Source organism: Mycolicibacterium llatzerense, assembly GCF_025331195.1.
In the GTDB taxonomy this organism is placed as follows: Bacteria; Actinomycetota; Actinomycetes; order Mycobacteriales; family Mycobacteriaceae; genus Mycobacterium; species Mycobacterium llatzerense.
In genome coordinates this window covers 268,622-326,292 of the sequence record NZ_LXOV01000014.1, presented here as the reverse complement: position 1 = coordinate 326,292, position 57,671 = coordinate 268,622, and the positions used below count along the sequence as shown (strand labels likewise).

At 67.8% G+C, this 57,671-nt stretch carries 54 protein-coding genes (2 of these 54 running past the window's edge); 13 read left to right on the top strand and 41 right to left on the bottom strand.

Annotation, left to right across the window (positions count from 1 at the left end; all coding sequences use genetic code 11):
* Positions 1-984, bottom strand: partial view of a translation elongation factor 4 gene (lepA, locus tag A7G45_RS22590; protein ID WP_043985210.1) — the 5' portion only. The gene continues 912 nt to the left of window position 1, outside the view; only the first 984 of its 1,896 coding nucleotides appear in the window; its start codon is at positions 982-984; the stop codon falls past the left edge of the window.
* Between the two features lie 57 nt (positions 985-1,041).
* Here lepA and A7G45_RS22585 point away from each other — a divergent pair, with 57 nt between their 5' ends.
* Positions 1,042-1,656: a type II toxin-antitoxin system PemK/MazF family toxin gene (locus tag A7G45_RS22585; protein ID WP_043394192.1), complete on the top strand. Its 615-nt coding sequence runs from the start codon at positions 1,042-1,044 to the stop codon at positions 1,654-1,656.
* 5 nt (positions 1,657-1,661) lie between these two features.
* On the opposite strand, the gene A7G45_RS22580 is transcribed toward A7G45_RS22585, so the two are convergent.
* The 5 genes from A7G45_RS22580 to A7G45_RS22560 all read right to left on the bottom strand — a co-directional run bounded on the left by A7G45_RS22580 (position 1,662) and on the right by A7G45_RS22560 (position 6,185).
* Positions 1,662-2,270: a GNAT family N-acetyltransferase gene (locus tag A7G45_RS22580; protein ID WP_071286183.1), complete on the bottom strand. Its 609-nt coding sequence runs from the start codon at positions 2,268-2,270 to the stop codon at positions 1,662-1,664.
* A 72-nt stretch (positions 2,271-2,342) separates the two neighbouring features.
* Positions 2,343-2,774 carry a CBS domain-containing protein gene (locus A7G45_RS22575; RefSeq protein WP_043394196.1) on the bottom strand — a complete coding sequence of 144 codons (432 nt, stop codon included), beginning with the start codon at positions 2,772-2,774 and terminating at the stop codon, positions 2,343-2,345.
* A 66-nt stretch (positions 2,775-2,840) separates the two neighbouring features.
* Positions 2,841-3,680 carry a transglutaminase family protein gene (locus A7G45_RS22570; protein WP_043394198.1) on the bottom strand — a complete coding sequence of 280 codons (840 nt, stop codon included), beginning with the start codon at positions 3,678-3,680 and terminating at the stop codon, positions 2,841-2,843.
* A 1-nt stretch (position 3,681) separates the two neighbouring features.
* The gene (locus tag A7G45_RS22565; RefSeq protein WP_020102144.1) at positions 3,682-4,653 is read right to left on the bottom strand and encodes an alpha-E domain-containing protein; all 972 of its coding nucleotides are present in this window, start codon (positions 4,651-4,653) and stop codon (positions 3,682-3,684) included.
* Positions 4,653-6,185, bottom strand: a complete 1,533-nt coding sequence (locus tag A7G45_RS22560) for a circularly permuted type 2 ATP-grasp protein (protein ID WP_377042187.1) — start codon at positions 6,183-6,185, stop codon at positions 4,653-4,655. The genes A7G45_RS22565 and A7G45_RS22560 overlap by 1 nt, the downstream gene beginning before the upstream one ends.
* A gap of 352 nt (positions 6,186-6,537) precedes the next feature.
* Between A7G45_RS22560 and rpsT the strand changes: the two genes are divergently transcribed.
* Positions 6,538-6,798, top strand: coding sequence for a 30S ribosomal protein S20 (gene rpsT, locus A7G45_RS22555; protein ID WP_043394204.1), 261 nt, complete (start codon positions 6,538-6,540; stop codon positions 6,796-6,798).
* Between the two features lie 66 nt (positions 6,799-6,864).
* Here the strand turns inward: rpsT and holA are convergent, their stop codons facing one another.
* The 5 genes from holA to A7G45_RS22530 form a co-directional block, all read right to left on the bottom strand.
* Positions 6,865-7,827: a DNA polymerase III subunit delta gene (gene holA / locus A7G45_RS22550; protein WP_082067885.1), complete on the bottom strand. Its 963-nt coding sequence runs from the start codon at positions 7,825-7,827 to the stop codon at positions 6,865-6,867.
* A gap of 33 nt (positions 7,828-7,860) precedes the next feature.
* Positions 7,861-9,219: a type I glutamate--ammonia ligase gene (locus tag A7G45_RS22545; protein WP_260940386.1), complete on the bottom strand. Its 1,359-nt coding sequence runs from the start codon at positions 9,217-9,219 to the stop codon at positions 7,861-7,863.
* A 30-nt stretch (positions 9,220-9,249) separates the two neighbouring features.
* Entirely contained in the window at positions 9,250-10,719 is a 1,470-nt protein-coding gene (locus A7G45_RS22540) for a ComEC/Rec2 family competence protein (RefSeq protein WP_082067886.1), read from the bottom strand.
* Positions 10,716-11,528, bottom strand: coding sequence for a ComEA family DNA-binding protein (locus A7G45_RS22535; RefSeq protein ID WP_043985251.1), 813 nt, complete (start codon positions 11,526-11,528; stop codon positions 10,716-10,718). Before A7G45_RS22535 ends, A7G45_RS22540 begins: the two co-directional genes overlap by 4 nt.
* Positions 11,529-11,769: 241 nt before the next feature.
* Complete coding sequence (locus A7G45_RS22530; protein WP_043394210.1) at positions 11,770-12,033, bottom strand: hypothetical protein; 264 nt, start codon at positions 12,031-12,033, stop codon at positions 11,770-11,772.
* Between the two features lie 507 nt (positions 12,034-12,540).
* On the opposite strand from A7G45_RS22530, the gene A7G45_RS22525 reads away from it, so the two are divergent.
* A complete protein-coding gene (locus A7G45_RS22525; protein WP_043985214.1) occupies positions 12,541-13,602 on the top strand; it encodes an NAD(P)H-dependent amine dehydrogenase family protein in 1,062 nt (353 codons plus the stop codon).
* 11 nt (positions 13,603-13,613) lie between these two features.
* Here the strand turns inward: A7G45_RS22525 and A7G45_RS22520 are convergent, their stop codons facing one another.
* Positions 13,614-13,817 (bottom strand): hypothetical protein, encoded by a 204-nt coding sequence (locus A7G45_RS22520; protein ID WP_043394215.1) that lies wholly within the window; start codon positions 13,815-13,817, stop codon positions 13,614-13,616.
* Positions 13,818-14,222: 405 nt separating this feature from the next.
* Positions 14,223-15,344, bottom strand: coding sequence for a flavin-containing monooxygenase (locus A7G45_RS22515; RefSeq protein WP_043985215.1), 1,122 nt, complete (start codon positions 15,342-15,344; stop codon positions 14,223-14,225).
* A gap of 70 nt (positions 15,345-15,414) precedes the next feature.
* Between A7G45_RS22515 and A7G45_RS22510 the strand changes: the two genes are divergently transcribed.
* The 3 genes from A7G45_RS22510 to A7G45_RS22500 all read left to right on the top strand — a co-directional run bounded on the left by A7G45_RS22510 (position 15,415) and on the right by A7G45_RS22500 (position 19,510).
* Entirely contained in the window at positions 15,415-18,015 is a 2,601-nt protein-coding gene (locus A7G45_RS22510) for a helix-turn-helix transcriptional regulator (RefSeq protein WP_043985216.1), read from the top strand.
* A 68-nt stretch (positions 18,016-18,083) separates the two neighbouring features.
* Positions 18,084-18,281, top strand: coding sequence for a hypothetical protein (locus A7G45_RS22505; protein ID WP_043394220.1), 198 nt, complete (start codon positions 18,084-18,086; stop codon positions 18,279-18,281).
* Positions 18,278-19,510: a cytochrome P450 gene (locus tag A7G45_RS22500; protein ID WP_260940380.1), complete on the top strand. Its 1,233-nt coding sequence runs from the start codon at positions 18,278-18,280 to the stop codon at positions 19,508-19,510. Before A7G45_RS22505 ends, A7G45_RS22500 begins: the two co-directional genes overlap by 4 nt.
* 9 nt (positions 19,511-19,519) lie before the next feature.
* On the opposite strand, the gene A7G45_RS22495 is transcribed toward A7G45_RS22500, so the two are convergent.
* The 8 genes from A7G45_RS22495 to A7G45_RS22460 all read right to left on the bottom strand — a co-directional run bounded on the left by A7G45_RS22495 (position 19,520) and on the right by A7G45_RS22460 (position 26,451).
* Entirely contained in the window at positions 19,520-20,356 is an 837-nt protein-coding gene (locus A7G45_RS22495) for a DegV family protein (RefSeq protein WP_043985218.1), read from the bottom strand.
* Between the two features lie 2 nt (positions 20,357-20,358).
* Complete coding sequence (gene octT / locus A7G45_RS22490; RefSeq protein ID WP_043985252.1) at positions 20,359-21,096, bottom strand: diglucosylglycerate octanoyltransferase; 738 nt, start codon at positions 21,094-21,096, stop codon at positions 20,359-20,361.
* Positions 21,086-21,754 (bottom strand): glucosyl-3-phosphoglycerate phosphatase, encoded by a 669-nt coding sequence (gpgP, locus tag A7G45_RS22485; RefSeq protein WP_043985219.1) that lies wholly within the window; start codon positions 21,752-21,754, stop codon positions 21,086-21,088. The genes octT and gpgP overlap by 11 nt, the downstream gene beginning before the upstream one ends.
* Positions 21,751-22,173 (bottom strand): ribosome silencing factor, encoded by a 423-nt coding sequence (rsfS, locus tag A7G45_RS22480; RefSeq protein ID WP_043985220.1) that lies wholly within the window; start codon positions 22,171-22,173, stop codon positions 21,751-21,753. The genes gpgP and rsfS overlap by 4 nt, the downstream gene beginning before the upstream one ends.
* Positions 22,170-22,784: a nicotinate-nucleotide adenylyltransferase gene (nadD, locus tag A7G45_RS22475; protein WP_260940491.1), complete on the bottom strand. Its 615-nt coding sequence runs from the start codon at positions 22,782-22,784 to the stop codon at positions 22,170-22,172. Before nadD ends, rsfS begins: the two co-directional genes overlap by 4 nt.
* Before the next feature lie 70 nt (positions 22,785-22,854).
* On the bottom strand, positions 22,855-24,300 hold the full coding sequence (locus A7G45_RS22470) for a vWA domain-containing protein (RefSeq protein WP_043394233.1): 1,446 nt from the start codon (positions 24,298-24,300) through the stop codon (positions 22,855-22,857).
* 10 nt (positions 24,301-24,310) lie between these two features.
* Positions 24,311-25,192, bottom strand: a complete 882-nt coding sequence (locus A7G45_RS22465) for an AAA family ATPase (protein WP_043394622.1) — start codon at positions 25,190-25,192, stop codon at positions 24,311-24,313.
* Positions 25,193-25,203: 11 nt separating this feature from the next.
* Positions 25,204-26,451 carry a glutamate-5-semialdehyde dehydrogenase gene (locus A7G45_RS22460; RefSeq protein ID WP_260940361.1) on the bottom strand — a complete coding sequence of 416 codons (1,248 nt, stop codon included), beginning with the start codon at positions 26,449-26,451 and terminating at the stop codon, positions 25,204-25,206.
* 56 nt (positions 26,452-26,507) lie between these two features.
* Here A7G45_RS22460 and A7G45_RS22455 point away from each other — a divergent pair, with 56 nt between their 5' ends.
* From A7G45_RS22455 to A7G45_RS22435, 5 genes are all read left to right on the top strand, one after another.
* Positions 26,508-27,368, top strand: a complete 861-nt coding sequence (locus A7G45_RS22455; protein ID WP_308204148.1) for a ribokinase — start codon at positions 26,508-26,510, stop codon at positions 27,366-27,368.
* Between the two features lie 65 nt (positions 27,369-27,433).
* On the top strand, positions 27,434-28,684 hold the full coding sequence (locus A7G45_RS22450; RefSeq protein WP_260940359.1) for a cytochrome P450: 1,251 nt from the start codon (positions 27,434-27,436) through the stop codon (positions 28,682-28,684).
* 240 nt (positions 28,685-28,924) lie between these two features.
* On the top strand, positions 28,925-29,131 hold the full coding sequence (locus tag A7G45_RS22445; RefSeq protein WP_260940357.1) for a hypothetical protein: 207 nt from the start codon (positions 28,925-28,927) through the stop codon (positions 29,129-29,131).
* An 81-nt stretch (positions 29,132-29,212) separates the two neighbouring features.
* Positions 29,213-30,376, top strand: coding sequence for a DUF2306 domain-containing protein (locus A7G45_RS22440; RefSeq protein ID WP_260940356.1), 1,164 nt, complete (start codon positions 29,213-29,215; stop codon positions 30,374-30,376).
* A 90-nt stretch (positions 30,377-30,466) separates the two neighbouring features.
* Positions 30,467-32,056: an HNH endonuclease signature motif containing protein gene (locus tag A7G45_RS22435; RefSeq protein WP_260940355.1), complete on the top strand. Its 1,590-nt coding sequence runs from the start codon at positions 30,467-30,469 to the stop codon at positions 32,054-32,056.
* A gap of 22 nt (positions 32,057-32,078) precedes the next feature.
* Here A7G45_RS22435 and A7G45_RS22430 read toward each other — a convergent pair whose 3' ends face one another.
* Positions 32,079-34,112 carry an NAD(+) synthase gene (locus A7G45_RS22430; protein WP_260940354.1) on the bottom strand — a complete coding sequence of 678 codons (2,034 nt, stop codon included), beginning with the start codon at positions 34,110-34,112 and terminating at the stop codon, positions 32,079-32,081.
* Positions 34,113-34,170: 58 nt separating this feature from the next.
* Here A7G45_RS22430 and A7G45_RS22425 point away from each other — a divergent pair, with 58 nt between their 5' ends.
* On the top strand, positions 34,171-35,010 hold the full coding sequence (locus A7G45_RS22425) for an NAD-dependent protein deacetylase (protein ID WP_260940353.1): 840 nt from the start codon (positions 34,171-34,173) through the stop codon (positions 35,008-35,010).
* Here A7G45_RS22425 and A7G45_RS22420 read toward each other — a convergent pair.
* From A7G45_RS22420 to A7G45_RS22350, 15 genes are all read right to left on the bottom strand, one after another.
* Positions 34,986-36,293 carry a protoporphyrinogen/coproporphyrinogen oxidase gene (locus A7G45_RS22420; protein ID WP_260940351.1) on the bottom strand — a complete coding sequence of 436 codons (1,308 nt, stop codon included), beginning with the start codon at positions 36,291-36,293 and terminating at the stop codon, positions 34,986-34,988. The two genes, A7G45_RS22425 and A7G45_RS22420, sit on opposite strands and share 25 nt — an antisense overlap.
* Before the next feature lie 4 nt (positions 36,294-36,297).
* On the bottom strand, positions 36,298-36,921 hold the full coding sequence (locus A7G45_RS22415) for a PIG-L deacetylase family protein (RefSeq protein ID WP_043394250.1): 624 nt from the start codon (positions 36,919-36,921) through the stop codon (positions 36,298-36,300).
* A 131-nt stretch (positions 36,922-37,052) separates the two neighbouring features.
* Positions 37,053-38,174, bottom strand: coding sequence for a glutamate 5-kinase (gene proB / locus A7G45_RS22410; RefSeq protein ID WP_260940349.1), 1,122 nt, complete (start codon positions 38,172-38,174; stop codon positions 37,053-37,055).
* A 2-nt stretch (positions 38,175-38,176) separates the two neighbouring features.
* Positions 38,177-39,640 (bottom strand): GTPase ObgE, encoded by a 1,464-nt coding sequence (obgE, locus tag A7G45_RS22405; protein ID WP_043394254.1) that lies wholly within the window; start codon positions 39,638-39,640, stop codon positions 38,177-38,179.
* Positions 39,641-39,719: 79 nt separating this feature from the next.
* Positions 39,720-39,977, bottom strand: coding sequence for a 50S ribosomal protein L27 (gene rpmA / locus A7G45_RS22400; protein WP_043394256.1), 258 nt, complete (start codon positions 39,975-39,977; stop codon positions 39,720-39,722).
* A 16-nt stretch (positions 39,978-39,993) separates the two neighbouring features.
* Entirely contained in the window at positions 39,994-40,317 is a 324-nt protein-coding gene (rplU, locus tag A7G45_RS22395; RefSeq protein WP_043394258.1) for a 50S ribosomal protein L21, read from the bottom strand.
* A 195-nt stretch (positions 40,318-40,512) separates the two neighbouring features.
* Positions 40,513-43,563, bottom strand: coding sequence for a ribonuclease E (locus tag A7G45_RS22390; protein WP_260940346.1), 3,051 nt, complete (start codon positions 43,561-43,563; stop codon positions 40,513-40,515).
* 315 nt (positions 43,564-43,878) lie between these two features.
* Complete coding sequence (gene ndk, locus A7G45_RS22385; protein ID WP_043394263.1) at positions 43,879-44,289, bottom strand: nucleoside-diphosphate kinase; 411 nt, start codon at positions 44,287-44,289, stop codon at positions 43,879-43,881.
* Between the two features lie 49 nt (positions 44,290-44,338).
* Positions 44,339-44,737, bottom strand: coding sequence for a DUF4233 domain-containing protein (locus A7G45_RS22380; protein WP_260940345.1), 399 nt, complete (start codon positions 44,735-44,737; stop codon positions 44,339-44,341).
* On the bottom strand, positions 44,734-46,167 hold the full coding sequence (gene folC, locus A7G45_RS22375) for a bifunctional tetrahydrofolate synthase/dihydrofolate synthase (protein WP_260940344.1): 1,434 nt from the start codon (positions 46,165-46,167) through the stop codon (positions 44,734-44,736). The genes A7G45_RS22380 and folC overlap by 4 nt, the downstream gene beginning before the upstream one ends.
* A complete protein-coding gene (locus tag A7G45_RS22370; protein ID WP_260940343.1) occupies positions 46,164-48,833 on the bottom strand; it encodes a valine--tRNA ligase in 2,670 nt (889 codons plus the stop codon). Before A7G45_RS22370 ends, folC begins: the two co-directional genes overlap by 4 nt.
* A gap of 97 nt (positions 48,834-48,930) precedes the next feature.
* Positions 48,931-49,575: a DUF937 domain-containing protein gene (locus A7G45_RS22365; RefSeq protein ID WP_260940342.1), complete on the bottom strand. Its 645-nt coding sequence runs from the start codon at positions 49,573-49,575 to the stop codon at positions 48,931-48,933.
* Positions 49,576-49,675: 100 nt separating this feature from the next.
* Complete coding sequence (locus A7G45_RS22360) at positions 49,676-50,935, bottom strand: saccharopine dehydrogenase family protein (protein WP_260940341.1); 1,260 nt, start codon at positions 50,933-50,935, stop codon at positions 49,676-49,678.
* 9 nt (positions 50,936-50,944) lie between these two features.
* Positions 50,945-52,924 (bottom strand): S9 family peptidase, encoded by a 1,980-nt coding sequence (locus tag A7G45_RS22355; RefSeq protein ID WP_260940340.1) that lies wholly within the window; start codon positions 52,922-52,924, stop codon positions 50,945-50,947.
* 54 nt (positions 52,925-52,978) lie between these two features.
* A complete protein-coding gene (locus A7G45_RS22350) occupies positions 52,979-53,422 on the bottom strand; it encodes a winged helix-turn-helix transcriptional regulator (RefSeq protein ID WP_260940339.1) in 444 nt (147 codons plus the stop codon).
* 82 nt (positions 53,423-53,504) lie between these two features.
* On the opposite strand from A7G45_RS22350, the gene A7G45_RS22345 reads away from it, so the two are divergent.
* A complete protein-coding gene (locus A7G45_RS22345) occupies positions 53,505-54,770 on the top strand; it encodes an MFS transporter (protein ID WP_260940338.1) in 1,266 nt (421 codons plus the stop codon).
* A gap of 7 nt (positions 54,771-54,777) precedes the next feature.
* On the opposite strand, the gene A7G45_RS22340 is transcribed toward A7G45_RS22345, so the two are convergent.
* From A7G45_RS22340 to A7G45_RS22325, 4 genes are all read right to left on the bottom strand, one after another.
* The gene (locus tag A7G45_RS22340) at positions 54,778-55,104 is read right to left on the bottom strand and encodes a transglycosylase family protein (RefSeq protein ID WP_308204146.1); all 327 of its coding nucleotides are present in this window, start codon (positions 55,102-55,104) and stop codon (positions 54,778-54,780) included.
* An 862-nt stretch (positions 55,105-55,966) separates the two neighbouring features.
* Positions 55,967-56,545 (bottom strand): molybdenum cofactor guanylyltransferase, encoded by a 579-nt coding sequence (mobA, locus tag A7G45_RS22335; RefSeq protein WP_260940489.1) that lies wholly within the window; start codon positions 56,543-56,545, stop codon positions 55,967-55,969.
* A 10-nt stretch (positions 56,546-56,555) separates the two neighbouring features.
* Positions 56,556-57,638: a 2-oxoacid:ferredoxin oxidoreductase subunit beta gene (locus A7G45_RS22330; protein ID WP_260940337.1), complete on the bottom strand. Its 1,083-nt coding sequence runs from the start codon at positions 57,636-57,638 to the stop codon at positions 56,556-56,558.
* Positions 57,635-57,671: the end of a 2-oxoacid:acceptor oxidoreductase subunit alpha gene (locus A7G45_RS22325; RefSeq protein ID WP_260940336.1), read on the bottom strand. Its footprint extends 1,919 nt past the window's final position; only the last 37 of its 1,956 coding nucleotides appear in the window; its start codon lies beyond the right edge, outside the window; the stop codon is at positions 57,635-57,637. The genes A7G45_RS22330 and A7G45_RS22325 overlap by 4 nt, the downstream gene beginning before the upstream one ends.

Sequence of the window (57,671 nt, the reverse complement as noted above, 5' to 3'; positions counted from 1 at the left end):
GTACAGGCCCGAATAGACCATCGGCCGCGGTTCGCGGTAGCCGGTCAGGGCCTCGGTCGCGCCATGCCTGGCCGAGGTGACGGTGTCACCGACCTTGGACTGGCGGACGTCCTTCACGCCGGTGATCAGGTAGCCGACCTCACCGACGCCCAGCCCGTCGGAGGCCTTCGGCTCCGGCGAGACGATGCCGACCTCGAGCAGCTCGTGGGTCGCGCCCGTGGACATCATCTTGATCTTCTCGCGCGGGTTGAGCTTACCGTCCACCACGCGCACGTAGGTGACCACACCGCGGTAGATGTCGTAGACCGAGTCGAAGATCATCGCCCGCGCGGGTGCGTCGGCGTCGCCGACGGGCGCCGGGATCAGCCGCACCACCTCGTCGAGAAGTTCGCGCACCCCCTCGCCCGTCTTGCCGGAGACCCGCAGCACGTCGGACGGCTCGCAGCCGATGATGTGCGCGATCTCGCCGGCATAGCGGTCCGGGTCGGCGGCCGGCAGATCGATCTTGTTGAGCACCGGGATGATGGTCAGGTCGCGGTCCAGTGCCAGGTACAGGTTGGCCAGCGTCTGCGCCTCGATGCCCTGTGCGGCGTCCACCAGCAGCACCGCACCCTCGCAGGCCTCCAGCGCGCGGGACACCTCGTAGGTGAAGTCGACGTGGCCTGGGGTGTCGATGAGGTGCAGCACGAAATCTTCACCGTTCACCTGCCACGGCAGCCGCACGTTCTGGGCCTTGATGGTGATACCGCGCTCGCGCTCGATGTCCATCCGGTCCAGGTACTGGGCCCGCATATCGCGGTCGGCGACGACACCGGTGATCCCCAGCATCCGGTCGGCCAGCGTCGACTTGCCGTGGTCGATGTGGGCGATGATGCAGAAGTTCCGAATCTGCGCCGGCGCAGTGAACGTCTTGTCGGCGAAACTGCTGATGGGAATCTCCTGATAAACGTCGGTCTGCGCACCGTCATCTGCCGCGACGCGCAGCTACCAGGGTATCGAGCGAGGACCCCGGCGACTAAATCGCGGCCCGGAAACTCCCCTATGCTCGAACACATGGCGTCGCAGTGGAGGACGTTCCAGCGTCTGGCGGAACAACTGGTGTTCAACGAGGCGCCGCGACTCATCCGTACCTTGCAGCAGCCTGACGGGCTGTCACGGACCATCCAGCAGGGCATCCGGTTCGGTATCGAGGTGGGTCTGACGGCGCTCGGCGCTGTGCCGACGGAGTCGCAGGCGGCCATTACCGCGGGGCGCCCCGTCACCGAGAACATGGTCCCGACAGCCCACCGCGCCCGTCGCGTCGTCTATGCACCCGATCTGGACGGCCAGGCCGACCCGGGCGAGATCGTCTGGACCTGGGTCGTCTACGAAGACGACCCGACCCGCGGCAAGGACCGTCCCGTGCTGGTCGTGGGCCGCGACCGCACCACCCTGCTGGGGCTGATGCTGTCCAGCCAGGACCACCACCAGAGCGACCCCGACTGGGTGGGCATCGGGTCGGGCAGCTGGGACTACGAGGGACGCGCCAGCTGGGTGCGCCTCGATCGCGTGCTCGACGTGCCCGAGGAAGGCATCCGCCGCGAGGGCGCGATCCTCGAACGCGAGAAGTTCGAGCTCATCGCCGCCCGCCTGCGGGCCGGCTACTCCTGGAGCTGAGCCTCCTACCGGGGCTGCCGCCACATCGGAATCAGGCTCGGTCCGCCGTTGGGCAACTTCATCTCGCCGGTGACCTCGAACCCGAACCGCTCGTAGTACGGCACGTTCACCGGATTGCTCGACTCCAGATACGCGGGCGCGTGTTCGGCGTCAATGCGGTCCAGCCGGGATCGCATCAGGGCCTGCCCATATCCACCGCCGCGGACCGTCGGGTCGCTACCGATCACCGCGAGGTACCAATGCGGCTCCTCCGGGTGATGCTTCTTCATCAACTCCGCGGCCGCCTGTCCGCGCAACACCGCGGTGCCGAACGTCAGCAGCATCATGGGCACGGCCCGCAGCTCGGCACTGCGCGACTGCTGCCACTTGCCCGGCGGATCCCACAGTGCCGCCGCACCGATGCCGTCCACCGACGAGGCGATCTCGACGCCACCGTGATCGAGATGCTGGTATTTGGTGAGCGCCGCGAACAAACGCGGCAATCGGCGCCGACGCAGTCCGTCGTCGGGAAGCATCCATTTCATGACGGGGTCGTCGGCGAATGCGCGGGCCAGGGTGTGCGATATGCCACCGATGTCGGAACGAGTGGCCGCCCGGGTCTGAATTTCACGCATGCCGCCAGCTTGCCCGAACTGCGCGCCGAACACGGCGTGTCGCCGTACAGACACGACCGCTCGCGGGAAAAGCTAGCCGCCTTGGGTGATGTAGTCCTGCAGGCGCTGCTGCTCGGTCTCGAGCTCTTCCATGCGGGTCTTGACGACGTCGCCGATGCTGACGATGCCGGCCAGCCGGCCGTCGTCGAGGACGGGCACGTGCCGCACCCGGTTCTGGGTCATCAACACCACGAGGTGGTCGACGGTGTCGCGCGGCGTACAGGTCGCCAGGACGGTCGTCATGATCTCCGAAACCGGCTGGCCCAGTAGGCCACCGCCGCGCTTGTGCAGCTCACGCACCACGTCGCGTTCGGACACGATGCCGGCCAAGCCGTCCGGCCCGACCACCACCATGGCACCGATGTTCAGCGCCGAGAGGCTGGCCAACAATTGGGACACCGTGGTCTCCGGGGCGATGGTCGCTACCGCGGCACCCTTGTTACTCAGCACGTCCGCGATCCGCATCGCCCGCCTCCGATCGTGATCTCCCTCACACCATGGTAGTCGGCGCCGGGCGGTACGACGGGAAAGTCAAGCGAGCCGGGTGATTTCCACGACGACATCCAGATCGGTGGATCCCTCGCCCGAGTAGATGCCCTTCAGCGGCGTGACGTCCGAATAGTCCCGTCCGACAGCGACGGTCACGTACTGCTCGTTGATCTCGACGTCGTTGGTCGGGTCGTAGTCCCACCAGCCGCCGGTCCAGGCCTGCACCCAGGCGTGGCTCTGCCCTTCGATGGTGTCGCCGACCTCCGCCCGGCGCTGCGGGTGCAGGTAACCGGAGACATACCGGCCCGGAATCCCCATGCTGCGCAACAAGATCAGTGTGAGGTGCGCGAAGTCCTGACAGACGCCCTTGCCTTCGCGCAGCGCATCCAGTCCTGACGAGTGCACACCGGTGGTACCCGGGACGTAGTCCAGTTCGGTGTTGACCCAGTTCGCCGCGGCGATCACCGCTTCCTGCGGGTCGTAGTACTTCATGATCCGCTGGCCGACGCGCTGCAGTCGCTTGCTGATGGGCGTGTACGCGGTCGGGACGAGGAGTTCGTCGAACCGGTCGCGGACCCCGGCACCCGCCAGGTCGTCCCAGGTGACCAGTTCCGCGGGCATCTCGCCTTTGTCGGTCTCGACGACCGACGACGACGTCACCTCCAGCTCGGTGTGCGGCGCGTGCAGATCGAAGGCCGTCACCGCGGTGCCCCAGTAGTCGATGTACCGGTAGGAGCGGGTGGCCGGAGCGGTCTCCACCCGGTTGAGGACGACGTTCTGCCGCGAGTCCGACCGCGGCGTCAACCGGGCCTCGTTGAACGACGCCGTCACCGGCGACTTGTAGGCATACCCGGTGGCATGGACAACTCTGAGCCGCCACATATCAGATTTCACCTTCTTCGATAACCGACACCGGGTGGCCCGCGTCCGTCCATGCGACCCACGGCGCCGCGTGAAAGTACTCCAGCGCCAATGCTTCTCCGATTTCCCGGCAGCTGCGCTGCAGACCCGCCAGACGATCCTCCAGGGAGTCCAACAGCAGGCCCGGCTGCAGGAACTCCAGCTCGCTGCGCGCCCGGCCCAGGAGGCGTTGCGCCTCACCGGTGGCACCAATGCGGTCGTGCGGCCTGTTGTGCAGTTCGTCCAGATGCCGCTCGGCGAGCCGCAGCGAATAGAACACCGACCGCGGGAAAAGCCGGTCCAGCAACATGAATTCGACGACGCGGCCGGCGTCGAGCACACCGCGGTAGGTCCGCAGGTAGGTGTCGTGCGCGCCCGCCGAGCGCAGCACCGTCACCCATGCCGGCGACGACGCACTGTCACCGACGCGGGCCAGCAGCAGACGCACCGTCATGTCGACGCGCTCGATCGCCCGGCCCAGCATCATGAAGCGGTAGCCGTCGTCGCGCGACAGCGTCGAGTCGGCCAGACCGGCGAACATCGCCGCCCTGCCTTCCACGAAGCTCAAGAACTCATGCGGCCCAAGCCTTCTGGCCGCCCGTTCACGCTCGGCGAGGGCGTTGTACGTGGTGTTGAGGCACTCCCACATCTCGGTGGACGTGACTTCGCGTGCACCGCGGGCATTTTCGCGGGCCGCCGAGATCGACTCGACGATCGAATTCTGCCCGTCACCGCGGCCGAACGCGACCAGGTCGGTCAACGACCACATGTCCAGCGGGGCCGCCGGCGGCTCGATCCCGAGGACCCGCAACAACGTTCGCGATGCCAGGTCCGGGTCGACGCTCGAGTCCTCCAACAACTGGTGCACGGTGACGTCCAGGATGCGGGCGGTGTCGTCGGCCCGCTCGACGTAGCGGCCGATCCAGTACAGCGATTCCGCGTTGCGCGCCAACATCAGTACATCACCGCCTGTTGCTGTTGCTGCTGCTGTTGCTGGGCAGTTTGGACGGCCTGCTGCGGCGGTCCCTCGTCAGCGGCCTGGCCGGCCGACGGTAGAGAGCGGACGACTTCGGCGGCGCCGAGCTCGTGCGTGGCGGTCGACGCCCGCGACGCCAGCACCCAGGTGTCCTTCGAGCCGCCACCCTGACTGGAGTTGACCACCAGCGAGCCCTCCGGCAGCGCGACGCGGGTCAGCCCGCCGGGCAGCACCCAGACGTCGTCACCGTCGTTGACCGCGAACGGCCGTAGATCGACGTGCCGCGGAGCCAGCTTGTCGCCGATCCGCGTCGGCACCGTCGACAGCTGCACCACCGGTTGGGCGATCCAGCCGCGCGGGTCGGCGCGGACCTTTTTCGAGATCGTGGCGATCTCCTTCTCCGAGGCGTCCGGCCCGAAGACGATGCCGTAGCCCCCGGAACCCTCGACCGGTTTGATCACCAGCTCGCGGATCCGGTCGAGCACTTCCTCGCACTCCTCCTCGAGCCAGCAGCGGTACGTGTCGACGTTCGCCAGCAGCGGCTTCTCGCCGAGGTAGTACTCGATGATGGTCGGCACGTACGTGTAGACCAGCTTGTCGTCGCCGACGCCGTTGCCCACCGCGCTGGAGATGACGACGTTGCCCGCCCGCGCCGCATTGAGCAGGCCTGCGACGCCGAGCACGGTGTCGGGCCGGAACTGCATGGGGTCCAGATATATGTCGTCGATCCGCCGGTAGATGACGTCCACCTGGCGCTCGCCTTCGGTGGTCCTCATGTAGACGACGTTGTCGCGACAGAACAGGTCGCGGCCCTCGACGAGCTCGACGCCCATCTGCCGGGCCAGCAGCGAGTGCTCGAAGTAGGCGGAGTTGTAGACGCCCGGAGTGAGAACCACCACGGTCGGGTCCGCTTCGTTGGACGCCGCCGCGTTGCGCAGCGCCCGCAGCAGGTGCGACGAGTAGTCGCCGACGGCCCGGACCCGGTGCGTGGCGAACAGGTTGGGGAAGACGCGGGCCATGGTGCGCCGGTTCTCCATCACGTAGGACACCCCCGACGGCGAGCGCAGGTTGTCCTCGAGCACCCGGAAGTCGCCCTTGTCGTCGCGAACCAGGTCGATGCCCGCGACGTGGATGCGGACGCCGTTGGGCGGGGCGATGCCGACCGCCTCGCGGTGGAAGTGCTCGCACGAGGTCACCAACCGGCGCGGGATCACCCCGTCACGCAGGATCTCCTGATCGCCGTAGACGTCGTCGAGGTACATCTCCAGCGCCTTGACCCGCTGCTTGATGCCTTTTTCCAGCTTTGCCCACTCGGCGGCCGCGATGACTCGGGGCACCAGGTCCAGCGGGAACGGCCGTTCCTGACCGGACAGCGAGAACGTGATGCCCTGATCGGTGAACGCGCGGCCGAGTGCTTCGGACCGGGCCGCCAATTCGGACGTGTCCGACGGCGCCAGCTCGGCGAAGACGCCTTTGTAGAGGCCGCGCACGACGCCCTGGGCGTCGAACATCTCGTCGTACGCCTCGGCATAACTGTCGACGTCGTCGTAGCCGTTGAAGACGCCGTCGTAGCGATTCCCTGGGGTGGTTGGCCGCGACCGTACGGGTCCACTGCGCGATGTCCGTGGGCTCATGCCAGACATGCTGCATCAACCTGGCGGTTTCGGCAGGGCAAGTAGATATTCACCGATATGCTCAGGGTCGTCGCCAGCCAGTGCGCGCACTCCGCGCTTTGGGGTTTTCGCGTGGACGCTGGTAACCTGAACAGTCGCTGCCCGTTGACGGGCGAAGAGCGCAGACTTAAGACCGAGCATGCTCCTCCGGAGAACATGCCCAAAATGAGATTTAGAAGGAACGACACGCGTGGCCAACATCAAGTCGCAGGAAAAGCGCATCCGCACCAACGAGATTGCCCGTCTGCGTAACCAGTCGGTGAAGTCCGCGCTGCGTACCGCCATCCGCGGCTTCCGTGAGGCCGTCGACGCGGGCGAGAAGGACAAGGCCGGCGAGCTGCTCGCCGCCACCAACCGCAAGCTGGACAAGGCCGCCACCAAGGGTGTCATCCACAAGAACCAGGCCGCCAACAAGAAGTCGGCGCTGACCCTGGCCTTCAACAAGCTCTGAGCTCAGCCTCGTAGTTTTCGCGAAACCGCGGCCCGATGATCGGGCCGCGGTTTTGTTGTGTTCGCCTCAGCTGTCGGCCAGCTCGGCGACGCGACGCACCGCCGATTCCAGCGCGTAGTCGGCACTCGCCGCGGCGCCTTTGACGTCGGCGTTCAACGCCGCGACCACCCGCAGCGCCTCGGCCACGGTGTCCCGGGACCAGCGCCGGGCCTGCTTCTGTGCTTTCTGCACCCGCCACGGCGGCATGCCCAGCTCCCCCGCCAACCGGTAGGGATCTCCCGACTGTCCACCGACCCGCGCGATCGAATGCACCGCCTCGGCCAGCGCATCGGCCAGCACCACATGCGGTACCCCGCCGGCCATCGCCCAGCGCAGCGCTTCGGCGACGCCGCTCACGTCACCCGAGACGGCCTTGTCGGCAATGTCGAAGCCGTTCACCTCCGCCTTGCCGGAGTGGTAGCGACGCACTGCCGCGGCATCGATCTGACCTCCTGTGTCCGCGACCAGCTGCGAGCAGGCAGCGGCGAGTTCGCGGATGTCCGAGCCGACCGAGTCGAGCACGGCGGTGATCGCGTCGTCGCTGACCTTCACCTTCAACGACCGGAATTCCTTGCGCACGAAGTCGGCGCGCTCGGCGGGCTTGGCGATCTTCGCGCACAGATGCACCTCGGCACCAAGCTTTTTCAGCTGATCAGCCAGCGCCTTGGCGCGGCCGCCACCGGAATGCACGACGACGAGCATGGTGCCGCCGGGCAGGTCGGCCGCGGCATCGGCGATGAGAGCGACGGCGTCCTTGCCCGCTTCGGCGGCGGACTCCAGGACCACCACGCGTTCCTCGGCGAACAGCGACGGGCTCAGCAGTTCGGCGAGCTCACTGGTGGACACATCACCGGCCCGGAGTCGGTCCACCGGCACGTTGTCGTTGCCGGCCAGCTTGCGTGCAGCCCGCAACACCTCGGCCACGGCCCGCTCGACCAGCAGTTCCTCGTCGCCCAACACCAGATGCAACGCCTCGGTCGATCCACTCACCCGTTGATCGTTTCATGGCGAGCGGACACGCACTCACACGCTCCAGGCCAGCCGGAACTTCTCGGCCAGTTCGGTGTCGGACAGGTCGCCGTAGTTCTGCTGCTCATAGCCACGCACGCCCAGCACGGCGTCGACCGCCGCGTCCCCGAGGATGTCGCGGACCACGGCGCTGGCGCGCAGCGCGTCGAGCACCTCGGCCTGCTTCGCCGGCAGCGTCACCACGCCGGCCTGCTCGCGTTGTGCTGCCGTCAGGGACGCCGGATCGACGGTGACTTCGGGTGGCAGCGGCAGTTTCCGGCTGATGCCGTCGAGCGCCAGCCCGAGGATGGTCGCCGAGGCGAGGTACGGATTGGCCGACGGGTCGACGATCTTCACCTCGGCGTTGGCGCCGTACGGATTTCCCGACGCGGCGCTGACGAACCGGACGGCGGCCTCGCGGTTCTCGGTGCCCCAGCAGACGGTGGCACCCGACCAGCTCCCCGGCTGGATGCGCAGCCCCGACACGATCGAGCCGCACAAGACACCCTGCGCGCCGGGCAGACCGGCCAGCAGTCCTGCGACCGCCGACTCGCCGACCGCCGTCATACCGCGTGCGCCCGAACCGCCCGAGAACACCGGCACCCCGTCGCGGCACAGCGAAAAATGTTGATGCGCACCAGAACCCACGCTGCCGGCGAAAGGCACCGGCGACAGGCTGACACGCAGCCCGTGGCGACGGGCCACGCGGCTGATGATGATCCGAGCGAGCACCAACTGGTCGGCGGCAGCCACCGGATCACGAGGCGTCAGCGAGAACTCGAACTGGTTGGCCCCGTATTCGGGATGGAACTGTTCGATCGATACACCCGCGGCGGCAGACGCATCCAGCACGTCCCGAACGAAGCCCTCGAACTCGAGCACGCCGGCCAGCCCGTACTGCGCCCACATTGCGGACGGCAGCTGAGCGCCATCGGGGCCGACGAGCACGAACTCGACCTCATGCCCCACGGTGGCCGTCAACCCGGCGCCGGCCAATCTTTGCGTAACCCGTTGCAGCACACCGCGACCGCAGTGCGGGTCGGGGTTGCCGTCCTGCGTGAAGAACGCACCGGGCGCCCAGGCGAGTCCGTCACCGAGCACGCGAAGTCCCGCCAGGTCGACGCGTACCCGCCGATCCCCGACCACACCAGTCTGGTCGCCGAACACGATGCCGGTCTGATCGATCGCGAACACATGCCACGTCGGGCTGGTGCCGAGCCCGTGTTCGGCGAACCCCGCCACCCGGCTCAGCGGAACCACTTTGACCTGCGTCAGGCCTGCAGCGTTGACCACCGTGCCGATCAGGGTCCCCACGCCGGCCGCCTCGAGCGCCGCAACCGCCGCTGCCACGGACCCGGCCGGATCGTCATTCACGTCAATAATTCTGCATCGCGCCGCGGGGGTTCATGGGCGTATCGCATTTCCTCGTCGCCGGCGCCATGCGGCAACTAGCAGCGCCACAGCCATTGTTGTCGCGCCGAGCAACAACGCACCGCCCCAACCTGACGGAACGCTGACCGCCGCCCCGGGGACCGCGGCACTCCACCGCGCGACATGCAGCAGCCACCACAGTTCCGGCCCGGTGAACCTGATCAGCAGTTGCGCCGCGGCGGGCCAGCACCACGCCATAGCCGCAGCCGCGGTGCCGAGGACGGTGATAGGCGGAATGATCGGAGCGACAAGCAGATTGGCGACCACCGCGACCAGACTCAGGCTGCCCGATATCGCCGCAACCAACGGCGCCGTGACGAGTTGCGCGGCGACGGCCACGCAGACGGCGTCAGCGATCAACTTCGGCCAGCCGCGACCCACCAGGCGGCGCGACCACCCCGGCGCGATGACGACGAGTCCCGCCGTCGCCACCACCGACAGCGCGAATCCGGCGTCCACCGCGAGCGCCGGCGAAATGACCATCAGTACCAGCACACTGGCCGACAACGCCGGGATGGCCTGCCGCCGCCGATGCACCAGCATCCCCATCAACATCACCGAACCCATTGCGGCGGCGCGCAATACGCTCGGCGACGGTTGCACGATGACGACGAACGCGAACAGCGTCACCGCTGCCAACCCGACAGCGATCCGAGGTCCGACCAGTGCCGCGCTCAGCAGCACCGCTCCGCACACGATGGTCACGTTCGCGCCCGATACTGCGGTCAAGTGCGTCAGCCCAGCGCGCCGGAACGCGGCGGTGGTGTCCGACTCGACCGCCGACACGTCGCCCAGCACGAGTCCCGGGAGCATCGCCGCCTGATCCGGCGGCAGCGACAGCCGTGCGGCCTCGCCGAATTCAGCCCGCAGGTGTGCCGCCGCGCGCTGCCCGGTCGACGCCGTCCCGAATCGGGGCGCGCCCACCGCGGCCAGCACTGCCACCGACAGGTCCCGCCGCTTCGGCCGGATGACCCTGGCCCGGAACGCCATCGGTCGACCCACGCCGACCTCCGAATAGCCGATGGCCGGAGCGAAAACCATGACCCGCCCGGATGATTCGGTGTCCTGCAGCCGCTGCAACGACGCCGTGAACATCAGCCGACCACCCTGGATGGCCTTCGGGGACTCGGCCGGCGTGACGGTCACCGTCACCGTCGTGCCGAACCGTGACGCCAGAGGATGGGTGTCGACCGCGTGCACGCGCACCGTCGCGACGATCGCGAACGCCGCACCCACCGCCGCCACTGCGAGCACCGCGGGCCAGCGCACCGAACCCACCCACAGACCGACGCCCACGACGGCCGCCACCGCGACGACGACCGCTGCCAGGGCTGCCCACGGCCCCCACCACACGCCGACCGCGGTCACCGTCCAGCACGTCAGTGCGGCCGGCACCAATCGCAGGTCGATGCCGGGGACGTCCGGCACCGGGGCTCCCGTCACACCTTGACCAGCTCACGCAGTTTCTCCAGCCGACTCGGGCCGATGCCGTCGACCTCACCCAGCTGGTCGACGCTCGCGAATCGGCCGTTGGCGGTACGCCAGGCCACGATCGCTTTCGCCATGACGGGGCCGATACCCGGCAGGCCGTCGAGTTGCTCCTCTGTCGCGGTGTTCAGATCGACCGGCCCTTTGGGATCCTTGCCCCCATCGGGCGGCCCTTTCTCCGGCGCGGTGGACGTCGCGCCGGCCGAACTGCGCATCACCGCCGGCGCACCCACCGGCGCGGTGATGCCGACCAGAATCTGCTCGCCGTCGGCCACCTTGCGGGCCATGTTCAAGCCGACCAGGTCGGCGCCGGCCAGCGCTCCCCCGGCGGCCGTCACCGCGTCGGCGATGCGAGCACCTGCCGGGAGCGTCACCAAACCCGGCTTGTGCACCAGGCCCGCCACGCTGACCACGACGTCCTCGGCCTTCCCCGGTGGCGCGGGCGGCCCCGGCGCGGAGGACGAAACCATCTGCACCGGAGGCAGTTTCGCCGCGGTCACCGGTGGCTTGTCATCACCGAGCACGGCGATCACCGTCACCAGGACCGCGACCACGCCGACCACCGCGAGCGCGATCACCCCCGCACGCCCGGGATCGGCCCGCACCGATGCGAGCCAGCCGGGACTGCCGGGTACCGCGTCGGGCAGCCAGCGCGACAGCGAGGTGTCGTCGTTCGGGTCGGATGCGACGTCGGGGTCCGTCGTGTCTCCCGGCTGTGCGGTCAGTCGCCGCTGGGTCCGGTCGATCGGTGTCTGCGTGACCATGTTCGCGACGCTAGGCACCAGCTCCGACCGGGACGCCCAGAAAACCCGCCAAAACACCCCGCCTGTGGATCAATCGCGTTCTGTGGATGATGTCGAGATGCAAACAACGGACCGTTGAAGCACGAGGAACAGCGACCGATGATGTTGATACGCAACGCAGAACCGCAGATGGACGGTCCGACGAGCCGCGACCATGAATCGCACATGGCCGTGGCCCGTTGGGACCAGCGCAGCGCTCCAACTACCTCGCCAGTGGGGTGAGCAGGTCGGAGAAGGGATCCAGCACGCTGTTCTCGCCGTTGGGATACGTCGAATCGATGAACCGATCGACGTTGGTCTGGAAGGTTCTGAAGAAGTGCGTGGTGACCGCAGTGGTGTGGTGTGGCCCGGGAACCATGGGTTTCGGTTTGGCTTGGGCTACGCCAGCCCCAAACCCGAGACCTGCGCCGGCGACGAGCGCCGCCATGCCGGCCACACCAGCGATTTTGGCAAACGAACTCTTCATGACTACTCCTTGAGTTTGAGTACGTCCGATGTGTTGAGTTGGTCGACCGCTATGTACACGAGGTACAGCTCACCGATGGTTCAATCTCAGCAAATTCTGCGCGGACACCATGCCGAGACTGCTCGCATCGTTCGCCATCTTCAGTAGCAGCCCGATGGTGACGCCGATGCCAGTTGGCACCTCGTCGATGTTGTAGATGTTGAATGGCCTTGCGACCGTTCCGAATCAGCCACCGGCCGCGCAATGCCCGGCGGTACTGCCCGTCAATCCACGGGCCTGCCGCGCGATCGCCCCGGCCGATTGATTCCGCACAGCCACACCCCAAAGCCGCCGACTGACAGCTAACTTTGTTGGATCGCTTCCTGGATTGGCGAGCAAAGGCCGTTTATCAATCTTCCTGGCATCTCGACAGATGATGATCATCCGACCACCGGGACCCGCGAAGGCCTGTAGACACCTGCGGCATAGTGTCTAGCGAAAGCGCACAGCCCCAACGAGGAGGCCTCCATGACCGGCACACCGAATGAAGCCCGACCACTCCGTGTCATCCAGTGGACCACCGGCAACATCGGCAGGCGGTCCCTGCACGCCATCATCGCCCGTGACGACATGGAGCTGGTCGGCGTCTACGCATACGGCGCCGAGAAGGTCGGCGTCGACGCCGCCGAGCTGGCCGGCTGGCCCACACCCACCGGCATCAAGGCCACCAACGACATCGAGGAGCTCGTCGCCCTCAAGCCCGACGCCTGCTGCTACAACCCGATCTGGCCCAGCGTCGACGAGCTGGTCCGGCTGCTCGAGTCCGGCATCAACGTCTGTTCCACCGCGGCCTGGATCACCGGCGGCAAGCAGTCCCCCGAGGACCTGGCGCGCATCCAGAAAGCCTGCGAGACAGGCAATTCCACGATCTTCGGCAGCGGCGCGCACCCTGGCCTGACGAACATGATGGGCATGGTGCTGTCCAGCGCGTGCGAGAGCGTCGACGAAATCCGCATCACCGAGTCGGTCGACTGCGGCGTCTACGAATCGGCGGGCACCATGGCCGCGATGGGCTTCGGCAAGGACCCGGAGACGCCGGGCCTGGCCGAGAGCGTGCGCCTGGAGAGCGAGGTGTTCGCCGAATCAGCCGCGATGATGGCCGACGCCATCGGCGCCAAGCTGGACCGGATCGACTTCGACGTCACATTCACCGCGGCCGACGAGGACTCCGACCTAGGTTTCATGCAGATCCCGAAGGGCACCGTCGCCAGTGTCTACGGGTATCACCGCGGCTGGGTCGGCGACAAGAATGTCGTCAGCGTCGGCTTCAACTGGATCATGGGCAACCACGTCACGCCGCCGAAGCCGGTGGCACATGGTCACGTGATCCAGGTGTTCGGTGTGCCCAACATGCGCACCGTGGTGTACTGCCTGCCGTCGAAGGACTGGAGCGAGGTGAGCCTCAACGGCCTGGGCATGATCTACACCGCGCTGCCGGCGACCAACGCAGTGCCGGCAGTGGTGGCCGCCGCGCCGGGCATCCTTACGCTCAAAGATCTGCCGCCGGTCACCGGCCGGTTCGCCGGCTAGTTCAAAAGCATTCACAGCCGGTACATTTCGCGTGCCATCAGCGCGTCCTCGATGTAGCCGACGTGGGTTTCGAACACCGGGCTCGCAGTGTGCTCGGCGGCGAGCCAGGTGCGCGCCTGCGCGACCGCCCGTTCCACCGTCGTGAACCACCGAGGCGCGGTGGGTGCGTGAATCGGCAGGGCGTGGGTCCAGCCGAGGTGCATGGTGTGGCTCATCGTCGTCACCTTTCAATCGGGTCAGCGGCGAGGGGTGCCGCTCTTGATTTCAGAGTGCGGTGACGGCGACTCCTGAGCGCGAGTAGACAGGTACTCGAAACCGAGCCCGCGTGGCGGTCCCCTACCTGTGTAGTTGGGCCTGCGCGACCCGATCTGCCAACTGCCCTGGACGGCGGCCGTTGCGATGCGAGGTCCCGCCGAAGAAGCTGTCGTTGCCCAAACCGCTCTTGAGCGGAAGCGCCACCCCAGCTGGAGGCTGTACGACTACGAATATGAGTTGGCGCATGCGTGGGTGGCGGCTTGCCAAGGCATGGTCAGTTCCCCGATCAAGACCGCGCCAGCCGCGCCATCGCCGAGCGACTCACCGTCCGCGACGAACTCGCCTTGCTGCTGCGGCAGTGACTCTCAGCGAAGGCCGGCAGCGATGTCGCGCGCGATACTCCGGGAGCGTCGACAGGCGTAGCCGAATTGCGATGGCCTCGGCTGATACCCCAGGAACCGAAGACCTTCGAGGACCGCTTTGCCGCTACGCGCCAAGGGCGCTCCACGCTCGTCGAGGACGCCCAGGTGCCCGACGAGCCCGTCCAAACCGCGCCGATAGCCGGTCGCACAGATCACCGCGTCGGGGTGCACCTGGGTGTCGTCCATCAGCCGGACCGCGTCGCCATCGAATGACGCGGGCGCCGAGACGACCTCGATGCGTCCGGCCTTGATTGCGTCGACTACCTCCTTGTCGACGATTGACGGTGCGACGCCGAGCCGCGCGGATCGGGAGAACGGGCCCTCATCCGGTATCGGGAGACCGAACGACGTCAGGTCCCCGATCGCTCTGAGCCGTGCGATGCGGGCGATCTTGTCTGCGAGGCGCGTCGGAAGGTGGTACAGCGGCGTCGCAATGGCGTTCCCCGGCAGCCCTGCCGGGCCGGTGCGCAGCAGGATGTTCGGCGGCGTTCGAGTGGCCATCCAGACTTCCGCTGCCCCGCCGGTCACCAATTCGTTGGCGATCTCCATTCCCGACGATCCGCAACCGACCACCAGCACCCGCTCGCCGACGAAGGGGGCGGCGTTGCGGTACTCCGACGAGTGCAACACCTGGCCGGTGAAGCGTTGCGCACCATCCCATTCCGGCAGGTGAGGGGTGTGCTCATGGCCGGTCGCGACGATGACATTCCGGGTGTCGACGGCACCGGTCGAAGTCGTCAGCCGCCAGCCCACCGGCCGGCGGTCGATCCGCTCGGCGACGGTGTTGAACCGGATATCCAGAGCCTCGGCACCCGTTTCGAGGTGTCGGATGACTTCGTCGCGTGACGGGAACATCGAAGTGTGCCTTGGGTATCGGATCCCAGGCAGGTGCGATGAGTGCTTTTCGGTGTTGAGATGAAGACCGTCGTAGCGAGCGCGCCATGCCGCGCCGACACCGTCACCGCGCTCGATCACCAGAGCGCTGATTCCGCGCACACGCAGGCTCAGCGCCATCGCGACGCCGACCGGACCCGCCCCAATTACCACCACCGGATACTCGGGCACGTCACCTCCCCGAGGCACATGGTCAAGCTGAGTCTAGAACCGTCGCACTGTTCCCGCATACGCTGTCTATGTGCGCCTGACGTGGCCACTTACCGGCCGCGAGGAAGAACTTGCGGCCATCGACGCCGCGATGTCCGACCCCGACTCGTCCGGTGTCGTACTCCGCGGCGCAGCCGGCGTCGGCAAGAGCCGGGTGGCGCAAGAGGCCCTCGCGCACGCGGCCGGGAAGGGCTCCATCACGCAGTGGGCGGTGGCCACCTCATCGGCCCGCGCACTGCCACTCGGCGCACTCGCCGCATGGGTGACGGCCGACATGAACGGCCCTCAACTGGTTCGGCTCGTGGTCGATGCCCTGACCGGCAGTCCGCATGGTGCAGGGGTCATCGTGGGAGTCGACGACGTCCACCTCCTCGATGATCTCTCGGCCTTCGTCCTGCATCAGATCGTCCGGCGGCGGGTCGCCAAGGTCATCCTGACCCTCCGCGACGGGGAGACGATTCCCCCTGGCGTTCAAGAGATTTGGAGTGTCGGAGACCTTGAACGTATCGACCTGCAGCCGTTGTCCGCCGAAGAGACCGTCAATCTCCTGGGCGTCACCCTCGGCGGGATCATCGATCCAGGCACAGGACACCGGTTGTGGAGTCTGACGCGCGGCAACGCCCTCTACCTGCACCACATGGTGGAGCAGGAAGTTTCGGCAGGGCGTCTGGCGTCCGAGCACGGGTGCTGGCGCTGGACCGGGGGGATGTCCGTCGCGCCGGCGCTGGTGGAAATGATCGAGTCCCGGATGGGTGCGCTACCCACGGCGGTCGGCGACGTAATCGACGTCCTGGCAGTCGGCGAGCCGATGGACATTCGGTTGCTCGCGCGCATCACCGATCCCGTGGCGATCGAGGAGGCCGAGGCACGCAGCCTCGTCGCCCTTGACGATATGGACGGCGGGGCAAAGGTGCGGCTGGCTCATCCGCTCTACGGCGAAGTACGGCGCGAGCGCGCGCCGGCGATCCGGCTCCGGCGGGTCCGCGGCCTTGTCGCAAGCTCATTGGCGGCCGATACCGACTGTGACGACATCCGGGTCCTCGTGCGTCGCGCCACTTTGGCGCTCGATTCCGACCTGCAACCCGATCCGGAACTGTTTCTGTCTGCCGCCAAATCAGCTGTCCAACTTCTGGATACGCCACTGGCCGGGCAGCTTGCACGCGCCGCGGTGGAGGCCGGCGGCGGCGTGGCCGCCCGAATACAACATGGCTACTGCATGGTCTGGTCGGCCCGCGCCGCGGAGGCACAACAGGAGCTGGCCGCGCTCGCGGAACAGGCGCAGACCGATCTCGAGGTGGCGCAGGTCGCCACTCTGCGCGGGCACAACACCTATTGGACTCTTCGCCAGCCGACGGCTGCCGAGGCGATCCTTGACCAAGCCGAGGCAACCGTTCTCGATCCGCCGGCCAAACGGATACTGGCCGCACAACGTGCCGCGTTCCACGCCGATCTCGGACGGCCGCAGGCCGCGGTGCGGACAGCTACCGAGGCGCTGGCCCGACCGCTGCCCGACGGCGATGCGGCCATGGCCTCCTGGGCCATGGCCGGTGGGCTGGCCATGTTGGGTCGGGTCGCCGAGCTGGAGGCCGCGGCCGCACGCGGCCAGACTGCGGCCACCGCCGCACAGAATGCCGCAGTGCTGCGCAACGGTCTCAGCTACCGACACATGATCGGCCTCAAACTGGCCGGTCACCTGCATCGTGCCGAGGAGGTGGCCCAACAAGCCTGGCGCGACCTCGAGGACACGTGGTTTCCGTATGGCGGCCTCGTCCACGTGGGGCAGGCCCAACTCGCCCGGGGGCAGGTCCCCGATGCGCTGAGTCGTCTGCAGCGGGCGCTCACGGCGCTGGCCGCCGGCCACGAAATGGGTGGCTGGCTGTTCCGCTGCCGCCTGGGCGTGGCTCAGGCCCTGGCGTTGACCGGCGATGCCGCGGCCGCCAGGCAGGCCATGACCGAACTCGACGCCGACCGACATCCCGGATTGTTGTTCCTCACAACCGAAGTGACGCTGGCCCGGGCCTGGGTGGCCGCCGCCGAGGGGTCCCTGACCGAAGCGGTCCAACTGACCCGCGCCGCCGCGGCGGACGCGGCCAGTGCTGGACGACCGGCATACGAAGTGCTGGCGTGGCAGACCGCGGCGCAGTTCGGCGACGGCTCAGGTGCCGATCGGTTGCTCGAACTCACGGGCATTGTCGAAGGTCCCCGCGTTGCGTTGGCTGCTCGGTTCGCCACCGCACTACAGACCGGCGACGCCGACGAACTCGCCGCTGTGTCAACAAGTTTCCAAGGTATCGGCGACCTCATCGCCGCCATCGACGCCGCCGCCCACGCCGCTGTGGCGTACCGCCGACACGACCAACGCGGCTCGGCACTCACCTGCTCGACCCGTGCACAAGCCCTCGCCCGAGAATGCGGCGCCACCACCCCCGCATTACGACAGGCAGCCCAACCCCTCCCCCTCACTGACCGCGAACGCGAAATCGTCACCCTCCTCGGCCAAGGGCTCCCCAGCCGCGCCATCGCGGAACGTCTCACCCTGTCCACCCGGACCGTCGAGGGCCATATCTACCGCGCCATGGCCAAAACTGGCACCACCAACCGCGACGAACTCGCCGCGCTATTGCGGAGGTAGACCAAGCACGAAATTCGAGTACCCGTCTACTCAGTCCGGTCGGCTCAGCGACGCGCAGGCTCACTCACATGGCCACGTCAACTTCCCGCGAGCAGGCGCTACGTCGTCTGCCGTTGGCGTACTCGCTGGCTCTCCGGTTGCGCGACGCACGCGTGGCGGCGGACCTCATCTGCGAGTACGTCGGCGTCGAACCGTCGGCACTGGCCGGCATCTACCGCATCGGCGAAGCGAAACTCGCAGCCGCACAACACGAGGAGCCCGCATGACCGCCACCTTGTCCGGTCCCGTCAGCGTGTTCGACGCCGACCTGCCCACCTTCGACTACACCGAAGCCACCAGCTGGGACGAGGTGCACGAAGTCCTCGCCGCAGCGCGGCAGCGGTCGTCAATCGCGATGGGTCCACACGGGCCCGAGCTCCTGACGTACGACCTGGTGCACACCGCGTTGCGGGACCCACGGTTCGCCGAGCCCAAAGCGATGGGCCTCGAACCACAGGGCATCACCTCCGGAGAGTTGTGGGACCGCGTCACCCACAGCTTGTTGACCATGGACGGCGACGAGCACCACCGCCTCCGGAGGCTGGTGTCCAAGGCATTCACCCCGCGGGCGGTCGCCCGACTACAACCCACGATCGCCTCGGTGATCAACGAGCTGGTGGACGCGGTTGCTCCGACCGGTCGCTGCGACGTCGTCGCCGACATCGCTCGGCAGTACCCGATCCCGGTCATCTGTACCCTGCTGGGCGCGCCGCGGGCAGACTGGGAGTTGTTCTCCAACTGGGCAGATGACTTCATGAAGCTCGTCGCGTGGAACATCGTCGAAGACGAGCCGATGGTCCTGGCCGCCTGGCGACACCTCGACGACTATGTCGACGAGATGATCGATATCCGGCGCAACAATCTGACCGACGATCTGATCTCCGACCTGATCCGTGCCGAAGACGACGGCGACCACCTGACCCACGACGAATTGCTGATGCTGGCCGCCGGGATCCTCGTTGCCGGTACGGACACCACCCGGAACCAGCTGGCCTCGGCCCTGCACGTGTTCTGCGAACACCCCGAGCAGTGGTCGACGCTGGCCAAACGTCCCGATCTGGTCCACAAAGGCGTCGAGGAGGCACTGCGGCACTCACCGATCGGCATCGGCTTGCCGCGCGAGGCCCTGGTCGACGTCGAACTCGACGGGTTGATCATCCCGGCCGGAACCCAGATCATCGCCAATTCCGCTGCCGGGAACCGGGATCCGCGAGTCTTCGATGATCCGGACCGGTTCGACATCGAGCGCGACAACCCGGCGACTGTGCTGTCGTTCGGCAGCGGACTGCACTATTGCCTCGGGTCTCACCTCGCCCGCCTCGAACTCACCGAGGCGATGACGGTCATGTCGACCCGCATGCCGGGCCTGCACCTCGACGGGCCGGCCGTGTGGAAGAGCTTCCTGGGAGTGACGGGTCCGGCCACCTTGCCGGTCGCCTTCGAACCCGGTCACTGACCGGGGGCGCTAGTCCTGCACGTTGACGATCACGCCGACAGCCCCGGAGCCGACGTGTACTGCCAGCACCGGCCCCATGTCGGTCACCACGAGTGAATCGACCTGGGGCAGAAGGGAAGTCAGCGCGGCGCCGATCGACGCGGCGTCATCGTGATTGTCGACGTGGTGCACGGCAATCGACGCAGGCCGGTCACCGACGAGCGTGGCCACCCGCTCGATCATCGCGGCATGCGCCTTGGCCACGGTCCGAATCCGCTGATCCAGCACCAGCCGGCCGTCGATGTCCAACTGCAGCAACGGCTTCAGCGACAACGCGGTGCCCAGCCAGGACGCCGCCGTGCCGATCCGGCCACTGCGGCGCAGGTTGTCGAGCCGATGCACGACGATGAATCCGTGCTGCCGGCCCGATTCCGAACGCGCCCCCGCCTCAACGGCATCCAGGTCGGCACCGGAGGCTGCGGCCCGGGCCGCGGCCAGTGCGACGAACCCGACGCCCATGGCAGCTGACCGCGAATTGATCACGCGCACAGCAGGACCCAATTCGCGACCCACTGCCGCGGCGGAACTGAACGTGCTCGACAGGCCGGCCGACAGATGCACCGCCACCACGCCGTCGCCGCCGCTGTCAGCCAGCGCTTGCCGGTAGACGTCCATCAGATCCGCAGGCGACGCGCCCGAGGTGGACACGTGCGACCGGTCCTGGATGTCCTGTGGGATCGGATCGACCCCGTCCTGGTAATCGACACCGTCCTGCAGCACGTGCAGCGAGACCACCCGGATGTCCCAGCGCTTCAACCCTTCTGGATCAAGCCGGGCCGACGAATCGGTGACCACCACCACGGCCATGGCTAGTCGTCAGTCCGCTGCGACACCACACCGGCCTCGGCCAGCCCCTTGAGCATGAGTTCGGCGACAGCACGATGCGCCTCGAAGTTCCAATGGATGCCGTCCGGATTCGCCCGGCCCGACATCACCTCGTCACCGACGGCGGCTTTCAGGTCGACGATCGGAACCTGGTGTGCGTCAGCCCAATCGGTGATCGCCGACACGGTGGCGTCGCGCCACCGGTGCGAGTTGCCGTAGGTCTCCGCGATGTGCACCGACGGGACCGTCGCCACGAACGGAATACCGGGACGGTTGAAATCGATTGCCGCGCGGGTCTCTTCGAGGTATTCGGCGGTCAGGTGCGCAGGGAGCGCGGGCCGCGCGATCGGCGACAGCCGGGGCTGCACCCAGCCATAGCCGTCCCGCACGATGCGGCGCAGCCACGGCGGGCGCACGTAGCGGATCAGTTCCCGCAGCGCCGTCGGCAACGGCGACGGCAGCGAGTCCATACCGCTGGTCGCGAAGATCACCGCGCCGGCCTTGGGCAACGCCGCCCACGACCTTGGATCCTGGGTAGCGGCCCACCACACGTCACGACAGGTCCAGCCGATCCGGCCGATCAGTTCCAGGTCCCAACCAAGTTGGGAGGCAACGATATTCGGCCAGATGCGCGGATCGTCGGACGGCAGACCGCCGGTCGGTCCGTAGTAGGACAACGAGTCACAGAAGACGAGCAGTACGGGCCGAGTGTCAGAGGACATCATTGGCCACCTGAGCCGAAGCGTTCCACACGTCCAGACGCCACGTCACGGGGTCGTCGTCGGCCAGGCCGGCACTGTGCCCGGACAGCTGGACCCAGCTGGCGTTGCCCATGCCGCCGAGCACCGGCCAGTTGTCCACCGGCAGGTCCAAAAGGGCCGCGGTCAGCGCCGCGATCAGACCGCCGTGCGCGACGAGCACAACCGGGCGGTCGACCTCGTCGACACCCCACTCGGGCAGGTTGCGGAGCTGCTCGGTCACCACCGGCAGGCTGCGGTTCGCCACGTCGACCCGGCTCTCGCCGTTGTGCGGCGCCCAGCGGGCGTCATCACGCCAGGCCAGCCGCGCACCGGGCGCGATGGCATCGACTTCGTGGTGGGTCAGGCCCTGCCAGTCCCCCAGGTGCGTCTCACGCAGCCGCTCGTCGACCGACACCGACATGCCGGCCTGGTCGCCCAGCGTCGTCGCGGTGTCGAGAGCGCGGCGCAGGTCGGAGGAGACGATCACCAGCGGCTGACGCTTGGCCAGGACCTCGGCCGCCGCCACCGCCTGCGCCCGGCCCAGATCACTGAGGTCGGTGTCGAGCTGGCCCTGCATCCGGCTGGTGGCGTTGTACTCCGTCTGGCCGTGACGCAGCAGCAGGAGGCGACGGTTCCTCACTCTCGGCCCTCGGCGGACTCGCCGGACGCGTCGTCACCGTCCGGGTTCACCGGGAGCTCACCGTCCAGGTCGACCTCGATGGCCGGGCAGTCCCGCCACAGCCGGTCCAGCGCGTAGTACTCGCGCTCTTCCTGGTGCTGGATGTGCACCACGATGTCGACGTAGTCGAGCAGCACCCAGCGACCCTCGCGGGCACCTTCGCGACGCGCCGGCTTGTGCCCTGCCCACCGCATCTTCTCCTCGACCTCGTCGACGATGGCGTTGACCTGGCGGTCGTTGGACGCCGAGGCGATGACGAAGTAGTCGGTGATGACCAACTGCTCCGACACGTCGATGACGCTGATGTTCTCGCCGAGCTTGGCTGAAGCCGCGCGGGCGGCGACCGTCGCCATGCTGAGGGCTTCGGGGGTGGCGGTCATGAGTTCTCCTGCTTGTTCGTGGCCTGATAGAGCCCACGTTTGGATACGTATTGGACGACGCCGTCGGGCACCAGGTACCAGATGGGCCGGTTGGCCTGGGCGCGGCGACGGCAGTCGCTCGACGAGATGGCCAGCGCGGGCACCTCGACCAGGCTCAGGGCGTCGGGCGGCAGTTCTTTCTGCGCGTCCTCGATGTGCTTGCCGTCGAGCTCGTAGCCAGGCCGGCTGACCCCGATGAACCGGGCGGTGGAGAACAGCTCCTCCCAGTTCTGCCAAGACAGGATCGAGGCCAGCGCGTCGGCGCCGGTGATGAAGAACAGGTCGGTGTCAGGGTTCTGCCTGGCCAGGTCCCGCAGGGTGTCCTTGGTGTACGTCGGACCGCCGCGGTCGATGTCGACGCGGCTGACCGAGAACCGCGGGTTGGCGGCCGTCGCGATGACCGTCATCAGGTACCGGTCCTCGGCAGCGGTGACGAGCCGGTCCCGCTTCTGCCAGGGCTGCCCGGTGGGCACGAACACCACTTCGTCGAGCTCGAACAGGTCGGCCACTTCACTGGCCGCGACGAGGTGCCCATGGTGGATGGGGTCAAACGTCCCACCCATCACTCCCAGCCTGCGTCGAGTCACGATTCGCCAGCTTACGGCAGTGTTCGGAGCCAACTCGGTGGCAGGACCTCGCCGACTAGACCGGCAGCAGGTTGTCGATCACCGACGCGAGCTGCTTGGCGGACCGGCATTCGTGCATGGTGATGACGTCCTGGTACTTGGCGGTGGCCGAGTCGCCGCTACCCCACAGGTGCTTGGGCTCGGGGTTGAGCCAGTGCGCGTGGCGGCTGGCACTCACCATGTGCGCCAGCAGGTCGGCCTGCGGGTTGCGGTAGTTGTTGCGGCCGTCGCCGAGCACCAGCAGCGCTGTGCGCGGCGAGAGCGCATTGGGCCACTTGTCCAGGAAAGAGACGAAGGCGTGCCCGTAGTCGGAGTGCCCGTCCCGCGTGTACACGGCGGCCTCGCGGGTGATCTTCTGCACCGCGACGGCCAGGTCGGCATCCGGCCCGAACAGCTCGGTGACCTCGTCGGTGGTGTCGATGAAGGCGAAGACCCGCACGCGCGAGAACTGCTGACGCAGGGCATGCACCAGCATCAGGGTGAAGTGGCTGAAGCCCGCCACCGAGCCGGACACGTCGCACAGCACCACCAGCTCGGGGCGGGCCGGGTGCGGTTTCTTGAGGACGACGTCGATGGGCACGCCGCCAGTCGACATCGACTTGCGCAGTGTCTTGCGCAAATCGATCTGGCCGGAGTGGGAGCGACGGCGACGCGCCGCGAGGCGGGTCGCCAACGTACGGGCCAGGGGCGCAACGACATTGCGCATCTGGCGCAGCTGTTCGCCTGACGCCCTGAGGAATTCGACGTTCTCGGCCAGCTGCGGGATGCCGTACGTCTGCACGTGATCGCGGCCGATCTGCTCGGCGGTACGCCGCTTGGTCTCGGATTCGACCATGTGCCGCAGCTGCGAGATACGCTTGGCGGCAATCGCTTTGGCGATCTGTTCCTGAGTGGGTGAGGGCTCGTCACCGTAGGGCGCCAGCAAGCCGGCCAGCAGCTTGCCTTCCAGCTGGTCCAGCCCCATGGCCTTGAGCGCCTGATACGACGAGTACGACGGGCCGCGGCTGGAGTTGTACTTGCCGTAGGCGTCGACGATCTGCGCGATCATCGCCATCAGCCGGTCATCGAGGCTGGCCATGTCGGCGTCGGAGAGCAGGTCGATCAGTGCCGATCGCATCGCCTCGACATCCTCGGGCGGTATCCGGTCGGGCCGGTTCTCCGGGTCCTCATCGTCGTCGAGTTCCAGCACGGCCCGGTCCCCCATGGCCGCGGGGAACCAGAGGTCGAACAGTGCGTTGTAGGTCTCGCGGTGGTCGGGGCGGCGCAGCACCGCGCAGGCCAGGCCTTCGCGCAGCACCTTGCGGTCACCCAGGCCAAGGGTCGCCATCACCCGTCCGGCGTCGACGGTCTCCGACGGCCCGACGTTGATGCCCACCTTGCGCAGGGCTTCGACGAACCCCACCAGGTGGCCCGGAATACCTTGCGGGGCAAGCGGTTGCGCTGGGGTTCGTGCGACGGCCATGGCAGCTTCCCTAGTTCAGCTTCAGCTCGCCGGCGGCACGCACCTGGTCGGATTGGTGCTTGAGCACCACGCCCAGCGTGGCGGCGATCATGGCGTCGTCCAGGGTGTCCATGCCCAGCGCCAGCACCGTGCGGCCCCAGTCGATGGTCTCGGCGACCGACGGCAGCTTCTTGAGCTGCATGCCGCGCAGCACGCCGATGATCCGCACCAGCTCGTCGGCGATCTTCTCCGGCAGCTCGGGTACCCGGGACAGCAGGATGCGCCGCTCCAGGTCGGGGTCGGGGAAATCGATGTGCAGGAACAGGCAGCGGCGCTTGAGCGCCTCGGACAGCTCGCGGGTGGCGTTCGAGGTCAGCACCACCAGCGGGGTCTGCTTGGCCTTGATGGTGCCGAGTTCGGGCACGGTGACGGCGAAGTCGGACAGGATCTCCAGCAGCAGGCCTTCGATCTCGATGTCGGCCTTGTCGGTCTCGTCGATCAGCAGCACGGTGGGCTCGGTGCGCCGGATGGCCGTCAGCAGCGGACGGCTCAGCAGGAATTCCTCGCTGAACACGTCCAGCTTGGTCTGGTCCCAGTCGCCGGACTGCTGGCCGGACTGGATGCGCAGGATCTGCTTGGCGTGGTTCCACTCGTACAGCGCGCGGGCTTCGTCGACGCCCTCGTAGCACTGCAGGCGCACCAGCTCCGAACCGGTGCACTGGGCGATGGCCCGGGCCAGTTCGGTCTTGCCGACACCGGCCGGTCCTTCGATCAGCAGCGGTTTGCCCAGCCGGTCGGCCAGGAAAACCGCTGTGGCCGTTGCGGTATCGGGCAGGTAGCCGGTTTCGGCGAGTCGCTTGGCGACGTCATCGATGTCCGCGAACAGCGGCACCGAACGAGCGGGTGTACTCAAGATCTTCTCCTCTACGCGGGCCGGGTCTGGCCGTCGCCCCACACGATCCATTTGGTGGATGTCAGTTCCGGCAGCCCCATCGGGCCGCGGGCGTGCAGCTTCTGGGTCGAGATGCCGATCTCGGCGCCGAAGCCGAACTGCTCTCCGTCGGTGAACGCCGTCGACGCGTTGACCATCACCGCGGCCGAGTCCACCTGCTCCGAGAAGCGCTGGGCCGCAGCAAGGTTGGTCGTGACGATCGCTTCGGTGTGCCCGGTGCCGTATTCGTTGACGTGCGCGATGGCGCCGTCCACTCCGTCCACCACGGCGACGGCCATGTCCAGCGACAGGAACTCGGCGCGCAGCTCGTCCTCGCTCGGGTCCAGGTGCACCGTCACGCCGGCGTCCTGCAGCGCGGTGACCAGGCGGGGCAGCGCGGTGTCGGCGATGGCCCGGTCCACCAGCAGCGTCTCGGCCGAGTTGCACACGCTGGGGCGACGGGTCTTGGAGTTCAGCAGGATGCGCTCGGCCATGTCGAGATCGGCGGCTTCATGGACGTAGACGTGGCAGTTGCCGACGCCCGTCTCGATGGTCGGCACGGTGGCGTCGCGCACCACGGCGTCGATCAAGCCGGCGCCGCCGCGCGGGATCACCACGTCGACCAGACCGCGGGCCTGGATCAAGTGGGTGACGCTGGCCCGATCCTCGCTCGGCAGCAGCTGGACCGCGTCCTCGGGCAGGCCCTCGGCGGCCAGTGCGGACCGCAGTGCGGTGACCAGGGCCTGGTTCGACCGGGCCGCGGACGAGCTGCCGCGCAGCAGGGCCGCGTTGCCGGACTTCAGGGCCAGACCGAAGGCGTCGACCGTCACGTTGGGCCGGCCCTCGTACACCATGCCGACGACGCCCAGCGGCACCCGCTGCTGGCGGATCTGCAGGCCGTTGGGCAGGGTGCTGCCGCGCAGCACCTCCCCGACCGGGTCGGGCAGGCCGGCGACCTGGCGCAGCCCGGCGGCGATGCCGTCGACCCGCTGCGTGTTCAGGGCCAAGCGGTCGATCATCGCTTCGGCGGTACCGGCGGCGCGCGCGGCCTCGACGTCCTCGGCGTTGGCGGCCAGCACCGTGTCGGCCGCGGCCAGCAGGGCGTCGGCCGCGGCGTGCAGCGCGCGGTTCTTGGTTTCGGTCGTCAGTGTGGCCAGCGCACGGGATGCGACCCGGGCCCGCCGGGCTGCGTCATGTACCTGCTGGCGCAGATCGGTGTCCGTAGCTGCGTGCACACTCATTAACCCAGGGTAACGAGGTATCCGCGGTTCAGCCCGGTCGGGGCTACCGTGGCCGGGTGACTCGGATCACTGTGGTGGGCAGCGTGAACATGGACCTGGTGTTCGGTCTGGCCGACCTCCCGGAACCCGGGCAGACGGTGCTGGCGTCGTCGCTGCATTCGGAGCCCGGCGGCAAGGGCGGCAATCAGGCCGTCGCCGCCGCCCGGGCCGGTGCCGACGTCCAGCTGGTCGCCGCGCTCGGGACCGACGCCACCGGCGCGGTATTGCGAAAGCACCTGCAGGACAACGGTGTCGGCCTCGACGGCGTCGTCAGCCTGCCGACCCCCAGCGGCACCGCGGCGATCATGGTCGGCCGCAGCGCCGAGAACATGATCGTGGTCGCGCCGGGTGCCAACGCGCACCTGACCCTGGACTCACGGCAGATTCGTGCGGTGGTCGCCGACTGCGAGGTGCTGTTGCTGCAGCTGGAGATCCCTCCGTCCACCGCGTTGGCCGCGGCGCGGACGGCCAAGGCGAGCGGCGCGACGGTCATGCTCAATGCCTCTCCGGCGGGCACCGATCCGGGTGCGCTTGCCGAACTCGCCGCCGCGACAGACGTGGTGATCGTCAACGAGACCGAAGCCGCACAATGGCATTGGCCCGTCCCGCATCTGGTGATCACCCGCGGCGCCGACGGCGCGGTGCATCGCACGCCCGATGGCGAAACCCACATCACGGCACCCGAGGTCGAGGCGATCGACACGACCGGCGCCGGCGACGTCTTCGCCGGAGTGCTGGCCGCCGGCTGGCGTGCGGACCCCCGGCACGCCCTCCTGCGGGCCGTGACGGCCGGCGCGCTCGCCACACTGACCGCGGGAGCCGGCGATTGCGCACCGTACGACGAGGCCATCGAGGACGCGCTGGGCTCGGCTCCATAACTTGCGCGCGGATATACGCCGATTAGCTGATGATGTGTCGGCCGCGTCGCCGGATAGTCGATGCCATGACCACCGCAAGCGGCATGCCGAGCGTCTTCGACGCCGCGCTCCCGACCATCGACTACGCCGGCGCGCAGAGCCCCGACGAGGCGCAGGCAGTCATCCGCGAGGCGCGGGAGCAGGCGCCGATCGCGATGGGGCCGCATGGACCGGAAGTGCTGACCTACGACCTCGCACACGAGGTGCTGCGGGACCCGCGTTTCCGGATCCCGCAGGGCATGTTCCTGGTGGCTCAGGGCATCACCTCCGGCCCGGTGTGGGATCGCGCCAGCGCATCGATCATCAGCATCGACGGCCCCGAACACACCCGTCTGCGTCGCCTGGTGGCGACCGCCTTCAGCCGGCGCGCGATTGACCGACTCCGCGCGACAGTCGTCGACGTCGTGAGCGACCTGGTCGACCGCCAGGTCGCACGTGGGCACTGCGACGTGGTGACCGATATCGCGCGGCAGTACCCCACCCCGGTCATCTGCGCGCTGCTCGGTGCCCCAGCCGAGGACTGGGCACAGTTGTCCGACTGGGTAGACGACTTCATGCAGGCCTTCGACTGGCATGTCGCCGAGCACGAGACCGCGATCCTGACCGCCTGGGACGCGCTCGACGCCTACATCGACGACATGGTCGCCCGGCGCCGCGACAACCTCACCGATGACCTGATCTCTGATCTCATCCGCGCAGAGGAGGACGGTGACCGGCTGAGCGCCGACGAACTGCGGATGCTCTCCACCGGGCTGTTGGCGGCCGGCACCGACACCACCCGCAACCAGGTCGCTGCGTCGGTGCAGGTCTTGTGTGAAAACCCCGAACAATGGGCTCTGCTGGGTGCACATCCCGACCTGGCCGACCGCGCCGTCGAAGAGACCATGCGCCACTCCCCGATCGTCATCAGTTCCCTGCGGATGGCCCGCGAAGATGTCGAACTCGCCGGAATGCTGATCCCGGCAGGGACTTTCATGCAAGTGAATACCGGCGCGGCCAACCGCGACCCCGCTGTGTACGACGATCCCGACCGCCTCGACATCACCCGTCAGGGCGCCCCAGCGATGCAGACCTTCGGTGCCGGTATGCACTATTGCCTGGGCGTGCACCTGGCCAAGATGGAGCTGGCCGAAGCGCTCGCCCTGATGACCCAGCGCATGCCCAACGCCCGCGTGACCGGGCCGGTCCCGTGGAAGCCGTTGCTGGGACTGAGCGGACCGATCACCCTGCCCATCGCGTTCGACCGCGTCGATCAGTCGTGGCGGGCGGCTTCCTAGCAACACCACAGTTCCATCCGACAGCGGCCCGGTCTAAACCGGATCGTGCTGGTGGGTCGCGCTCGCGCTGACCGCCCGAGGGCAACCACGCACTCTTGGACTAAGCATCCACGCGTACGCATGCGCTGATGGCGTACCCGGAGCTGCCACGCCATGCCCCGCGAATTACGCATCACGGCCGATGGAGTGGGCAGCGCCGAGCGAGACAGTAGGAGTCACCAATTCCAAAGGAGCACTCCGATGAACCAAACACCCACCGCCACAATGCAGTTCAGTATCACCACCACTCGCGCAGGACTCGCCCACTGGTGGACCGATGTCGAGCACGCCGTCGCGGCCGCCGCACACCGGGCATTTGCCTCGCCCACACCGGTTCCGGCGGCGCGGACCGTCCACCTCAGCTATCTGGAGCACGCGTGCATGGCGCGCGAGATGGATCGACTCTGAGCGCTCAGAAACCCGCATATCGGTGCCGATACAGCAAATACTGCAGGTTGGCCATGCGTGGCCCTAGAATCTGACGTTCAAATGGACGACCACAGGGGAATCGCGGTGTCGCGGCGATTCTTCCTGCTCACGGTCGCCATCGCCGTCTTCTACGTGCCGCTCGCGCTCAACTACACGTGGCCGCTGTTCGCCCCCGGCATGTCGCGTTGGCAGGACGCCGTCAATACCCTGATCAACGGTCGCAGCTACGCGGTCGGTGACGGATCGGTCGAAGCGGTTCGCCATGGCGCCTATGCCGAGCATCGCGTGGTCCTGATGGTCCACACCACACTGGCCGGACTTTCCTTGACGCTGGCCATGTTCCAGTTCTCGACGCGACTGCGCACCCGGTGGCCGGCGGTACACCGGTGGACGGGCCGCGGGTATCTCGCGCTGATGTCCGTCAGCATGTTGACCGCCTTGGTGTTCCTGTACTTCACGCCGCCCGCGCAGCACTTCATCGGGCCGGCATTCGAAACGCAGTTGCGCGCCTTGGCAATCGGCACGCTCGGCAGCGCCTGGTACGCGGTCTACGCGATCCGCCGCCGCGACGTGATCACCCACCAGGCCTGGATGACCTACGGCATCGCCCTGATGATGACGGCGCCGTTGCTGCGCGTGGTCTGGATCGGGATTCAGCCGCTGATCCCGCAGCACGATCTGCTGACCAATATCGGGGTGGGCTCCATCGTGCTCGGCGTCGTCGCACCCGGCAGTGCCATTTTCGCTTTCATGCTGACTCAGCGCGCACAGTCCGACGCGGGGGTCGGTTCAGCTCCGATGTGGTCATACGGCGCTGCGACGGGACTGGCCGTTGTCGGATCGCTGGCCTACGCCGGCCTGGTCGTCCGGCTGCCGGCGCCGATCCCGCACTCCCTAGCGCTTTTCCATTTGGTGCCGGCCTGGATCGCCATCGCGCTCGCCGTACGCGGGGTCTTCCGCGCCCGCACCGGTGGCGACACCGTGCGCGAACGCCAGTGGCGCTGGCTCTTGTGGGGCTTCGCTGCGGCGCCGACGGCGGCCAGCCTGTACGCGCAGATCGTGCCGCCGGCCTTCACCACGGCCGACGCCGTCCTCGCCGGCGGCATGGACGGCCCTGCCATCCCGATCACCGCCAGCTTCGCGCTGGTCGTACATGCGGCAGCGCGGTCCCGGCGGCGGACCGACGACCTCGACGACGAACCCAACGTGCTCACCGCCGCCTGAGCGCCGGCAAGTTATCCACAGTGCGCGATTCATCCACAATCGGCGCCTGGCAGACGGTTTGAAGCGGTAGACCTCGGTAGCATCGAATGCATGTTCGAAGGATTGGTTGTCGAAACCAGGGAAGCCGACGACGCTTCTCTGGTCAACACGATGACCAGTGCCACGCGCGCCGAAGCCCAGAGCGCCGCCCGCCGATTGGCCGCCGTCGCCGAACTCACTCATCGCCGCTGCGTCGACTACGAAGACCGCGATCTGTGGGCGTGCGACGGCTGGGATGCTGCGGCGTGCGAGATCGGCGCCGCCCTGACCATCAATCGGTGGCAGGCCGCCGGCCAGATGCAACTGGCCCTGGCGCTGCGCGACCGACTCCCGCACGTCGGCGCACTGTTGGCCCGTGGGGATCTGTCACTCGCGTTGGTCACCCTGATCTGCTGGCACACCGAGCTCGTGCAAGACCCCGCAACGCTCGCCCTCATCGACACCGCGATGGCCGGCTCCGCCCGCGAATGGGGACCGCTGTCGAAAGCCGACACCATCCGGCAGATCGACAGCTGGATCGAGAAGTTCGACCCTGCCGCAGTCCGCCGTACCCGCAACACCGTCCGCGGCCGCGACGTCGAGTTCGGCAAGCCCGGCGACCCAGCCGGCGTCACGTCCGTCTGGGCCCTACTGCTGGCCACCGACGCCGAACTACTCAAACGCACCCTCACCGCCATGGCTCACGAGGTCTGCGACGACGACCCGCGCCCCCTCGGCCAGCGGCGTGCCGACGCGCTGGGCGTCCTGGCCGCCCGCGGCGACCGCCTGCCCTGCCACTGCGCCAATCCCGACTGCCCTGCCGCCGGCGCCGATCCCCGCGCCGCTGCGGTCATCATTCATGTGCTGGCTGAGGTCGAGCCGCAACCGGTGAGCGATCCGCTGCTCGACATCCCCGACGCGGCACCGCCGGTCACTCCGGACACCCCGGTCGCGGAGGCACTGGCAACCCGGCCGGGACCTGAGCCCGTCGTCGACCAGACTGCCATCGGATTCCTCGCCGGCGGACCCGTCATCCCTGCCGTTCTGCTGGCCGACCTCGCCGCCCGCGGTGCCACACTGAAAACTGTTACCCCACCGCAGGTTCCGGCCGACGGACAACCGCACTACCGACCGTCGACCACACTCGACAACTACGTCCGGATGCGGGACATGACGTGCATGCACCCCGGCTGCGACCGCCCTGCTGTTGACTCCGACCTCGACCACACCATCCCGTGGCCTGCCGGCGCGACCCATCCAGGCAACCTCACCCCCAAGTGCCGCAAGCACCACCTGGTCAAGACCTTCTACAACGGTGCCACCGGATGGCACACCCGCCAAAAGCCCGACGGCACCATCATCTGGACCGCGCCCACCGGACACACTTACACCACGGTGCCCGGCAGCCGAATCCTGTTCCCCGACAGACACTTCCCGACCCCGACGCCACCACCATCAGCTGCGGCAACCACGAGCGACCATCCCGGCCGCGACCTCATGATGCCCACCCGTCGCCGCACCCGCACCGACGACCGCACCCGGCGCACCCGTCGTGAACGCGCCCTCAATTGGGCCGACCTGCTGGAGCCGGAATCGACGCCCGAAGCCAAACTCCAACTCGCCGAACGACTCATCGACGGCGACAGCTCGCCACCGTTCTGATCGCGTCTGATCGCGCTGGAGCTCAGTGTTCCGGAACGTTGCGCTCGATCTCGTCGAGCCAGATGCGTGCCGACATGTCCGACGGCGCCCGCCAGTCGCCGCGCGGGGACAACGCTCCGCCCGCGGACACCTTCGGGCCGTTCGGCAGCGCCGACCGTTTGAACTGGCTGAACGAGTAGAACCGCTGGACGAAGACTCTCAGCCAGTGCCGGATATCGGCCAGCGAGTATGCCACCCGCTCGTCGGCCGGGAAGCCGGCGGGCCAGTCACCGGCCGCGGCGTCCCGCCAGGCATGCCACGACAGGAACGCGATCTTCGATGGCCGGAAGCCGTACCGCAGCACCTGGTACAGCGAAAAGTCCTGCAGCGCATACGGTCCCACCTTGGCCTGGCTGCTCTGGACGTCGGCGCCGGGCACCAGTTCCGGGGTGATCTCGGTGTCCAGCACCGACTGCAACACGTCGTTGACGTCGTCGCCGAACTGTCCAGAGGAGATCACCCACCGGATCAGGTGCTGGATCAGGGTTTTCGGCACCCCGCCGTTGACGTTGTAGTGCGACATCTGGTCGCCGACACCATAGGTGGACCAGCCCAGGCCGAGCTCGGACAGGTCACCGGTCCCGAGGACGATGCCGCCGCGCTGGTTGGCCAGCCGGAACAGGAAGTCGGTGCGCAGCCCGGCCTGCACGTTCTCGAACGTCACGTCGTACACGGCCTCGCCGCGGGCGAAGGGATGCCCCATCTCGGCAAGCATCAGCCGCGCGGTGTCCCGAATATCCAACTCGGAGAACGTGACTCCGAGTGCCTTGGCCAGCGCGGTGGCGTTGCTCTTGGTGTGGTCGCCGGTCGCGAAGCCCGGCATGGTGAAGGCCAGGATGTCGCTGCGCGGCCGGCCCTCCCGGTCCATGGCCCGGGCCGCGACGATCAGGGCGTGCGTGGAATCCAGCCCGCCGGACACGCCGATCACCACGGTCGGGAAGTTCAGCGCCCGCAGACGCTGCTCCAGACCCGACACCTGGATGTTGTAGGCCTCGTAGCAATCCTGTTGCAGGCGCTGCGGATCCGACGGCACGAACGGGAACCGCTCGATCTCGCGGAGCAGGCCGATGTCGCCCGCCGGCGCCGAAAGCGTGAATTCGATGCGCCGGAACCCCGAGGTCCGGTCGGCGAAGTGGCGCCGGTTGTCGTCGAACGTGCCCATCCGCAGCCGTTCGGCGGCCAGCAGCTCGGTGTCGACGTCGGCGACCGACCGTCGTTCGCCGCGCGGGAAACGCTCGGATTCGGCCAGCAGCACACCGTTTTCGTAGATCATGGTCTGCCCGTCCCAGGCCAGGTCCGTCGTCGACTCGCCCTCCCCCGCCGCCGCATAGACATACGCCGCCAGGCACCGCGACGACGCCGAACGGGCCAGCAGTTTGCGGTCGTCGGCCCGGCCGATGGTGATCGGGCTGCCCGACAGGTTGGCCAGGACCGTCGCACCGGCCAGCGCGGCCGTCGCGCTCGGCGGCACCGGCACCCACATGTCTTCGCAGATCTCCACGTGCAGAACGAAGTTCGGCAGGTCGGCGGCAGCGAACAGCAGGTCGGGGCCGAACGGAACGTCGACACCGCCGAGCCGGATGGTGCCCTCGACATCGTCACCGGCCGCCACCTGGCGCGCCTCGTAGAACTCGCGGTAGGTCGGCAGGTACGACTTCGGCACCACGCCGAGGATCGACCCGCGGTGGATCACCACGGCGGTGTTGTAGATCCGATGCCGGTGCCGCAGCGGCGCACCGACCACCAGAACCGGCAACAGCTCGACCGACGCCTCGACGATCGAGGCCAGCGCCTCGGTCACCGACTCCAGCAGCGCGTCCGACAACAGGATGTCCTCGATCGAGTACCCCGACAGCGTCAGCTCGGGAAACACCGCCAGCGCCGCGTTGTCGTCATGGCAGTCCCGGGCCAGGCGCAGCACCGAGGCAGCGTTGGCCGCCGGGTCCGCGAGCGCAGTGTGGTGCGTGCACGCGGCCACCCGGACGAATCCGTGCCGGTAGGCGGAGTAGAAGTCCACGCCACGATTGTCGCACCGTCACGTCGCGTAACAGGGCAGACGGCCTACCCTCGATGACGTGCAGGCTCCTGAACTGGTCAATCTGCTGGCCGACCGGCGTATCGCCGTGCTGACCGGCGCCGGCATCTCCACCGATTCGGGCATCCCGGACTACCGCGGGCCGGACTCGCCGCCGAGCAATCCGATGACGATCCAGCAGTTTCTGTCCGGTCCGGCCTTCCGGCAGCGGTACTGGGCCCGCAACCACATCGGCTGGCTGCACATGGCCGCTCGCCGGCCCAACGCCGGCCACCGCGCCGTGGCCGCGCTGGAACGCGCGGGCCTGGTCACGGGCGTCATCACCCAGAACGTCGACCTGCTGCACACCAAGGCGGGTTCGCAGACCGTGGTGAACCTGCACGGCACCTACGCGCAGGTCATCTGCCTGAGCTGCGGGCACACCATGACGCGCGCGGAGTTGGCCGACGAACTGGAACGGCTCAATCCCGGTTTCACCGAACGGGCCGAGGTCGGCAGTATCGGCGTGGCACCCGACGCCGACGCGATCGTCGAGGACACCGCCACGTTCCGGTACCTGGACTGTCCGCGCTGCGGCGGCATCCTCAAACCGGACATCGTGTACTTCGGCGACAGCGTCCCGAAAGACCGGGTGCAGCACGCCTACGCCCTGGTCGACGAGGCCGACGCGCTGCTGGTCGCGGGCTCGTCACTGACGGTGTACTCGGGCTACCGCTTCGTCCGGCACGCGGCCGCCGCCGGCAAGGCCGTCGCGATCATCAACCGCGGCATCACCCGCGGCGACGACTTGGCCACCGTCAAGATCGACAGCGGCTGTTCGGAAATCCTCGCCCTGCTGGCCAGTGAATTGCCGGCTCAGAACCTCTCCGGGTGCCAGTAGACGTCCTCCGGCGTACCGGACAGCGCGTTGTCCACGGCCTGCCGGCCCTGCAGGTAGCCGTAGTCCTGGTTGGACGACTCGTAGCGCCACCCGCCGAACCGGCCCCGGCTGTAGAAGCCGTGTGCGCGTAGCCGCGCGTCGACCGTCCGCACGATGTCGTCACGTCCCAGCGTCGGCACCGGATAGCCCATGTGGACTTCCTGCACGAAGCGGCTGACCACATACTCCGACTCGGCGCCCAGCGCCCGCAACGACTCCTCGGTCCGCCGCACCGCCTCGTCGCCGGTCAGCGACTGCCCCGGCAGCAGCGGCACCTCACACAGCACGTTCCAGCGTCCGTCGCCGGCATTGGCCGGGTCGTAGTTGTTCAGCATCGTGGCCCGGTACCACGGCACCCCGAGATCCGGGCAGTACAGCCAGGTCTTGTCGGCCAGCGCCTCCGGCGCCGGACCGCGGTAGCCCAGGCCGACCGCGTAGATACGACTGGCGCACAGCGTGTTTCGCCGGGCCGTCCCCTCAGCACCGGCGCCACCGAGCCAGCCCCAGGCCGTGGTCAGTGGCGCAGAGCTGACGCAGTGCTCGTACGAGACGGTCGAGCCGTCGTCCAGCGTGGCGCGCCGCCGGGAAACGTCGATGTCGACGACGCGGGTGTTCAGCCGCACCGTCCCGGGTGCCAGCATCCGGTCGTGCACTCCCTGCCACAGCGCGCCGGTGCCGCCGATCGGATACGGAAAACTGCCCGCGGGTCCGGTCGCCGAGCCGGCCAAGCCGAGGCGTGGCACGTTCGGCGCGGCACTGCCGCTGCGCAGCGACGTCCATTCATGGTCGATCTGCTCGAGCGGGGCCGTCCACATCTTGTAGTTGTAGGGCCCGAAAAACTCGTCATAAAGTTTGCCACCGAAATTGTTCCGGTAATAGTCGGCGAGGTTGTACAGCGGTGCGTCCGGGTACAGGTCGGTGGGCATCTCGCTGAGTTGCTGCTGGATGGGCGTGGGCACCAAGGCCTGCGGCCCGCTGCCGTCCAGCCACACCCAGCCGTTCCGAGCGACGTCGTTCATCTTGACCCCGGAACCCTCGACCGCCCGGTCGAACTCCGCGAAGTGGCTGTGCAGCACGTGGCCGCCAAGATCCCAGGTGAAACCATGTGCGTCGCGGACCGACGCCGCCATACCCCCGACTTGATCGCCCGCGTCCACCACCAGGTGGTCGATGCCGAGTTCGGTCAGCCGGACGGCAGCGCCGAGCCCGGTCGGACCGGCTCCGACGATGAGAAATGTCGGCACAGGGTCAGAAATCGACGACCAGTCGGGCCGGCTCGAAACCCTCGGCGAACGTCCGGCGGCACAGGAAGCCGTAGTGCTCAGCGGAACTACGCACCCAGGAGGCACTGACCTTTTCGCTGGCCTCGGCCTGCGAGACGTGCGACATCAGGGCTTCGATCTTCTTGTCCAGCGAGTCGGAGATGTCGACGAACGCCGTCGGATTGAAGCCGATGGCCGACGGTCCGCCGTACGTCATGATCGAAGAAACCCACCGCGCCGCACCGAGGGTGCAGCGGGAAACCACCCGGTGGTCCTGGTGGCTGTCATTGGCCGTATGGGTGTAAACGATTGTGGCAGCAGACTTTTCGATCGCATCCTCGATGAGGTGCACCAACTCGAATTCCTGCAGCGAGACCCGGCAGTCACCGAAACCCTGGCCCCACAGCAGCTCGTGGACGCCCAGCACCTCCACCGCGCGGAGTTGCTCACGCACCCGCTCCTGGGAGTCGCCCGGTCCCTCTTCGCCACGGGTCACCACCAACATGGTGACTCGGTCGCCGGCAGCTACATGCTTTGCCAGCGCGCCGCCGCAGCCCAGTTCGATGTCATCGGGATGCGCGCCGACCGCCAGCACCGACTGTCTCGCCATCGCCCCCTCAATTCTGTTTGCTGCGCAGGTGTCGAAGGCAGCATAACCCTAATTTAATAGGTAGGCCTTATCCAGCGGGCAAAACGTTTGATCGAGGCGTGGATTCTATCCAAATACACACAAAGTCGACGTCAAATTGCGACCAGGTCGTCCGCGTGCACCGCAGGTCGGCGCAGCTCCACGGGCAATTCGGGCGTGGACCGGCCGATGATGCCCGCGAGTTCGGAGTCGTCGTAGGCCACGACGCCGCGGGCCACGGCGTTGCCATCAGGGCCGTGCAGCTCGACGACGTCGCCGCCGTGGAAGCGGCCCGAGACCGCGGTGATGCCGGCGGGCAGCAAGGATTTTCTTTGCCGGACGACGGCCCGCACCGCACCGGCGTCCAGGATCAGCGTCCCCGTCGTCTCCGCCGCGTAGCGCACCCAGAACCGTCGCGCCGACATGCGCTCGGGGCGCGCGGCGAAGACCGTACCCACCGAGGCGTCGGTCAGCGCGGCGGCGGCGTCACCGGCCGCGGCCAACAGGACCGGCACACCGGCATCGGCGGCCAGCAGTGCCGACGACAGTTTGGACGCCATCCCGCCCGTCCCCAGCCGGCTGCCGCCGGTCGCGGACACGCCATCGAGGTCACCCGATGCGGCGACCTCGGGGATGAAGCGGGCGTCGCCCTTGCGCGGGTCGGAGTCGTACAAGCCGTCGATGTCGCTGAGCAGGACCAGGGCGTCGGCACCGACCAGCTGCGCCACCAGGGCCGACAGCCGGTCGTTGTCGCCGAACCGGATCTCGTTGGTCGCGACCGTGTCGTTCTCGTTGACGATGGCCACCGCGTGCAGCGCCCGCAGCCGGTCCAGCGTGCGCTGGGCGTTGTTGTGCTGCGCCCGCTGGGCGATGTCGTGCGCCGTCAGCAGCACCTGACCGACGGTGCGGTCATACCGGCCGAACGCCGCGCTCCACGCGTTGACCAGGGCCACCTGCCCCACGCTGGCCGCGGCCTGCTTGGTGGCCAGATCCGTCGGGCGCTTGGTCAGGCCGAGCGGCTCGATGCCGGCGGCGATGGCACCCGAGGACACGATCACGACGTCCGAGCCGGCCTTCATCCGCTTCTCGATGGCATCGACGAGCGTGGCCAGCCGGCCCGCGTCGAACATGCCGTTGGGCGCGGTGAGCGCAGTGGTCCCGATCTTGACGACGACGCTGCGCGCGGTCCGCACGGCTTCCCGGTGCGCCGAGACTGCCGCGGAATTGGCTGTCACACTCAGTCCTCTGGGTCCTCGAGGTCCTCCGCCGAGCGACGACGCTCCTTGCGGGCCGCCTTGCGTTCGGCGGCGCCGATCCGGTCCGTCTGCTCCAGGCGGATGTCGGTGCCACGACCGGACAGCAGGGTGTCGACACCGGCGAGCGTCTGCGGCTCCCAGTCGAATGTGACGTCGCCGATGGTGACGGCGCAGCCGGCACGAGCGCCCTTCTTCAGCAGCGCGTCCTCGACGCCCAGGCGAGCCAGTCGGTCGCCGAGGTAACCGACTGCCTCGTCGTTGTCGAAAGCCGTTTGCGCGATCCAGCGTTCGGGCCGCGTGCCGCGCACGATGAAGCCGCCGAAGCCGTCCGATTCGACGGTGAAGCCGCTCTCGTTGACGGCCACCGGCCGGATGACCGGCCGCCTCGGCGCCACCACGGGCTGTGCGGCCCGGTACGCCGCGACCATGTCCCACAGAGCGAAGATCAACGGGCGCAAGCCATCCCGGCTGACCGTGGAGATCTCGTAGACGGGCCAGCCGTACTTTGCGGCGACCTCGTCCTTGACGAAATCGGCCAGTTCGCGAGCGTCGGGCACGTCGATCTTGTTGAGCACCACCGCACGGGGTCGCTCGGCCAGGTCGCCGAGCGTCGAATCCCCTTGCAGCGTCGGCGTATAAGCGGCCAGCTCGGCCTCGAGCGCGTCGATGTCGGAGATCGGGTCACGGCCAGGCTCCAGCGTCGCGCAGTCCACCACGTGGACCAGCACCGCGCAGCGTTCGATGTGCCGCAGGAAGTCCAGTCCCAGGCCGCGGCCGTCGGCTGCACCCGGGATCAGGCCGGGAACGTCAGCGACGGTAAATGTGTGGTCACCGGCGGACACCACACCCAGATTCGGCGCCAAAGTGGTAAACGGATAGTCGGCGATCTTGGGCTTGGCCGCCGAAATGGTTGATACCAGCGACGATTTGCCGGCCGACGGGAACCCGACCAGGCCGACATCGGCGACCGTTTTGAGTTCGAGGGTGAGGTCGCAGGTCTGGCCCTTCTCCCCCAGCAACGCGAAACCGGGCGCCTTACGGGCCCGCGAGGCCAGTGCGGCGTTTCCCAGCCCGCCGCGGCCACCGGCGGCGGCCTCGAAGCGGGTGCCGTCGCCGACCAGGTCGGCCAGCATGCGGCCATGCTCATCGAGCACGACGGTGCCGTCGGGCACCCGCACCTCGAGATCCGCGCCTGCGGCACCTTCCCGGTTGCTACCGGCGCCGGGTTTACCGGACGGGGCATCGACATGCGGGCGGAAGTGGAAGTCCAGCAGGGTGTGCACCTGCGGGTCGACGACCAGGACGATGCTGCCGCCCTTACCGCCGTTACCGCCGTCCGGCCCACCGAGCGGCTTGAACTTCTCTCGGTGTACCGATGCACAGCCATTGCCGCCGTTGCCGGCGCGCGCGTGGATCACCACACGGTCAACAAACCGGGGTGCCATCTGTCGTCCTCTCCATCACAAAAAGAAAAGCTGCCACGAGGCGAAACCTCGTGGCAGCTTCACACCTCGTGAAAAAAGGTTAGACCTCTGCCGGGACGATGTTGACCGTCTTGCGGCCGCGCTTGGTGCCGAACAGCACCGAGCCGGCAGCCGTCGCGAACAGGGTGTCGTCGCCACCGCGACCGACGTTCACGCCCGGGTGGAAGTGGGTGCCGCGCTGGCGGACGAGGATCTCGCCGGCCTTGACGACCTGGCCGCCGAAGCGCTTGACGCCGAGCCGCTGGGCGGCTGAGTCGCGACCGTTACGAGAGCTGGAAGCGCCCTTTTTATGTGCCATGTCTGTTCGCTCCCTCTTACTTGATGCCGGTGACCTTGACGACCGTCAGCTGCTGACGGTGGCCCTGGCGCTTGTGGTAGCCGGTCTTGTTCTTGAACTTGTGGATGCGGATCTTCGGGCCCTTGGTGTGCTCGAGCACCTCACCGGTGACAGCGACCTTGGCCAGGGCGTCGGCACCAGTGGTGACCTTCGCACCCTCGACCACGAGAGCGACCGGCAGCGACACCGAAGCGCCCTGCTCGACGTCGAGCTTCTCGATCTTGACCACGTCACCGACGGCAACCTTGTACTGCTTGCCACCAGTCTTGACGATTGCGTACGTGGCGTTATCGGCTGCCATCGTTGGTGTTCCTCTGTTCTTCGTTGCGTCTACTGCGGGGCGCGCGCCACCCGAAGGTTGCGAACGCGGGTCTTAGGTTGGAGTGGCGCGGGGCATCCCCCGGCAGCTCCATGCCGCCGGTGTCAGCCAGGCGACAACTGGTCAAGGGTACGTGACCAGTTAATCGAGGGTCAAACCGCGTGGACCCTCACGGCATCAGTCATCGACACCTCCGACCGGTGGACCGGCGGGACGGGCCGCGGCGCGGCGCCGCTGACGGACGACGGGAGCCCGGGTGACGACCGATCGAGCAGGCTGATCAGCCTCTTCCTCGTCGTCCTCGTCCTCGTCATCGTCTTCGTCGTCATCTTCGTCGTCCGAGTCGTCGTCTTCGTCGTCGTCCTCGTCGTCCGAGTCCTGGTCGTCCTCGTCGAGGTCCAGATCGTCGTCTTCGTCGTCTTCGTCGTCGCTGTCCTCGAAGTCCTCGTCGAGCTCGACTTCGAGTTCGTCCTCATCCGAGTCCTCGTCGTCCTCGGCCTCGTCCTCGGCCTCGTCGGAGTCGTCATCGTCAGCCTCGTCGGCGTCCAGGTCGTCATCGGCCTGGTCCAGTTCGGTCAGCGCCTCGGCAGACTCGACGGCATCGCCCTCGGCTGCTTCGTCGGCGATGTCCTCGGTGAGGTCTTCGTCGTCGACGTCGTCCTCGTGCTTGCCGTTCGCGGCCGCCATGGCCTTGAACATCGGGTGCTCACCCTGTGGATGCGGCGGCACCTTGACGACCTGCGGCTCTTCCTCGGGGCGCGGGGCGGCCTTCTTGGCGCGCTTGCTGCGGCGGCCACCGCCACCAGCGCCGGCACCACCGGCCGCCTCGGTCTTGCGGCCATTGGGCGACGCGGTGTCCACCGGGTCGACGTGCAGCATGATGCCGCGGCCGGCGCAGTGCGTACAGGTGGTGGAGAACGCCTCGATCAGACCGGTGCCGAGGCGCTTGCGCGTCAGCTGCACGAGACCGAGCGAAGTCACCTCGGACACCTGGTGCCGGGTCCGGTCTCGCGCCAATGCCTCGGTCAGGCGGCGCAGCACGAGGTCACGGTTGGATTCGAGCACCATGTCGATGAAGTCGATCACCACGATGCCGCCGATATCGCGCAACCGGAGCTGGCGCACCGTCTCCTCGGCCGCCTCCAGGTTGTTGCGGGTGACCGTCTGCTCCAGGTTTCCGCCCGAACCGGTGAACTTGCCGGTGTTGACGTCGATGACCGTCATGGCTTCGGTGCGGTCGATCACCAGGGTGCCGCCCGAGGGCAGCCACACCTTCCGGTCCATGGCCTTGGCCAGCTGCTCGTCGATGCGGTACACCGAGAACACGTCGGGGCCGGTGGCACCGCCCGCCGGCTCGTACTGCGACATGCGCGAAAGCAGTTCCGGTGCAACGGAATTGACATAGGTGCTGATGGTGTTCCAGGCCTCGTCGCCCGACACCACGAGCTTCGTGAAGTCCTCGTTGAACAGGTCGCGGATCACCTTGACCAGCACGTCAGGCTCTTCGTAGAGCGCCACGGCGGCACCGGCGGCCTTGGCCTTGGTCTGGGTGGCGGTCGTCTCGATCTCGGTCCAGCGTTCCTGCAACCGATTGACGTCCGAGCGGATGTCCTCTTCCTTCACGCCCTCGGACGCGGTGCGGATGATCACACCGGCGTCGGCAGGCACGACCTCCTTGAGGATCTCCTTGAGGCGCTGACGCTCGGTGTCGGGCAGCTTGCGGCTGATCCCGGTCGACGACGCGCCCGGCACGTACACCAGGTAGCGCCCGGCCAGCGAAATCTGCGTGGTCAGACGGGCGCCCTTGTGCCCGACCGGGTCCTTGCTGACCTGGACGACGACGTAGTCGCCGGGCTTGAGCGCCTGCTCGATCTTGCGGTTGTTGCCACCGAGGCCGGCAGCCTCCCAGTTGACCTCACCGGCGTAGAGCACACCGTTGCGGCCGCGGCCGATGTCGACGAACGCCGCTTCCATCGACGGCAGCACGTTCTGCACGATGCCGAGGTAGATGTTGCCGACCAAGCTGGCCGATGCGGCGGACGTCACGAAATGCTCGACCACGACGCCGTCTTCCAGCACGGCGATCTGGGTGTACCGGGCACCCTCGTGCGGCGGTTCGCTGCGGATCTTGTCGCGCACCACCATCACGCGCTCGACGGCTTCGCGGCGAGCCAGGAACTCGGCCTCGCTCAGGATCGGCGGACGGCGGCGGCCCGCGTCGCGGCCGTCACGACGGCGCTGACGCTTGGCCTCCAGCCGGGTGGACCCGGTGATGCCCTGGATTTCGTTGTTGTCCGACTTGGTGCGCGGGGCGCGCTCGTGGACGACGGTGTTGGGCGGATCGTCCGGCGAACCGGCCTCGCCATCGCCATCGTCACCACCGGCACCGCCGGACTTGCGGCGGCGGCGACGACGTCGACGGCGGCTGGCACCGTCGGACGCGTTCGCGTCGTCGTCACCGGAGTCGTCGTCGGCCTCGCCGTCGGTGTCCTCATCGCCTTCAGCTGAGGCGTCCTGCGCGTCGCCTTCGGCGTCCGCGTCGGTCGCGTCGTCGCTGCTCTGTTCGCCCCTGCCACGGCCACGGCCACGGCGACCACGACGACGGCGCCGGTTGGCGGGCCGCTCGCCGTCTTCATCGGTGCCGTCCTCGCCACCGTCGTCGGCACCGTCGGCCACGTCATCGGCGTTGTCGTCGTCGGCGTCGGCGAAGTCGTCGGGCTCGGGAGCCGGCGGCCGGAAGGTCACGGGCTGCGGGGCCACGAACAGCGGCAGGTAGTCGGCGGGCTCGGCAGCGGGCGCCGGGACCGTCTCCAGCAGCAGCCGGGACTCGGGCTCGCTGGCGTCGGATTCCACGTCGGCGGCTTCGGCCTCCGCCTCACGGGCGATCTCGACGGCTGCTTCGGCGACGTCGACGGCTTCGACGGCGACTTCGGCGGGCACCTCATCGTTGGCTGCGACCGGCACCTCGGCGGTGGGCGCCGCGGTCTCCGTGGCGTCGCCACTGAGACCGAGCAGGTCGCGGACGCGCTCGGCCTCCGCGCGGGTCACCGTGGACGCGGGGTTGCGGGGCCTACCGTCGACGCTGGCCAGCGTCTCGGTGATCTTCTTGCTGGTGGTCCCGATGATTCGGGCCAGCGAGAAAATCCGCAGGCGCTCTGGGAGCTCTATCGGCTCCGCTGCGCTGCTGGCATCTTCGGATGGGGCATCAAGTCGGGCATCGTCGGCCACGTATTCTCCTCAAGCCCCCGGGCGCGTCGTGCGACGCGGCCACGCGAGGGCTTCTTGTATTGGCTCGGGGAACTTCTCCCGAGATTGTTGTGGTCTCGCACCTAGCGGCCCACAGGGGAGCCCTCGGTGCCTGGCTGAATGATGGCTGGACGGTCGGCGCCGCACCTGGATTTCTCCGAGTGGTCGCGTCGTCTAAGTCTTCATCCGGGCGTCCGCTCCTGGTATGAAGCAGGTCACCCGATGCCAGTATCCCACATCGTCGGCCAATCTCCGACGAGGTGCCGCCGGTAGCTCAGCTACCGGCGGCCCACAGTGTCAGTTACCGGGGAACCACAGAGCGATTTCGCGGGCCGCGGACTCCGGGGAATCCGAGCCGTGCACCAGGTTGTCCTGGGTGACCAGGGCCAGGTCACCACGGATGGTGCCGGTCGCGGCCTTCTCCACCGGGTCGGTGCCGCCGGCGATCTGCCGGAATGCGGCGACGGCTCGCGGGCCCTCGACGATGGCAGCCACAACCGGGCCGGAGGTGATGAATTCCAGCAGGTCGCCGAAGAAGGGCTTGCCCTCGTGCTCGGCGTAGTGCTTGGTCGCCAGCTCCACGCTGACGGTCTTCAGCTCGAGAGCAGCGAAGGTCAGGCCCTTGCGCTCGATCCGGCTGATGATTTCGCCGATCAGGTTGCGCTGCACGCCGTCGGGCTTGATCAATACAAGGGTCTGCTCAGTCACGGCGGACAGCGTACCGGCCAGTAACTGAATCTTGCGATTCGGGCGGGGCTCACTGCTGGCCGGGCAGCAGTCCCCTGTCCTGGCGGCGCTTGACCTCGGACCGCAGATACCAGATCAACAACCAGACCAGCAGGAAGATGATGCCGACGATGCCGATGGTGACGTCGATGAACGCGCCGAGGATCAGCACGAACTGGATCCCGATGTTGACCGGCAGCGCCCACGACCGGCCCTGCATCCCCGACAGCAGGCCCAGCACGATCGCCATGCCGATGAGATAGCCGCTGCTGACCGGCGTCAGGCCGCCGTGGAACACCGACACGACCGGCAGCGCCAGCAGCACCACGATGACTTCCAGAATCAGGGTGCCGGCCATCACGCCGCGGAAGCTCTTCCAGGGATCAGGCTGACTCGATTCGCGATCCGCTCCGCTGCTCGGTGCCGTCATGCCGGATCCTTTCCGAACAGGGTGCGGGCCGCTCCGGCCGTCACGACCGAACCGGTGATCACCATGCCCGCGCCGGAGAAGCCGTCGGACGAGCCGTCGTTGCCCGACTCCTCCACCAACGCCGTCGCCGCCTCGATGGCGTCGGGCAGCGTCGCCGCGGTGACGACCCGCTCCGGGCCGAAGCGCTCTTCTGCCAACGCGGCCAAGGATTCGATATCCATGGCCCGCGGCGAGCCGTTGTGGGTCACGACCAGCAGGTCGAACGCCGGCTCGAGGGCGGTCAGGATGCCGTCGACGTCCTTGTCTGCCATGACCGAGATGACGCCGACCAGGAACCGGAACTCGAACTCCGTGTCCAGCGCGTCTGCGAGGGCGGCGGCACCGGCCGGGTTGTGCGCGGCATCGATGAATACCGTTGGGGCACTGCGCATCCGCTCCAGGCGACCAGGATTGGTCACCGAGGCGAAACCGGCCCGGACGGTGTCGATGTCGAGTTGACGGTCGGCACCGGCGCCGAAGAACGCCTCCACCGCTGCCAGCGCCAGGACGGCGTTGTGCGCCTGATGCTCGCCATGCAGCGGCAGGAAGATGTCGGTGTAGACGCCACCGAGGCCCTGCAGTTCCAGCACCTGCCCGCCGACGGCGACCTGACGGCCACGGACGGTGAACTCGGAGTCCTCGCGTGCCACCGCGGCGTCGGCCGTAACCGCCTGCGCCATCAGCACTTCCATGGCCTCGGCAGGCTGGCGGGCGATCACCGCGACAGTGCTGAGGTCGGTGCCGGTGGGCACCAGGTCGGGCTCCTGGCGGGCGATGATGCCCGCCTTCTCCCCCGCGATGGCGGCGATGGTATCGCCGAGAAAATCGGTGTGGTCCAAGCCGATCGGGGTGATGACAGCGACCGGGGCGGCGACGACGTTGGTGGCATCCCACCGTCCGCCCAGCCCGGTTTCGACGACCGCGACGTCCACCGGGGCGTCGGCGAACGCGGCGAACGCCATGGCGGTGAGCACCTCGAACTTGCTCATCTTGGGGCCCGGCTCGCCCAGCTCGCCGGCTTCCGACTGCCGGTCGACGATCTCGACGAACGGCTCGATCTCGGTGTAGGTGGCGACGTATTGCGCTGGGCTGATGGGCTTTCCGTCGATCGCGATGCGCTCGGTGGCAGCCTGCAGGTGCGGGCTGGTGGTCCGGCCCGTACGACGGCTGAACGCCGTCAGCAGCGCATCGATCATGCGGGTGACCGACGTCTTGCCGTTGGTCCCCGCCACGTGGATGCTCGGGTAGCCGCGCTGCGGCGAGCCGAGCATCTCCAGCAGCGCCTCGATACGCACGGTGCTCGGTTCGATCTTCGTTTCCGGCCACCGCTGGTCGAGCAGGTACTCGACCTGCAGCAGCTCGGCGATCTCGTCAGGCGTGGGCGCGATCATGCGGACGGCAGCCCGGCCAGGCGGGCGTTGATCCGGTCGACCTCTTCGGTCGCCAGCTGTTGCCGCGCCTTGATCTTGGCGACCACATCATCCGGGGCCTTCGCCAGGAACGCCTCGTTACCCAATTTGCCTGCGGTCTGGGCGAGTTCCTTCTGCGCGGCGGCCAGGTCCTTCTCCAGCCGGCGGCGCTCGGCGGCGACGTCGACCGTGCCCGAGGTGTCGACCTCGACCACGACGGTGCCCTTGGACAGCCGGACCTCCACTGCCGCGGAGGGGTTGAAGTCGTCAGCCGGCTCGGTCAGCCAGGCCAGGGACGTCACCGCGGCCACCTGGGCGTCCAGGTCCGCCTCGCTGATGCCCACCAGGCGGGCCGGCACCTTCTGCCGGTCGTTGAGGCCCTGGTCGCTGCGGAACCGGCGCACCTCGGTGATCAGCTTCTGCATGTCGGTGATGCGGCCGGCGGAAACCTCATCGAGCTCGACGCCCGATGCCTGCGGCCACTGCGCGATGACCACCGACTCGCCACCGGTCAGCGACTTCCACAGCGCCTCGGTGACGAACGGCATCACGGGGTGCAGCAGCTTGAGCAGCACGTCGAGGACCGCGGCCAGCACGGCCTTGGTGTGCTCGGCACGCGAACCACCTTCGAACAGTTGGGCTTTCGCGAGCTCCAGGTACCAGTCACAGAACTCGTCCCAGGCGAAGTGGTACAGCGCCTCGCAGGCTCGGCTGAACTCGTAGCGCTCGAGCGTGTTGTCGACCTCGACGCGGACCTCTTCGAGCCGGCCCAGAATCCAGCGGTCGGCATCGGTGAGTTCGGCAGCGTCCGGCAGCGCGGCCGGCGCGGCGCCGTTCATCATCGCGAAACGCGTTGCGTTGAACAGCTTGGTCGCGAAGTTGCGGGACGCGCGGGCGTGGTCCTCACCGATGGACAGGTCGCCGCCGGGGCTGGCCCCGCGGGCCAGGGTGAAGCGCAGCGCGTCTGCGCCGAACATCTCGACCCAGTCCAGCGGGTCGATGCCGTTGCCCTTGGACTTGCTCATCTTCTGCCCGAACTGATCCCGGATCAGCCCGTGCAGGAAGACGTTCTCGAACGGCACCTTGGCGCCGCCCAGGATGGGGTCGTCGGCCACGAAGGTGCCGAACATCATCATCCGCGCCACCCAGAAGAACAGGATGTCGTAGCCGGTGACCAGAACCGTTGTCGGATAGAACTTTTCGAGTTCCGGCGTCTTCTCGGGCCAGCCCATGGTGGAGAACGGCCACAGCGCCGAGGAGAACCACGTATCCAGCACGTCGGGGTCCTGCTCCCAGCCCGCCGGCGGCTCTTCGTCGGGGCCGACGCAGACGGTTTCGCCGTCCGGTCCGTGCCAGATCGGGATGCGGTGTCCCCACCACAGCTGGCGGGAGATGCACCAGTCGTGCATGTCGTCGACCCACGCGAACCAGCGCGGTTCGAGGCTGGTCGGGTGAATCACGGTGTCGCCGTTACGGACTGCGTCACCGGCGGCCTTGGCCAGCGATTCCACCTTGACCCACCACTGCATGGACAGCCGCGGCTCGATGGCCTCGCCGCTGCGCTCGGAGTGCCCGACGCTGTGCAGGTACGGCCGCTTCTCGGCGACGATCCGGCCCTCGGCGGCCAGCTTCTCGCGCACCTTGACCCGGGCTTCGAAACGGTCGATGCCGTCGAATTCGGTTCCGGTACCGGCGATAGCGCCCTTGGTGTCCATGATGGTCGGCATCGCCAGGTTGTGCCGCAGGCCGATCTCGAAGTCGTTCGGGTCGTGTGCGGGCGTGACTTTGACTGCGCCGGTGCCGAATTCGGGGTCGACGTGCTCGTCGGCCACGATGATGATGTCGCGATCCAGGAATGGGTGCGGCAGTGTGCTGCCGACCAGCGCACGGTAACGCTCGTCCTCGGGATGCACGGCGATGGCGGTGTCACCGAGCATCGTCTCGAGTCGCGTGGTGGCCACCACGATGTGGGGCTCCGCGTCATTCATCGAGCCGTACCGGAACGAGACCAGCTCGCCCTCGACGTCGTCGTACTTGACCTCGAGGTCGGAGATCGCGGTCTCCAGGACCGGCGACCAGTTCACCAGCCGCTCGGCCCGGTAGATCAGTCCGGCGTCGAACAGCCGCTTGAAGATGGTGCGGACGGCGCGCGACAGGCCCTCGTCCATGGTGAAGCGGTCCCGGCTCCAGTCGACGCCGTCGCCGAGGCGGCGCATCTGGCCGCCGATGGTGCCACCGGACTCACGCTTCCACTCCCAGACCTTCTCCACGAAGCCCTCGCGGCCGAAGTCTTCCTTGGTTTGGCCGCCCGCGGCGAGCTGCTTCTCGACCAGGGTCTGCGTCGCGATGCCGGCGTGATCCATGCCCGGCAGCCACAGCACCTCGAAGCCCTGCATCCGCTTACGCCGGGTCAACGCATCCATCAGAGTGTGGTCGAGGGCGTGACCCATGTGCAGGCTGCCCGTGACGTTGGGCGGCGGCAGCACGATCGAGTACGGCGGCTTGTCGCTGGTCGGGTCGGCGGTGAAATACCCGGCGTCGACCCAGCCCTGGTACATGTCAGCTTCTACCGCGCTCGGATCCCACGATTTGGGCAGGTCATCGGCCGCAGTCACGGTCGCGGGATCAGGTGTATCGCTGGCAGTCACCGGCCAATTCTAGGTAAGCCCGGTGGGCAGACGTAAAAGTGCCCAGAAAGTGGACTTTCTGGGCACTTTTATGTCTGTTCTTCGGGAAGGCTGCGCCCTACTTGCGGCCGCCCAACAGTCCGCCGAGGATTTCGCCGAGCGGGTTGTTCCCGGCCTTGCCGGAACCGCCGCCCAGCGCCCCGCCCAGCACGTTGCCGAGGATGTCGCCCAGCGGGTTGTTGTTGCCGCCGCCCGAGCCGCCGCCGCTGAGGGCGCCGCCGAGGATGTTGCCCAGCACGTCACCGAGCCCGCCACCGCCCTGCGCTTGCGGCTGAGCCTGCGGCTGGGCTTGGCCTCCGCCGCCCGCGAGTTGCTTGCCGATGTAGGCGAGCACGATGGGTGCCAGGATCGGCAGCAGCTTCTGGATCAGTCCGCTGTTGCCCGCTCCGCCGCCGGCCAGCGCCGACGCCACCTGATCGGTGCTGTTGCCGCCGAAGATTCGCGAGATGGCCTCGGCGCCGCCGTCCTGGTCGACCTGGTCGACGCTGACGCCGCCGTCCAGCAGGCCGCTGGCAGCCTGGCTGGTCGCGTCGCTCTCGATGGTCGCGGCCTGATCGGCGTCCTGCGCGTTGTGCTGCAGGCTGCCCACCAGCAGCGGCACGAGCTGCTGGACGGCGCTGTTCACCTCGCCTTCATCAGCACCCAGCTGACTCGCAATCTGTTGCGTCGGAATCTGATTGAGCAGATCGTCAAGACCGGCCATGGCAAAGTCCCCCTTCGTCACCGAGATGTGTGATGTGCGTCGCTGCCGACACTAGCCCGCTCCGGCCGGCCGCACAGGACTTCGACGCCCGGTGCGCGAATCAGCGTCCCAGTGCTTCGGTTTCGAAGGTGACGCCGGCGGCCGGCAGCCGGGTCAGGAGCGCGTCGCCCATCGCCGCGGCCGGGGTGAGGACGCCGCGCAAGTCCGACAGCCGGTCGCGGTCGAGGGCCAGCGCCAACCCGCTCTCCCCCAGCAGCACCGCGGTGGCCTTGTAGCCCGGGTCGCCCTGCTGCGCCATGACGGAGCGGTACCGGGCGCCGCTGGTGGTGCGGGTGTAGGTCTCGACGCGGTAGTAGCCGTTGTCCCGGGCCTGCTCGCTGGGCCCGGTGCCGGGCTTCGGGACCACACGGTCGACCAGGCCGCGGGGCAGCTTGTTGAAGAAGCGGCTGCCGAGGCCCATGACCGCCGCGTTGGCCGCGGTGCCCAGCGCCGAGGCCACGGGGGCGATCGGCGACGACCCCAGGCTCATGTTCTCCGAGTACCGGAACCGGCGGCCGTAATCCCAGTCCAGCAGCGCGTTGGTCCGCCGCACGATGCGCGTGTTCGCGACAGCCATGACGAAAGCACCGGTCCAGGTCCCGGCGAGTTCAGGGGCGATGTCCCGGCCGCGGCGCCACGGGGTGTCGGATTGATGGCCGAGATCGGGCTCGGCGCCGCGATCGGTGGTCAGTGTGTACGGGTCCATCATGGTCCGACGCAGCTCCTCGTCGTCGGACGTCATGGTGAACAGCTCGAGCATCGACGCGACGGTGCCGCCCGACACTCCGCCGGAGAATCCGCGGAGCACGTAGTCGGTGTCGGTGAGCTCGCCGGCGCCGTCTGCCTGGGCGGCCTTGTAGAGCGCGTAGACGGTGAGATCCGAAGGGATGGAATCGAATCCGCAGGAATGCACGATGCGAGCCCCCGTATCGGCGGCCTGCTTGTGGTACAGGTCGATGCTCTCCCGGATGAACAGGCTCTCGCCGGTGAGGTCGGCGTAGTCGGTGCCGGCCGCGGCGCACGCCGCCACCAGCGGCAGGCCGTACTTGAGGTACGGCCCGACGGTCGTGACGACCACCTGGGTCCGGGCCGCCATCGCATCGAGGCTCTGCTGCGATGAAGCGTCGGCCTGGATCAGTCCCCAGTCCTTGCCCGCAGCGCCCAGGGAGTCCCGGACCACGGCGAGCTTGTCCATTGTGCGGCCGGCCAGCGCGATCCGCGCCGCCCCGGCGTGCTGGGCCAGATACTGGGCGGTCAGTTTCCCGACGAAGCCGGTGGCGCCATAGAGGACGATGTCGAATTCGCGCTGCGGTGCGGTCATGCTGCCAACCTAACCGAGGGTCTCCGGCAGGTCGATGTGTTCCTTCAGCACGTGCTCGGACAGGAAGGCCGCCACCACCTGGTACCAGATCTTGGCGTGCTGCGGCGCGGCGATCCAATGCCCTTCGGACGGGTAGTAGAGGTAGCGGTGCGCAGTGCCGCCGGTGTCGTCGGCGGGTAGTCCTGACCGGGTCAGCAGGTCGTTCCACAACCGCAGGCCTTCACCGATGGGGACGCGATAGTCCTTGTCGCCGTGGATCACCAGCATCGGAGTCGTGATGTGCCCGACGTAGCGGTGCGGCGAATTGTGTTCGGCCATCTCCGGTGTCATCTCGCGGGCCCACCAGTAGGCGCCGTCGGTCGTCGGCCCGAATTGATCGAGCGCCCACAGGCTGGCATGGGTGACGATCGCGGCGAACCGGTCGGTGTGCCCGGCGATCCAGTTGGCCATGTAGCCGCCGAACGAGCCGCCCATCACCGCGATCCGGCCGGCGTCGACGCGCGGGTGCTCGCAGGCGGCGTCGACGGCCGCCATCAGGTCGGTGAAGGGCGCGAAACCCCAAGCACCCCAGCCACGTTGGATGAAGTCCTGACCGTATCCGGTGGACAGCGCCGGGTCGGGCATCAGCACCGCGTAACCGAGCGCGGTGAGCACCCAGGGATTCCACCGCCAGTGCCAGGTGTTCCAGCTGCCCAGCGGTCCGCCGTGCACCCACAACAGCAGCGGCGCGGGAGTGTCGCCGGCCGGCAGCGTAAGCCAGGACCGGACGGGCGTACCGTCGTCCGCGGTTGCCGTCACCTCGACCAATTCACCTGGCAATTCCGGGAATTCGACGCAGGGCAGCACGGTCACGGATCCGTCGGCGTCGACCCGGACAGGATGGGGCGGGGTCAGGTAACTGCTGCGGAGGGCGTACAGCGCACCATCTGCGACGGGCCGCACGTCGCTGTAGGCGAAGTCGTCGTGGGTCAACTGGCTCACGTCACCCGTGCCGGGCCGGACGCAGAAGATCGGCGCGCGGCCGTCGTCGTCCGCGGTCACCAGCAGTGTGGATCCGTCGTGCGACCACGTCACCGACGTCGGCCAGCGGTCCCAGCGCGCGGTGAGCTCCACTCGCTCGCCACCGAAGACCTGGGTGCACAACGTGATCCGCGGCGCTTGATCCGGCGTCGAGTGCGTCTCCCGGATGAACGCGACGGTGCTGCCGTCGGGCGAGATCGCCGGGCTGCCCAGGTCGGCGACCGGGTCGTCGGCGATCACGGTGCGCTCCCCCGTACCGATGTCGATGCGGACCAGAACGCTGCGCAACGCGGCCCCCGGAGCGGGTAACTCCCAGGACGCGACGGCGAAGCTCCCGTCCGCGCTGATATCGGCGGTGGCCTCGTTCAGCGCCAGGCCCGGCTGCGGCGTGATGTCCTGGGCCGCACCGGATTCCACGCGGAGCAGGTGCGCATGATCCGGCCCCAGATCATGGTCCCAGTGCCGCACCGGGTAGCCGGTGTGCAGGATCGCCGACACCTTGTTGTCCTTGCGGAGGGTGCGTAGCCGCTTGTCGTCCTCGGGAGTACCGGCCGACGGGAGCATCGGCGCCGTCACCACCACGACGTCAGCCGAACGGGCCGCGCGCACTCCGCTGACGCCGCCGGCCAACTCGAGAATCCGTTGTGCTTCACCGCCGTTCGCCGGCAATCGCCACAGCGCCGCCGGCGGCTCCTCGTCGGAGTCGGTGGGTCGCGCCGCGACGAACAGCAGATCTCCGGCCGCGGTGAAGGTCGGCTGGGATTCCCCCTTTGCTCCGTAGGTCAGCCGGCGCGCCGCATGCTGGCCGTCCGGGTCGAGTTCCCAAGCCGCGGTGACATATTCGCTGCCCTTGTTGTTCAACTCGCTGATCATCGTGACGACGCGGCGGCCGTCGGGCGAGACGGCGAGCCCCGACACCCGGGGCAGAGCGAGGTAGGCGTCGAGATCGGCAAAAGGAGTTCCGGCCATACTCCGTTGGTATCACACGCCCCACGTCGAACTCGCGCAGTTAATTGCCGGCGGTCACCGATTCCGCTGTACAGACGTGGTCTCGACGCTCACCCGCCGACCGGTTGAGCTGGTGGGCTGCAACTCGCGGATGGGTAGCCCACCGTCGTCCACCAGGACGGAGCGCTCCTCGGCCGGGGCGAATGCGTGCCGCTCACCCCACTGACGCAACGCAACGACGACGGTGAACAGGTCCAATCCGGTGGGCGTGAGCTCGTAGATGTGCCGCCTGCCCGTCGGAGCCGGTTTTCGTTCCAGGATTCCGCGCTCGACGAGTCGCCGGAGCCGGTCGGTGAGGATGTTGCGCGCGATTCCCGTCGCCTGCTGGAAATCCCCGAAGGACCGGGCACCGTCCATGGCATCGCGAACGATCAGCAGGCTCCAGCGGTCACCGACCAGATCGAGCGTGCGCGCGACGGGACACGTGGGGTCGGTCCACTCAACCTCGGACTGGGTCATCACACCTCCACATTAGTTGCTAATTGAAACCAATGTGACGTAGCGTCGAATCAGTTGCAAATTGCTACCGATTGGACTTCATGTGACGCCTCGAAGCACCCGCCTGCTGTTCGCGACCATCTGCGGGGTGTCCGTCGCGACCATCTACTCGGCCCAGCCCATGCTCACGCAGATCGGCAGCGACCTTGGTGTATCGAGCGGCAGCCTCGGCTGGATCGTCACGGCAGGGCAGCTCGGCTACCTCGCGGGATTGGGCCTACTGGTACCACTGGGCGACCTACGCGACCGGCGCACGCTCATCGTCGGACACCTGCTGCTCACCGCGGTTGGTGTCGTGATCGCCGGAACCGCGACGCACGCGTGGACCATGCTTGCCGGCGTAGCGATAGCCGGTCTGTTCTCGGTCGTCGTGCAGACGACGGTCGCCTTCGCAGCGGCGTTGTCGGCACCGCAGGAGCGCGGACGCACCCTGGGCGTCGTGACCGCCGGCGTCGTCATCGGCATTCTCGGCGCTCGGACCGTCTCCGGCGCTCTCGCCACAGCTTGGGGCTGGCGCAGCGCCTACGCCGCACTCGCCGCACTGCTTGTCGTGCTCGCGGCGCTGGTCCTGACGCTGCTTCCGCCCGACCCACGCGCTGACCGCCCGAGCTATCGGCAGGCGCTGAGCGCGTCGCGCATGTTGTTCGGCGACCGGCTCTTCGTCTCACGTGGCCTGATCGCGTTCTTCTTGTTCGCGTCGTTCGGCACGCTCTGGAGCGGCCTCGCCCTCCCGCTCACAGCGTCACCGTGGCATCTCAGCGCCGCTCAGATCGGCCTGTTCGGGATCGCAGGGCTGGCCGGCGCGCTGGGCGCCGGCCGCGCCGGCCGCTGGGCAGATGCCGGTTTCGCCAACGCGGTCACCGGGGCAGCCCTCGCGCTCCTGGCCGCGTCATGGCTGGCGATCGCCCAGACATCGTGGGCACTGTGGCTGCTCGTCGTCGGCGTGATCATTCTCGATTTCGCCGTCCAGGCTGTGCATGTCAGCAATCAGCACCTACTCACCGCCATCCACCCGAACCACGCCAGCAGTGTCATCGGCGGCTACATGCTCTTCTATTCTCTCGGCTCGGCCCTCGGCGCGGTCGGCACCACAGCCGTGTACTCGGCCGCCGGATGGATCGGGTCCAGCATTCTCGGTGCCGTCTTCGCGATCGGTGCGCTCGCGGTATGGACGGCCACGAGGCCGGTTTCATCATGTGACGGATCGCACCGGTCGGCCCCCAAGGCATCCCAGACAACGACAAAGGGTGTCGGACCGTATGGTCCGACACCCTTCGTTGTCTCGTGCGAGCGTTTGTGGCGCTCGTGAGGGGGTATTAGCCCCGACGACCGCAGACCGGCCACGCACCGATGCCTTGGGTGCGCACCACATTCTCGGCAACCCGAATCTGCTCGTCCTTGCTGGCGGTGTGGGGCATGCCCGTGCCACCGTTGGCACGCCAGGTGCCCAGGTTGAACTGCAACCCGCCGTAGTAACCGTTGCCGGTGTTGATGGCCCAGTTGCCACCAGACTCACAGGCTGCAACGGCGTCCCAATTGCGGCCGCCGTCCGCATTCGCGGTACCGGCACCGATGACCATGGGGGCAACTGCAACTGCCCCAGCAACGGCAACCAGTCCAAGCGTTGTGCGGATGTTCTTCACTTCGTTCCTCTCGCCGAGCGCGCGCCAAACATCGCCCGCGCATAGGCGGTGCGAACTACTGCCTGCCGGGCAGGCGTTAGGGGGCTGAGTCGTGTCGTCTCGGTCAGACACGACAGCGGGGGCGGTTTGATCGGTCCGGGCTCAATGCCGGCGGACGCCACGGGCAACAGGCCATCTGCTCTGGTCCCACCGCGATCCCGCTCACACGCAGGTTCATGGTTTTTCAGTTATTTGCTCTCTTGGAGCAGTACGAGGACCGTAGCAAGAACTGACCCTGCGATGTCGAATCCATCCCAGCCAGATAACAGGCAGATCACGGCCCAACCTGAGAGGAACATAAGCAGGTCATGTGACATATAAAGCCCCGCTAACAAATCACAGTTTGGCAACATTCCGTGATAGAGGTCACCATGAAATTGTGGCCTGGCACACACAATTCAATTCACATTGGTCACAGTTGTCGCAGGTCAGCGGCACAATCCCGCGGCGTCGGCAGTAAACCTCCGGCGTGTCGCCCGGTGGAATCTCCGCCCTTTCCGGCCCCAGTTCGCTACCGACGGGTGCGTCAAACCGCCATTGGCTGGGCAGGACCGAGCAATACGGCCGCCAATCAGGACTTTTCACATTGACGCCGCAGCCCGTTCAGGACCCGTTAACCGGCCGTCACTCGCCCCAGTCATCCAAATTCATTGTCCTGCAACAGATTTAGAATTCGTCGAGCAATTGGGGTGATAATTGACCGGAATTGCGGCGCTTAATTTGCACGTTATTTGCACATCGTCGAATTGTCATCAATTCGAATTCGCCACACAGCGAGAAATTAGAGAATGTGCAACCCGGCAACGGGCATTTGCTGAGACGCTCAGGCGAAATCGTCGGGGCTGTTGACGTTCACCAGCGCCCGCTGCCGATCCATCACCACCCGCTGGGTGTCGGCGGTGTCGACCAGTGCCCGCATGCTGCGTCGTCCGTGGGCTACCAACTCCTCCGCACGAGTCGCCAGCGCGGTGCGGTAGATGCCTGCCAGATAGTGGTCCCGGCCATCCCAGGGCAGCACCACGTCGGCGTCGACCCGCGCCGCATGCTCGGCAAGCTCGTCGATCAGATCAACGGTCAAGTAGGGCATGTCCACAGCGGACACGAACGCGCGCGGAAATCCGGCGTCGGCCGCGGCACGCAGCCCGCGCGCGGTGGCCAACAACGGCCCGACGCCGGGCGCCGCGTCCCGCAGCACCTGGGCATCCAGGTCCGGCAGCGCCTGGCCACGGGCTGCGATCACGAACACCTGCGCACACCGCGCCCGCAAGGTGGCCACCACCTGTTCGACGAACGTGATCTCCCCCGCCGGCCCGTCGAACCGAACGGTCGCCTTGTCCCGCCCCATACGACGAGACGCCCCGCCGGCCAATACAACTGCGGCCAGCGGGGCGTCCTCGGTCAAAGCGTCGCTACTACTCGTCGACGGTCCAGGTGTCCTTGCCACGCAACAAGGATTGCAGAGCGGCGGTGTCGTGCGCCTTGGAATCCATCGCCGTCTTCAGCTGCAGACGCGCTTCGTCGTCGTAGGTGGGCCGGTTCACCTGACGGAAGATGCCCATCACGGTGTGTTCCAGGTTCTGCTCCGACAGGCGCGACAGCGCGAAGGCGTAGGCCGGGTCGTCGAGGTTGGCGTTGTGCACCACGATGTCCGACGGGTCCACATCGGCGGTCTTGCCGATCTCCAGCCCGTAACCGGACTTGGTGACGCAGAACTCGCCCTGGGCACCGAAGACGATCGGCTGGCCGTGCACCAGGTTGATCAGCCGGTCCTCGGCGCCTTCCTTGCGCAGCGGGTCGAACGAGCCGTCGTTGAAGATCGGGCAGTCCTGCAGGATCTCGACGATGGCGGCGCCACGGTGGGCAGCCGCGCCCTTCAGCACCTCGGTCAGGCCCTTGCGGTCCGAGTCCAGCGCCCGGCCGACGAACGTGGCCTCGGCACCCAGCGCCAGCGACACCGGGTTGAAGGGCTGGTCCAGCGAGCCCATCGGGGTCGACTTGGTGACCTTGCCGACCTCGGAGGTCGGCGAGTACTGGCCCTTGGTCAGACCGTAGATCCGGTTGTTGAACAGCAGGATCGTGATGTTGATGTTGCGGCGCAGCGCGTGGATCAGGTGGTTACCACCGATCGACAGCGAGTCACCGTCGCCCGTGACGACCCACACCGACAGGTCCGGACGCGCCAGCGCCAGGCCGGTCGCGATGGTCGGGGCACGACCGTGGATCGAGTGGAAACCGTAGGTCTCCAGGTAGTACGGGAACCGGCTGGAGCAGCCGATGCCGCTGATGAACGCGATGTTCTCGCGGCGCAGGCCCAGCTCCGGCAGGAAGTTGCGGATGGTGTTGAGGATGACGTAATCGCCACAGCCCGGGCACCAGCGCACTTCCTGGTCGCTGGTGAAGTCCTTGCCCTTCTGCGGCTGGTCCGTGGCCGGAACCAGGGCATTCTTGCTGAGGGCTTCGGTCAGGCCCAGATCAGCACCGATCAGATCCGTCATGCGTTTGCTCCCACACCGGTCTCCACGGTGGCG

Coding starts and splice junctions, on each gene's coding strand:
- A7G45_RS22520 (WP_043394215.1), bottom strand. CDS start 13,817: ATGAGCCACACCATGCACCTCGGCTGGACCCACGCCCTGCCGATTCAC.
- A7G45_RS22470 (WP_043394233.1), bottom strand. CDS start 24,300: ATGGCCGTCGCACGAACCCCAGCGCAACCGCTTGCCCCGCAAGGTATT.
- A7G45_RS22500 (WP_260940380.1), top strand. CDS start 18,278: ATGACCGCCACCTTGTCCGGTCCCGTCAGCGTGTTCGACGCCGACCTG.
- A7G45_RS22355 (WP_260940340.1), bottom strand. CDS start 52,924: ATGGCCGGAACTCCTTTTGCCGATCTCGACGCCTACCTCGCTCTGCCC.
- A7G45_RS22575 (WP_043394196.1), bottom strand. CDS start 2,774: ATGCGGATCGCGGACGTGCTGAGTAACAAGGGTGCCGCGGTAGCGACC.
- A7G45_RS22440 (WP_260940356.1), top strand. CDS start 29,213: ATGGACGACCACAGGGGAATCGCGGTGTCGCGGCGATTCTTCCTGCTC.
- A7G45_RS22525 (WP_043985214.1), top strand. CDS start 12,541: ATGACCGGCACACCGAATGAAGCCCGACCACTCCGTGTCATCCAGTGG.
- obgE (WP_043394254.1), bottom strand. CDS start 39,640: ATGGCACCCCGGTTTGTTGACCGTGTGGTGATCCACGCGCGCGCCGGC.
- A7G45_RS22445 (WP_260940357.1), top strand. CDS start 28,925: ATGAACCAAACACCCACCGCCACAATGCAGTTCAGTATCACCACCACT.
- A7G45_RS22435 (WP_260940355.1), top strand. CDS start 30,467: ATGTTCGAAGGATTGGTTGTCGAAACCAGGGAAGCCGACGACGCTTCT.
- A7G45_RS22570 (WP_043394198.1), bottom strand. CDS start 3,680: ATGTGGCGGCTCAGAGTTGTCCATGCCACCGGGTATGCCTACAAGTCG.
- A7G45_RS22580 (WP_071286183.1), bottom strand. CDS start 2,270: ATGCGTGAAATTCAGACCCGGGCGGCCACTCGTTCCGACATCGGTGGC.
- A7G45_RS22495 (WP_043985218.1), bottom strand. CDS start 20,356: ATGGCCGTGGTGGTGGTCACCGATTCGTCGGCCCGGCTTGATCCAGAA.
- A7G45_RS22350 (WP_260940339.1), bottom strand. CDS start 53,422: ATGACCCAGTCCGAGGTTGAGTGGACCGACCCCACGTGTCCCGTCGCG.
- A7G45_RS22330 (WP_260940337.1), bottom strand. CDS start 57,638: ATGACGGATCTGATCGGTGCTGATCTGGGCCTGACCGAAGCCCTCAGC.
- A7G45_RS22505 (WP_043394220.1), top strand. CDS start 18,084: ATGGCCACGTCAACTTCCCGCGAGCAGGCGCTACGTCGTCTGCCGTTG.
- rpmA (WP_043394256.1), bottom strand. CDS start 39,977: ATGGCACATAAAAAGGGCGCTTCCAGCTCTCGTAACGGTCGCGACTCA.
- A7G45_RS22360 (WP_260940341.1), bottom strand. CDS start 50,935: ATGACCGCACCGCAGCGCGAATTCGACATCGTCCTCTATGGCGCCACC.
- octT (WP_043985252.1), bottom strand. CDS start 21,096: ATGTCCTCTGACACTCGGCCCGTACTGCTCGTCTTCTGTGACTCGTTG.
- A7G45_RS22365 (WP_260940342.1), bottom strand. CDS start 49,575: ATGGCCGGTCTTGACGATCTGCTCAATCAGATTCCGACGCAACAGATT.
- folC (WP_260940344.1), bottom strand. CDS start 46,167: ATGATCGCGCCCACGCCTGACGAGATCGCCGAGCTGCTGCAGGTCGAG.
- A7G45_RS22565 (WP_020102144.1), bottom strand. CDS start 4,653: ATGTTGGCGCGCAACGCGGAATCGCTGTACTGGATCGGCCGCTACGTC.
- A7G45_RS22415 (WP_043394250.1), bottom strand. CDS start 36,921: ATGGCGAGACAGTCGGTGCTGGCGGTCGGCGCGCATCCCGATGACATC.
- rsfS (WP_043985220.1), bottom strand. CDS start 22,173: ATGACCGCCACCCCCGAAGCCCTCAGCATGGCGACGGTCGCCGCCCGC.
- A7G45_RS22530 (WP_043394210.1), bottom strand. CDS start 12,033: ATGAAGAGTTCGTTTGCCAAAATCGCTGGTGTGGCCGGCATGGCGGCG.
- A7G45_RS22460 (WP_260940361.1), bottom strand. CDS start 26,451: ATGAGTGTGCACGCAGCTACGGACACCGATCTGCGCCAGCAGGTACAT.
- rplU (WP_043394258.1), bottom strand. CDS start 40,317: ATGGCAGCCGATAACGCCACGTACGCAATCGTCAAGACTGGTGGCAAG.
- A7G45_RS22535 (WP_043985251.1), bottom strand. CDS start 11,528: ATGGTCACGCAGACACCGATCGACCGGACCCAGCGGCGACTGACCGCA.
- A7G45_RS22450 (WP_260940359.1), top strand. CDS start 27,434: ATGACCACCGCAAGCGGCATGCCGAGCGTCTTCGACGCCGCGCTCCCG.
- A7G45_RS22560 (WP_377042187.1), bottom strand. CDS start 6,185: ATGTTCGACGCCCAGGGCGTCGTGCGCGGCCTCTACAAAGGCGTCTTC.
- A7G45_RS22380 (WP_260940345.1), bottom strand. CDS start 44,737: ATGACGGCACCGAGCAGCGGAGCGGATCGCGAATCGAGTCAGCCTGAT.
- A7G45_RS22585 (WP_043394192.1), top strand. CDS start 1,042: ATGCTCGAACACATGGCGTCGCAGTGGAGGACGTTCCAGCGTCTGGCG.